The sequence below is a fragment of the Arenibacter lacus genome, assembly GCF_008711145.1.
Classification (GTDB): Bacteria; Bacteroidota; Bacteroidia; order Flavobacteriales; family Flavobacteriaceae; genus Arenibacter; species Arenibacter amylolyticus.
On sequence record NZ_VVIN01000014.1, the window covers coordinates 1 to 57,671 of the forward strand.

General features: G+C 40.2%; 50 protein-coding genes and 1 tRNA gene (1 of these 51 running past the window's edge). 25 read left to right on the forward strand and 26 right to left on the reverse strand.

Annotated elements, in window-relative coordinates:
• Window positions 1–219 precede the first annotated feature (219 nt).
• Window positions 220–1,374: a site-specific integrase gene (locus F1E73_RS06365; RefSeq protein WP_086478093.1), complete on the reverse strand. Its 1,155-nt coding sequence runs from the start codon at window positions 1,372–1,374 to the stop codon at window positions 220–222.
• A 183-nt stretch (window positions 1,375–1,557) separates the two neighbouring features.
• Window positions 1,558–2,955 (reverse strand): tRNA uridine-5-carboxymethylaminomethyl(34) synthesis GTPase MnmE, encoded by a 1,398-nt coding sequence (gene mnmE / locus F1E73_RS06370; RefSeq protein WP_086478094.1) that lies wholly within the window; start codon window positions 2,953–2,955, stop codon window positions 1,558–1,560.
• A 382-nt stretch (window positions 2,956–3,337) separates the two neighbouring features.
• Between mnmE and F1E73_RS06375 the strand changes: the two genes are divergently transcribed.
• Window positions 3,338–3,790: a hypothetical protein gene (locus F1E73_RS06375; protein WP_086478095.1), complete on the forward strand. Its 453-nt coding sequence runs from the start codon at window positions 3,338–3,340 to the stop codon at window positions 3,788–3,790.
• A gap of 203 nt (window positions 3,791–3,993) precedes the next feature.
• Window positions 3,994–4,332 carry a DUF4870 domain-containing protein gene (locus F1E73_RS06380; RefSeq protein ID WP_086478096.1) on the forward strand — a complete coding sequence of 113 codons (339 nt, stop codon included), beginning with the start codon at window positions 3,994–3,996 and terminating at the stop codon, window positions 4,330–4,332.
• Window positions 4,333–4,404: 72 nt separating this feature from the next.
• On the opposite strand, the gene dnaN is transcribed toward F1E73_RS06380, so the two are convergent.
• The 5 genes from dnaN to F1E73_RS06400 form a co-directional block, all read right to left on the reverse strand.
• Window positions 4,405–5,523: a DNA polymerase III subunit beta gene (gene dnaN, locus F1E73_RS06385; protein ID WP_086478097.1), complete on the reverse strand. Its 1,119-nt coding sequence runs from the start codon at window positions 5,521–5,523 to the stop codon at window positions 4,405–4,407.
• 143 nt (window positions 5,524–5,666) lie between these two features.
• On the reverse strand, window positions 5,667–7,331 hold the full coding sequence (gene gldG, locus F1E73_RS06390) for a gliding motility-associated ABC transporter substrate-binding protein GldG (protein ID WP_191088992.1): 1,665 nt from the start codon (window positions 7,329–7,331) through the stop codon (window positions 5,667–5,669).
• Window positions 7,331–8,062 (reverse strand): gliding motility-associated ABC transporter permease subunit GldF, encoded by a 732-nt coding sequence (gldF, locus tag F1E73_RS17585; RefSeq protein ID WP_176328522.1) that lies wholly within the window; start codon window positions 8,060–8,062, stop codon window positions 7,331–7,333. Before gldF ends, gldG begins: the two co-directional genes overlap by 1 nt.
• Window positions 8,063–8,082: 20 nt before the next feature.
• Window positions 8,083–8,367 carry a putative quinol monooxygenase gene (locus tag F1E73_RS06395; RefSeq protein WP_150451450.1) on the reverse strand — a complete coding sequence of 95 codons (285 nt, stop codon included), beginning with the start codon at window positions 8,365–8,367 and terminating at the stop codon, window positions 8,083–8,085.
• A gap of 11 nt (window positions 8,368–8,378) precedes the next feature.
• Window positions 8,379–9,209, reverse strand: a complete 831-nt coding sequence (locus tag F1E73_RS06400) for an SAM hydrolase/SAM-dependent halogenase family protein (RefSeq protein WP_150451451.1) — start codon at window positions 9,207–9,209, stop codon at window positions 8,379–8,381.
• A 128-nt stretch (window positions 9,210–9,337) separates the two neighbouring features.
• On the opposite strand from F1E73_RS06400, the gene F1E73_RS06405 reads away from it, so the two are divergent.
• Window positions 9,338–10,291 (forward strand): PhoH family protein, encoded by a 954-nt coding sequence (locus tag F1E73_RS06405; RefSeq protein WP_086478100.1) that lies wholly within the window; start codon window positions 9,338–9,340, stop codon window positions 10,289–10,291.
• Window positions 10,292–10,300: 9 nt separating this feature from the next.
• Window positions 10,301–11,257, forward strand: coding sequence for a phosphoribosylaminoimidazolesuccinocarboxamide synthase (locus F1E73_RS06410; protein WP_150451452.1), 957 nt, complete (start codon window positions 10,301–10,303; stop codon window positions 11,255–11,257).
• A 6-nt stretch (window positions 11,258–11,263) separates the two neighbouring features.
• Here F1E73_RS06410 and F1E73_RS06415 read toward each other — a convergent pair whose 3' ends face one another.
• Together F1E73_RS06415 and F1E73_RS06420 are read right to left on the reverse strand one after the other, a co-directional pair.
• Window positions 11,264–11,929, reverse strand: coding sequence for a 3'-5' exonuclease (locus tag F1E73_RS06415; protein ID WP_150451453.1), 666 nt, complete (start codon window positions 11,927–11,929; stop codon window positions 11,264–11,266).
• Window positions 11,926–13,842, reverse strand: coding sequence for a DUF294 nucleotidyltransferase-like domain-containing protein (locus F1E73_RS06420; RefSeq protein WP_086478103.1), 1,917 nt, complete (start codon window positions 13,840–13,842; stop codon window positions 11,926–11,928). The genes F1E73_RS06415 and F1E73_RS06420 overlap by 4 nt, the downstream gene beginning before the upstream one ends.
• Window positions 13,843–14,138: 296 nt before the next feature.
• On the opposite strand from F1E73_RS06420, the gene F1E73_RS06425 reads away from it, so the two are divergent.
• The 4 genes from F1E73_RS06425 (at window position 14,139) to F1E73_RS06440 (ending at window position 18,933) form a co-directional block, all read left to right on the forward strand.
• Window positions 14,139–14,459 carry a four-helix bundle copper-binding protein gene (locus tag F1E73_RS06425; RefSeq protein ID WP_086478104.1) on the forward strand — a complete coding sequence of 107 codons (321 nt, stop codon included), beginning with the start codon at window positions 14,139–14,141 and terminating at the stop codon, window positions 14,457–14,459.
• Between the two features lie 134 nt (window positions 14,460–14,593).
• Window positions 14,594–16,414, forward strand: a complete 1,821-nt coding sequence (locus tag F1E73_RS06430) for an SLC13 family permease (RefSeq protein WP_086478105.1) — start codon at window positions 14,594–14,596, stop codon at window positions 16,412–16,414.
• Window positions 16,415–16,618: 204 nt separating this feature from the next.
• Window positions 16,619–18,199 (forward strand): FG-GAP repeat domain-containing protein, encoded by a 1,581-nt coding sequence (locus tag F1E73_RS06435; protein WP_150451454.1) that lies wholly within the window; start codon window positions 16,619–16,621, stop codon window positions 18,197–18,199.
• Window positions 18,200–18,303: 104 nt separating this feature from the next.
• Window positions 18,304–18,933, forward strand: a complete 630-nt coding sequence (locus F1E73_RS06440; protein ID WP_150451455.1) for a LysE family translocator — start codon at window positions 18,304–18,306, stop codon at window positions 18,931–18,933.
• A gap of 53 nt (window positions 18,934–18,986) precedes the next feature.
• On the opposite strand, the gene F1E73_RS06445 is transcribed toward F1E73_RS06440, so the two are convergent.
• Window positions 18,987–19,853, reverse strand: a complete 867-nt coding sequence (locus tag F1E73_RS06445) for a DUF808 domain-containing protein (RefSeq protein ID WP_086478108.1) — start codon at window positions 19,851–19,853, stop codon at window positions 18,987–18,989.
• Between the two features lie 327 nt (window positions 19,854–20,180).
• Between F1E73_RS06445 and F1E73_RS06450 the strand changes: the two genes are divergently transcribed.
• The 5 genes from F1E73_RS06450 to cls all read left to right on the forward strand — a co-directional run bounded on the left by F1E73_RS06450 (window position 20,181) and on the right by cls (window position 23,959).
• Window positions 20,181–20,717 carry a lipid-binding SYLF domain-containing protein gene (locus F1E73_RS06450; RefSeq protein WP_150451456.1) on the forward strand — a complete coding sequence of 179 codons (537 nt, stop codon included), beginning with the start codon at window positions 20,181–20,183 and terminating at the stop codon, window positions 20,715–20,717.
• Window positions 20,718–20,931: 214 nt separating this feature from the next.
• The gene (locus tag F1E73_RS06455) at window positions 20,932–21,750 is read left to right on the forward strand and encodes an SDR family oxidoreductase (RefSeq protein WP_150451457.1); all 819 of its coding nucleotides are present in this window, start codon (window positions 20,932–20,934) and stop codon (window positions 21,748–21,750) included.
• 53 nt (window positions 21,751–21,803) lie between these two features.
• On the forward strand, window positions 21,804–22,265 hold the full coding sequence (locus F1E73_RS06460) for a hypothetical protein (protein ID WP_150451458.1): 462 nt from the start codon (window positions 21,804–21,806) through the stop codon (window positions 22,263–22,265).
• 16 nt (window positions 22,266–22,281) lie between these two features.
• Window positions 22,282–22,413: a hypothetical protein gene (locus F1E73_RS18005; RefSeq protein WP_262483080.1), complete on the forward strand. Its 132-nt coding sequence runs from the start codon at window positions 22,282–22,284 to the stop codon at window positions 22,411–22,413.
• Between the two features lie 139 nt (window positions 22,414–22,552).
• Window positions 22,553–23,959, forward strand: coding sequence for a cardiolipin synthase (gene cls, locus F1E73_RS06465; RefSeq protein ID WP_150451459.1), 1,407 nt, complete (start codon window positions 22,553–22,555; stop codon window positions 23,957–23,959).
• Here the strand turns inward: cls and F1E73_RS06470 are convergent.
• The 7 genes from F1E73_RS06470 to F1E73_RS06500 all read right to left on the reverse strand — a co-directional run bounded on the left by F1E73_RS06470 (window position 23,954) and on the right by F1E73_RS06500 (window position 29,976).
• On the reverse strand, window positions 23,954–24,961 hold the full coding sequence (locus tag F1E73_RS06470; protein WP_086478112.1) for a 2-hydroxyacid dehydrogenase: 1,008 nt from the start codon (window positions 24,959–24,961) through the stop codon (window positions 23,954–23,956). The genes cls and F1E73_RS06470 overlap by 6 nt on opposite strands.
• Before the next feature lie 38 nt (window positions 24,962–24,999).
• On the reverse strand, window positions 25,000–25,899 hold the full coding sequence (locus F1E73_RS06475; protein WP_150451460.1) for a mechanosensitive ion channel family protein: 900 nt from the start codon (window positions 25,897–25,899) through the stop codon (window positions 25,000–25,002).
• A gap of 59 nt (window positions 25,900–25,958) precedes the next feature.
• Complete coding sequence (locus tag F1E73_RS06480) at window positions 25,959–26,372, reverse strand: hypothetical protein (protein ID WP_150451461.1); 414 nt, start codon at window positions 26,370–26,372, stop codon at window positions 25,959–25,961.
• 12 nt (window positions 26,373–26,384) lie between these two features.
• Entirely contained in the window at window positions 26,385–27,224 is an 840-nt protein-coding gene (locus F1E73_RS06485; RefSeq protein ID WP_150451462.1) for a universal stress protein, read from the reverse strand.
• A gap of 69 nt (window positions 27,225–27,293) precedes the next feature.
• Window positions 27,294–28,142, reverse strand: a complete 849-nt coding sequence (locus F1E73_RS06490) for a universal stress protein (protein ID WP_150451463.1) — start codon at window positions 28,140–28,142, stop codon at window positions 27,294–27,296.
• Between the two features lie 9 nt (window positions 28,143–28,151).
• Window positions 28,152–28,982 carry a universal stress protein gene (locus F1E73_RS06495; RefSeq protein WP_150451464.1) on the reverse strand — a complete coding sequence of 277 codons (831 nt, stop codon included), beginning with the start codon at window positions 28,980–28,982 and terminating at the stop codon, window positions 28,152–28,154.
• Window positions 28,983–29,124: 142 nt separating this feature from the next.
• Window positions 29,125–29,976, reverse strand: coding sequence for a universal stress protein (locus tag F1E73_RS06500; protein WP_086478118.1), 852 nt, complete (start codon window positions 29,974–29,976; stop codon window positions 29,125–29,127).
• 181 nt (window positions 29,977–30,157) lie between these two features.
• On the opposite strand from F1E73_RS06500, the gene F1E73_RS06505 reads away from it, so the two are divergent.
• The 4 genes from F1E73_RS06505 to F1E73_RS06520 all read left to right on the forward strand — a co-directional run bounded on the left by F1E73_RS06505 (window position 30,158) and on the right by F1E73_RS06520 (window position 33,819).
• On the forward strand, window positions 30,158–30,355 hold the full coding sequence (locus tag F1E73_RS06505; RefSeq protein ID WP_150451465.1) for an SDR family oxidoreductase: 198 nt from the start codon (window positions 30,158–30,160) through the stop codon (window positions 30,353–30,355).
• Between the two features lie 436 nt (window positions 30,356–30,791).
• Complete coding sequence (locus F1E73_RS06510) at window positions 30,792–31,874, forward strand: efflux RND transporter periplasmic adaptor subunit (RefSeq protein WP_150451466.1); 1,083 nt, start codon at window positions 30,792–30,794, stop codon at window positions 31,872–31,874.
• Window positions 31,871–33,133 carry an ABC transporter permease gene (locus F1E73_RS06515; protein WP_086478120.1) on the forward strand — a complete coding sequence of 421 codons (1,263 nt, stop codon included), beginning with the start codon at window positions 31,871–31,873 and terminating at the stop codon, window positions 33,131–33,133. The genes F1E73_RS06510 and F1E73_RS06515 overlap by 4 nt, the downstream gene beginning before the upstream one ends.
• 11 nt (window positions 33,134–33,144) lie before the next feature.
• Window positions 33,145–33,819: an ABC transporter ATP-binding protein gene (locus F1E73_RS06520; RefSeq protein WP_086478121.1), complete on the forward strand. Its 675-nt coding sequence runs from the start codon at window positions 33,145–33,147 to the stop codon at window positions 33,817–33,819.
• 90 nt (window positions 33,820–33,909) lie between these two features.
• Here F1E73_RS06520 and F1E73_RS06525 read toward each other — a convergent pair whose 3' ends face one another.
• Together F1E73_RS06525 and F1E73_RS06530 are read right to left on the reverse strand one after the other, a co-directional pair.
• The gene (locus tag F1E73_RS06525) at window positions 33,910–35,670 is read right to left on the reverse strand and encodes a beta-N-acetylhexosaminidase (RefSeq protein WP_150451467.1); all 1,761 of its coding nucleotides are present in this window, start codon (window positions 35,668–35,670) and stop codon (window positions 33,910–33,912) included.
• A 255-nt stretch (window positions 35,671–35,925) separates the two neighbouring features.
• The gene (locus F1E73_RS06530) at window positions 35,926–36,339 is read right to left on the reverse strand and encodes a magnesium transporter CorA family protein (RefSeq protein ID WP_086478123.1); all 414 of its coding nucleotides are present in this window, start codon (window positions 36,337–36,339) and stop codon (window positions 35,926–35,928) included.
• A 508-nt stretch (window positions 36,340–36,847) separates the two neighbouring features.
• On the opposite strand from F1E73_RS06530, the gene F1E73_RS06535 reads away from it, so the two are divergent.
• Entirely contained in the window at window positions 36,848–39,133 is a 2,286-nt protein-coding gene (locus F1E73_RS06535; protein ID WP_150451468.1) for a glycoside hydrolase family 20 protein, read from the forward strand.
• 107 nt (window positions 39,134–39,240) lie between these two features.
• Here the strand turns inward: F1E73_RS06535 and F1E73_RS06540 are convergent, their stop codons facing one another.
• Window positions 39,241–41,643, reverse strand: a complete 2,403-nt coding sequence (locus tag F1E73_RS06540) for an outer membrane beta-barrel family protein (RefSeq protein WP_150451469.1) — start codon at window positions 41,641–41,643, stop codon at window positions 39,241–39,243.
• 115 nt (window positions 41,644–41,758) lie between these two features.
• Entirely contained in the window at window positions 41,759–43,450 is a 1,692-nt protein-coding gene (locus tag F1E73_RS06545) for a serine hydrolase domain-containing protein (protein WP_150451470.1), read from the reverse strand.
• A 278-nt stretch (window positions 43,451–43,728) separates the two neighbouring features.
• Between F1E73_RS06545 and F1E73_RS06550 the strand changes: the two genes are divergently transcribed.
• Together F1E73_RS06550 and F1E73_RS06555 are read left to right on the forward strand one after the other, a co-directional pair.
• Complete coding sequence (locus F1E73_RS06550) at window positions 43,729–44,802, forward strand: sensor histidine kinase (RefSeq protein WP_150451471.1); 1,074 nt, start codon at window positions 43,729–43,731, stop codon at window positions 44,800–44,802.
• Window positions 44,795–45,508 (forward strand): LytR/AlgR family response regulator transcription factor, encoded by a 714-nt coding sequence (locus F1E73_RS06555; RefSeq protein ID WP_150451472.1) that lies wholly within the window; start codon window positions 44,795–44,797, stop codon window positions 45,506–45,508. The genes F1E73_RS06550 and F1E73_RS06555 overlap by 8 nt, the downstream gene beginning before the upstream one ends.
• A 101-nt stretch (window positions 45,509–45,609) precedes the next feature.
• Here F1E73_RS06555 and F1E73_RS06560 read toward each other — a convergent pair whose 3' ends face one another.
• From F1E73_RS06560 to F1E73_RS06575, 4 genes are all read right to left on the reverse strand, one after another.
• The gene (locus F1E73_RS06560; RefSeq protein ID WP_086478129.1) at window positions 45,610–46,581 is read right to left on the reverse strand and encodes a hypothetical protein; all 972 of its coding nucleotides are present in this window, start codon (window positions 46,579–46,581) and stop codon (window positions 45,610–45,612) included.
• 332 nt (window positions 46,582–46,913) lie between these two features.
• On the reverse strand, window positions 46,914–47,822 hold the full coding sequence (locus F1E73_RS06565; RefSeq protein WP_150451473.1) for an amidohydrolase family protein: 909 nt from the start codon (window positions 47,820–47,822) through the stop codon (window positions 46,914–46,916).
• Between the two features lie 418 nt (window positions 47,823–48,240).
• Complete coding sequence (locus tag F1E73_RS06570; RefSeq protein ID WP_150451474.1) at window positions 48,241–49,713, reverse strand: vanadium-dependent haloperoxidase; 1,473 nt, start codon at window positions 49,711–49,713, stop codon at window positions 48,241–48,243.
• A 501-nt stretch (window positions 49,714–50,214) separates the two neighbouring features.
• On the reverse strand, window positions 50,215–51,738 hold the full coding sequence (locus F1E73_RS06575) for a M20/M25/M40 family metallo-hydrolase (RefSeq protein ID WP_150451475.1): 1,524 nt from the start codon (window positions 51,736–51,738) through the stop codon (window positions 50,215–50,217).
• A gap of 581 nt (window positions 51,739–52,319) precedes the next feature.
• On the opposite strand from F1E73_RS06575, the gene F1E73_RS06580 reads away from it, so the two are divergent.
• The 3 genes from F1E73_RS06580 (at window position 52,320) to F1E73_RS06590 (ending at window position 56,231) form a co-directional block, all read left to right on the forward strand.
• A complete protein-coding gene (locus F1E73_RS06580) occupies window positions 52,320–54,701 on the forward strand; it encodes an outer membrane beta-barrel family protein (protein ID WP_150451476.1) in 2,382 nt (793 codons plus the stop codon).
• 78 nt (window positions 54,702–54,779) lie between these two features.
• Window positions 54,780–55,664: a dienelactone hydrolase family protein gene (locus F1E73_RS06585; RefSeq protein WP_150451477.1), complete on the forward strand. Its 885-nt coding sequence runs from the start codon at window positions 54,780–54,782 to the stop codon at window positions 55,662–55,664.
• A gap of 405 nt (window positions 55,665–56,069) precedes the next feature.
• Window positions 56,070–56,231, forward strand: a complete 162-nt coding sequence (locus tag F1E73_RS06590) for a JAB domain-containing protein (protein WP_150451478.1) — start codon at window positions 56,070–56,072, stop codon at window positions 56,229–56,231.
• Window positions 56,232–56,757: 526 nt separating this feature from the next.
• Here the strand turns inward: F1E73_RS06590 and F1E73_RS06595 are convergent.
• Window positions 56,758–56,831 (reverse strand) — tRNA-Met (locus F1E73_RS06595).
• 140 nt (window positions 56,832–56,971) lie between these two features.
• Between F1E73_RS06595 and F1E73_RS06600 the strand changes: the two genes are divergently transcribed.
• A complete protein-coding gene (locus F1E73_RS06600; RefSeq protein WP_086478137.1) occupies window positions 56,972–57,355 on the forward strand; it encodes an START-like domain-containing protein in 384 nt (127 codons plus the stop codon).
• A 52-nt stretch (window positions 57,356–57,407) separates the two neighbouring features.
• Window positions 57,408–57,671 carry the 5' end (the start) of an aminotransferase class IV gene (locus F1E73_RS06605; protein ID WP_150451479.1) on the forward strand. 582 nt of this gene lie beyond the right edge of the window, so only the first 264 of its 846 coding nucleotides appear in the window; its start codon is at window positions 57,408–57,410; the stop codon falls past the right edge of the window.

Consider the following 57,671-nt stretch of genomic DNA (forward strand, 5'->3'; position numbering starts at 1 on the left):
ATATATATATAACAACAAGTTACTATACCCTCATTTTATCGGTAACTAACATAGCTCTTATTTCCCAAAACATCCAGTGGATTATTGGAAAGCAATTAACAATCAGATGTTTATAAACAAGCGATATTGCGGAAAATATTGAATAGATGAGATCGAAAAGCGCATGGACTTGAAAAACCCTAAACTATGAGCACGTGATATTGTAACCTTAAACGAGTGTTACATCAAATCCAAATTCAACTTAGGAAGTAAGTTCGCGGCTTCCTTCATCTTCTTGTCAATGATTTTGGCATAGATTTCCGTAGTTCGTATTTCACGGTGACCAAGACGTTTGGAGACGGTATAGATATCCGCACCATTTTCCAGTAATAGCACCGCATTGGTATGCCTGGCGGAATGGAAGGTGATGTGCTTGTGGATGCCGGCAAACATACACCAACGGAGGAGTTGGAGGTTCATATGGGCACTATATTTTAGACCTTTGAATACGCGGTCATTGGGGCCTCTGCGTTCCCCTAAAAGCTCCCTAGCCTGTTGTGAGATATATAAGTATTCCACCCCTTCGGTTTTCTTTTGCTGAAAGACAATGCGGAATATAAAATTCCCGGAATTGTCCACCCCCTCATCGCGGACCTCGGACCACTTTAGCTTATTAATATCAGACCAACGTATCCCCGATAAGGTGGAAAAGAGAAAAGCGCGTTTTAATAAAGGAATAGGGCAGGGGGTCTTGGATAGTTTTTGGAGTTCATCGGAGGTGAGGTATTCTCGTGTGGACTCAGCGGCTGAAAAACCTTTGACTTTCTTAATGTAATTCTCATTGAGATATCCCTCTTCAAAAGCGGCATTTAAACAAGCCTTAAATTTATTGTAGTACGCATTCTTGGTGTTTTGGGATAACTTCTTATTACTCTGGGTAACAGCAACGGTATCTAGGTATTTCTTGTACCCTTTTATAAAATCAAGATCAATATCGTCTAAGGTAATAGAAGGGGAGCAATAGGCCTCCAAATGTTTCTGGGCAGCATCCCAATTGTCATAATTTCCTTTGGACTGGTAGCGTTCCTCTTTCTTCTGGACATAAAAGTCTAATAAACCAACTTTTCCTTTGGTGTCGTTTTTAAGGTTATACCTTCCTTGATAGACTTCGGCTTTTCTAATGGCCAATATTTGTTCGGCCAATTCAAGTTGTTCTTGATTCTTTTTCTTTTCAGCCGTCGTTTTAGGATCCTCTATTAAATAGAGTTGTAAGTATTCGTAATTCCTTAGGTGCTTAACCTTTCCATTGCTAAGAGTTTTAACTCCTTTATAAAACTCTAAATAAAGGCTCTGTCTCCCAGTTTTTAATTTCTTCTTCCTTAAGTGAACTTTCATCATAGCGACACATTTTTTTGTGTCTCGTCTTATAAATAGAAGAAGCGACACACATGAGACACAATAAAAGTACAATTATTACATAAGTATAGGAAAATAAAATCTATCGAGTTATTAACAATCTTTTGATTTCCAGCTATTTGCAGTCAAATGATATTATATGATATCAAATAAAATGAATGTCTATTTGCCGATACAGAAATTAGCAAAAATGTTGCCCAACAATTCGTCGTTGGTCACTTGTCCGGTGATTTCCCCTAAGTGGTAAAGGGCTTCCCTTATATCAATGGCTAACAAATCGCTGGGGGTTTCCTCGTCCATTCCAAACTGTACCTTCTCAATCTCTTCCAAAGCTTTTATAAGGGCGTTGTAGTGCCTAGTATTGGTGACGATGGTTTCACTGTTTCGCAACGCACCGGTGTTTACAAACTCCAATAAGCGTTCTTTCAATTCCTCAACACCCAATCCGGTTTTGGCCGATAAAAGGTAAAGCTCGGAAATTTGTGCTTTTAAAGCCTCTATTTCTTCCGCCTTCAGCCTGTCTACCTTATTGGCAATGACCAACAATGGTTTTTGGGGATACCTGTTTTTTATTTTTTCCAATTCTACCGTGCTAGATCTTAGTTTGTCTGGATCGGACGCCATTTCATAGGCATCTACCAACAACACTACTACCTGGGCCTGGGCAATTTTCTCAAAAGTTTTCTGGATACCTATACTCTCCACAACATCCTTAGTATCCCTAATTCCCGCAGTATCTATAAAACGGAATCCAACACCTCCAATATTAATTTCGTCTTCTATGGTGTCCCTAGTAGTACCTGCAATATCACTTACAATGGCGCGTTCCTCATTCAACAGCGCATTTAAGAGGGTAGACTTTCCTACGTTGGGCTCTCCTACAATGGCGATGGGAATTCCATTTTTTATGACGTTCCCCACCGCAAAGGAATCAATTAATCGTTTTAATACCTCCTGGATCTTGCTAAGCAATTCTTTAAACTCACTCCGATCGGCAAACTCCACATCCTCCTCTGCAAAATCGAGTTCCAATTCTATAAGGGAAGCAAAATTGAGTAACTCTTGTCGTAGTTTTTCTATTTCGTTGCTAAATCCGCCCCGCATCTGTTGCATAGCTATCTGATGACTGGCCTCATTATCGGAAGCGATTAGGTCTGCCACGGCCTCTGCCTGACTCAAATCCATTTTTCCGTGTAGGAAGGCACGCAGGGTAAATTCCCCGGCCTGGGCAGATCGGCAACCATTCCGTAGAAAGAGCTGAATGATCTGTTGCTGAATATAAGGGGAACCGTGACAGGAGATTTCTATAACGTCCTCGCCCGTATAGGAATTAGGGCCTTTGAATACCGATACCAACACCTCGTCCAATACCTTTCCCTTATCCACAATATGCCCCAAATGAATAGTGTGACTCCTTTGCTTTTTTAAATCCTTACCGTGAATGGATCTAAAAAGGGGGTTGGTTATGGAAATGGCATCCTTTCCAGAAATACGGATAACCGCAATGGCACCCGCTCCGGAGGCAGTGGCCAAGGCAATAATATTGTCGTTGTTCGTCATGAATCAGATTCTAAGTGTCCCTATTGGGCTCATAATACAGGGAGCTTGTTATACCCCTTTAATTTGTTGCAAAAATACAATTTATTGGGACAACCCAAGCGAATGAAGTGGGGGCTATACAAGTAGGTGTTTTTATTGGGTAAATGTTGCCTCCCACCTATAAAAAATAGGACTACGGATAGCTATCAGTGCATTTGTAAAAAAGGAATTTAGAGGGAGTGTTAATTATGGGTTTTTTCACTAAAGGCAGGGAATAAATAGGTAAATTTACTATAATAGAATACTTGATGATTATCCCTTATTATTGGTATGCCGTCCATTTATTCTGGTACTATAAATACGAGGTATGTTTCCTTAAACTGCCCTGATAAAAAAATAGAACATGAGAACTATAAAATTCCTCGGTTTCCTCTTATTACTGGCTTGTTTTAATTTCTCCTTTGCACAAGAGCCTAAAACGCTTCCTGTACCCACTGCTGAGGAAATAAAGTTGAAACAGAAATTGGAAAAGGAGCGGCTAAAAGAAGCAAAGAGTATAGAACAGCGTATAGCAAAAGCAGAAAGGGACACCAAGAAAGCGGAAAAAGCTAGGCGTAAGGCAGAAAAGTCCATAAAGAGCAAAGAGAAAATTGTTTCCCAAATAGAATCTAGAAAAAAGGCGATTGCAAAGGACCTTAAAAAAATCGAAAAAATAGAAGCCAGCATTAGCAAGGGGGAAAGGAAAGGGAAATTGTCTCCCGTGGATATTAAGAACCTGAACAATAAGATAGCAAAGCTCCATAACAATATACGTGTAAATGAATTGAAACTGGAGAAACTATATAAAAAACAATAAGTACCCTGACGTATAAAATTTCCGATCCATATTTGTAACATTAAGTAGCACTCCTCGTCTTACCATTACTAGAGGTCGTTACTAGGAAGTACAGCTTGTGTTGGTTATTACAAATTATGAGGTTTTGGAACCCATTTTCTATACCTAACTCTTTCCTTTAGGCTTTATGTATATGTATAGTGTCCCATTAAGAATTATATTGAATGAAAGTAGAGAATAAACAATTATTGATCATCACCCATTTAAGTCAGCTATTAGACCTTGTAACCGGCTTTGGCGGATTTATTGTCCCCTTGGTGTTATGGCTTACAAAACGGGACAGTGTAATAGATATGGACGAGCATGGCAAGGCCATTGTAAACTTTCAGATTAGTATGATCCTATATGCCTTGGCATGTATTCCTCTAATCTTATTATGTGGATTGGGATTCCTGGGTATTATTGCAGTAGGACTCCTTTGCCTTATATTTCCCATTGTCAATGCCATTAAAGTTTCTAATGGGGAGGATCCTTATTACCCGTTGAGTATTAAGTTTGTTTAAGAAATGAACCATAAAAAAATCCGCATTGAGAACAATGCGGATTTTTTATATGGTGATATTCGGTGTAATGTATTAGCTATTCAGCATTACCGGCATCACTAACATAGTGACCATTTCGCCTTCATCCAAACCGTCTATAGGGGTAAGGATACCTGCTCTATTAGGTAGGCTCATTTCTAACTGTACATCATCGGAAGTGAGGTTGTTCAACATTTCTACCAAGAAACGGGAGTTGAATCCAATTTGCATATCGTCTCCTTGGTAGGAGCAAGTTAAACGCTCTTCCGCCTTGTTGCTGTAATCTATATCCTCGGCAGAAATATTTAATTCCGCTCCTGCTATTTTTAATCGAATTTGATGCGTGGTCTTGTTAGAGAAAATAGATACCCTTCTAACCGAACTCAAAATCTGGGTTCTAGAGATAGATAGTTTGTTTGGATTTTCCTTTGGAATTACCGCCTCGTAATTGGGGTATTTCCCATCGATTAGCCTACAGATCAAAACCGTATTTTCAAAGCTGAACTTGGCGTTGCTCTCGTTGTATTCTATCAATACATCGGTCTCGCTACCAGCCAAGATCCCTTTTAAAAGATTCAATGGTTTTTTCGGCATAATAAACTCGGCCACCTTGGAAGCCGTAATATCGGTACGTTGGTATTTTACCAATTTATGAGCATCCGTAGCTACAAAAGTTAGGCTTTCCGGAGAAAATTGAAAAAACACCCCGCTCATTACCGGCCTAAGGTCGTCATTGCCCGCAGCAAAAATGGTTTTGTTGATGGCAGTGGCCAACACATCACCCATAATAGTGGTAGAAGAAGGATTAGTCAGTTCTACGGATTTTGGAAATTCTGATCCATCCGCATAGGCCAACGCATATTTACCGTGGTTAGAGCTGATTTCTACCGTGTTGTTGTCTTCCACAACAAAAGTTAAAGGTTGCTCTGGAAAGGTCCTTAAAATCTCTAACAATAGTTTTGCTGGTACCGCAATGGTTCCCTCATTGTCCGAGTCTACCTCCAAAACGGAACTCATGGTGGTTTCTAGATCTGAGGCGGAAACGGTAAGTTCGCTTTGTTTTAGATCAAAAAGAAAATTGTCCAGAATAGGTAGGGTATTACTGTTGTTGATAACCCCTCCTAAAATTTGGAGCTGTTTTAGTAAATAGGTACTAGATACTATAAATTTCATGTGTCTCTTATTTATTTTTAAGGAACCTTTAGTTCATATTTTCCATTAGGATAATAAGGCTAATATCAGCAGAATTCCTTGCATCTCACTCAAAAACAAAGATATTTTAAATGTCCTTTTTATGGAAAGAAACTTATTAACACTTATCGGCTGTATTTTTTGCGTCTAAAAGCGTTAATTGCCCATCCAAACAAAAGGGTCAAAACCAGTGGCAGGCCAATATTAATCAGCTGCCATTTGGTTTTTTGCTCACTAATTTTCACCTCGTCCAAAAATGGTATCGCTACTTTCTTTGTACGAATGTTTATAAGTCCATTATCGTCTAAAAGGTAATTAAGGCAATTAATCAGGAATTCTTTGTTGCCATAATAGTTATTTGTCCACTTGTCATACCCCAATTCCAACGGTCTTCCGTTGCGAATTTGGTTCTTAATTAGGTCACCATCCGAAATAACGATCATCTTATTTTGGGGTCCCTTGTCCAACACCTTCTCTAGGGCAATAGGTTTTACCCTATTGGTAAAAGTGGAGTTAAATTCCCCTTCTACCAAAACCGCCAAGGGTATATGGCCCGTTTCATAGTTTTCTATACTGGGTATACTATTAATTATTTCCAAGCTAATTTGTCTAGGAGCACCCTCTGCCTTGGAATAGGGGGAGCTTTCCAGTAATATATGCTTGTTATACGAACTGGAAAGGGTATCTATAGATCCTGCAAACTGGAACCGTAGCGCTTCCAAATTGGTGTTGATGGAATGATCGTTTTTGGAGATAACCATGGGGTGGTAGTGCCAAGGTACCGGGTTGTACTGGGAGTCATTTCCTTCCCCGGTGGCCATTACTATCTGGGTGGCATAGAAATCATTAATTAGATTGGCATTCAACCTAAGTCCATATCGAAAGAAAAAATCGTCCAAATTCAATTGTCGGGGAAAGGCCAGGGCCGTGCCCTGTTCATTGTAAAGGCTATCCATTTCCATGGCTACCTGATCTATAAGCCATAGGGATTTTCCTCCTCCGGTAATATATTGGTCTAAAATAAACTTCTCTTCATCGGTGAAGGCTTCCGTAGGTTTAGCAATTAGTGCCAGGTCAAAGTCGCGCAACTGATCTAATACTCCTTGTGGATTGCTGGCAACAGAATCTAAGGTAATGGCCCCAATATTGTAATAGTCCCGGATGGTGGTGAGGTAATCTGCCATGAAAATATCCTCTAGCTGTCCATTGCCCTTAATAACGGCAACCCGCTTTTTATCGGTCAAATTTAATTGGGTAAAGGCGTTGGCAAAGGCATATTCCAAGTGCTGAACGGAATTGTTAACCCGCTCCTCGGAACTAGCTCCCAATTTATTTTTTAGAAGGGGAACTTTTACGGATTTAGTTCCGTAAGTAACAATGGCCCATGGAAATATAATTTCTTGCGAGACCTTTCCACCCTGTTCCACGGTTACCTGAGTGGGAGTAAGTCCCAAACCTTGTAGTTCCCCAATCATCGCTTCCGTAGAGGGGGCATCCTCCATAGGGTCTACAAACGCAAATTTTAGGTGCTTGTTCTTAGAAACATATTCTTCCAGTAATTGTCGGGTTTCGTCCCGTAACCTCAAGAACTCCGGGGGTAAATTCCCCTCTAGTAGAATGTCTATAATCACCGGGGCATTAAATTTTTTCACGGCTTCTATGGCAGGTTGAGATAGGGTATACCTTTTGTCTTCCGTAAGATCTGCCCGGGTGTAGAAAATATTCCCTAGGACATTAAACAAAATCAGCACTAACAATGCCTTTAAAATGGATAGCAAGCTGTTTCCCATTATCTAGTTTGATTTTTTAGCTGATTCATGGTTAGGAATAAAAAGAACGCGCAAAGACCTATAAAGTATACAATATCCCGAGTGTCTAGCACCCCGCGCGCGATACTATCAAAATGGGCTTTCATCCCTATTTTTTTTATCAATAAGTGCCAATTCCCTGAAGGGATGGTTTCCGCGATTCCTTCAAAGCCGTAAAAAATTAAAAAACTTAGTACCATGGCTAAGATAAAAGCCACAATCTGATTTTCCGATAGGGTAGAGGCAAATAATCCTATTGCCGTATAGCTGGCGATAAGGAATAACAACCCAAAATAGGATCCCAAAACCATTCCTAGATCCAAATTACCCACGGTGGTACCCAATTCTGAAATGGTATATACGTAGAGGAGGGTGGGAATGATAGCGATCACGGACAATAAAAAGGTCCCTAGAAATTTTCCCATCACTAAATTCATCAGGGATATTGGCTTTATAAAAAGCAATTCTAAGGTGCCCATTTTCTTTTCTTCGGAAAAGCTCTTCATGGTAATTGCGGGAATTAGGAATAAAAATACCCAAGGAGCAAGAAGGAAAAATAGTCCCATATCTGCAAACCCGTAATCAAAGAGGTTATAAGGGCTTTTAAAAACCCAAAGGAATAGTCCATTTAGTACCAAGAACAGTCCAATCACCAAATACCCTATGGGAGAGGTGAAGAACGACTGGATTTCTCTTTTAAAAATTGCGATCATGCGGTTCAATTAGGGTTTTGTTATTGTTTTTCCAAAGACCATGCTTCCGGTTTTTCCTCAAAAAGCAACTTGGTCATTTTCCAAATTTGGCCAAAATATTCCGATTTTCTATACGCCTCCAAATGGGCCTTGCTTTTCCAATGGCTATGAGTGAAAAAAATACGTGGGTCTTCTACGTCCTGAAGCAACTCCAAAATCGTACATCCCTCCACCTTTTGCATAGCTATCCGGTGCTTTTCAAAGAGGGATTTAAAACTAGTAATGTTTTCGGACTTAAAGGTTAATTTTACGATTCTCACCATCATAGGGCAGGGGCTTATTCAAAATCAATGGCTATGGTATCCCTATAATCCAACCCTAATAGGGTAGAGGCGCCACCCACGGTATTGAGGTCGCTCTTATAGATCGCAATTTCCAAATATCCAGCGGTATTAAACAAGGCGAGAAGCTCCCCCGGGGTTTTGCGTTTTTCCCTTTCTTGATTGTAATCCACAATTTCACCATATTTACGGTGTATCTGTCTAATGCGTTTATTGCGGACAGACACAGTAAAAGGCCTCCCTTTTCCGTAGAGTAGAAAATCGTTTTTCTCTATATTAGTAACTATATTGCCGTAGTTGTCTATATAGATTACACTTCCAGAGAGGGTATTGCCATCGGCAGATAGCCTAGGCTTAACATCCCTAAGGTCTTTTAAATTCTTAAAATCCCTTCCTATCACTTCCAATTTACCACCTCTTGCAATATGGCAGGCAGTCTTCACAAAAACGTCCAATACCGGAAACGGACCATCCACCGAGTTGGGTAACTGAATTTCCACTACCTTTTCTGGTACTATCTCGGAAGTTATCAGACCTATAACCCCATTGTTGGCCATGATAAAATAATGGTTGTCTACAAATGCCGCTATATGCTGATTTTCAGGGGATAGTTCAGAATCGATCCCTACAATATGGATACTTCCGTCAGGGAAATTTTTATAGGAGTTTTTAAGGATATAGGCACACTCCTGAATGTTAAAAGGGGATATGGCATGTGAGATATCAACAATCTTGGGATCTCCCAGTTCTTTGTAAATTGTTCCCTTAATGGCCCCTACAAAATGATCTTTATATCCAAAATCTGTAGTTAATGTAATTATAGGCATAGAGGACTGTTGATATGTTTTTGTTTGGTGAGTAGTTTTTTACTTAATTTTGTGTCACAAAATTACACAAATTATTATCGAACCAAAATATTAAATTTATTTCTAATCCTTTCTAATATACCTAATTTTTGAACGAACTTATCATAGAACTTACGGATATCGGCCCAAGGGAATTTTTTGGACAAAACAATGAGAATATTGATTTGTTGAAAAAGCATTTTCCGAAGCTGAAAATCGTTGCCCGTGGCAATAAGATCAAGGTGTACGGTGATGAGGCGCAATTGGATGAGTTTGATCGCAGATTTGATATGCTAACCTCACATTACGCCAAATTCAATAAGCTTGATGTAAATAGTATAGAACGATTACTCACTGCTAATGGCCAGGAGGAAGTGGAATCTTCCAAGGCTAGTGGGGAGGTATTGGTCCACGGTACCCAAGGCCGACTAATTCGTGCGGTGACCTCCAATCAGCGAAAATTGGTAGATGCCGTAAATGCAAACGATATGGTTTTTGCCGTAGGCCCCGCCGGAACCGGGAAAACCTATACGGGGGTAGCGCTTGCCGTAAGGGCATTGAAGGAGAAACAGGTGAAACGGATTATTTTGACCAGGCCAGCGGTAGAGGCCGGAGAGAATTTAGGTTTCCTACCTGGAGATATGAAGGAGAAATTAGATCCGTATATGCAGCCGTTGTACGACGCCCTTAGGGATATGATAGCTCCTGAGAAATTGGCCCATTATTTGGAAAATGGCACCATACAGATAGCGCCCATGGCATTTATGAGGGGGCGTACCTTGGACCATGCCTTTGTAATTTTGGACGAGGCACAAAATACTACCCATGCCCAAATGAAAATGTTTCTTACTAGAATGGGGAAGCATGCCAAATTTCTGATCAATGGGGATCCAGGGCAAATAGATTTACCAAGGCGGTATGTTTCCGGACTAAAAGAGGCCTTGTTGGTGTTGCAGAACGTAGACGGAATAAAGGTGATTTATTTGGACGATAAGGATGTGATTAGACATAAATTGGTGAAAAAGGTGATAGATGCCTATAAAGGAATTGAGCACAATAATTGATTTTTCTTGATGAGCAATACAATAATTAATACAAATTTTAAATTCCCAGGTCAGAAGTCGGTCTATAAGGGAAAGGTGAGGGAAGTATATACCCTGGAAGACGATTTAATGGTGATGGTTGCTACGGACAGACTGTCTGCCTTTGATGTGGTGATGCCAAAAGGCATCCCCTATAAAGGGCAAATCCTAAACCAGATAGCCACCAAAATGATGGCCGATACGGCCGATATAGTACCCAATTGGCTAATGGCTACTCCAGATCCCAATGTGGCCGTAGGTCACGCCTGCGAGCCTTATAAAGTAGAGATGGTTATCCGTGGATACTTGTCCGGACACGCAGCTAGGGAATATGCAAAGGGAAAAAGGGAATTGTGCGGCGTTGCCATGCCCGATGGGATGAAGGAGAACGATAAATTCCCCACTCCTATACTTACCCCGGCCACCAAAGCAGAGATGGGCGACCACGATGAGGATATTTCTAGGGAAGAAATTCTGGAACGGGGAATTGTAAGTGAAGAAGAGTATGTACAATTGGAAAAATATACCCGTGCCCTTTTTGAAAGAGGGACGGAGATAGCTGCCAAAAGAGGGCTTATTCTTGTAGATACCAAATACGAATTTGGGAAGACCAAGGAAGGAGAAATTGTATTGATCGATGAAATCCATACACCGGATTCATCCCGTTATTTCTATGCGGATGGATATCAGGAAAGACAGGATAAGGGAGAAGTACAAAAACAATTGTCCAAAGAGTTTGTTAGGCAATGGTTAATCTCTAATAATTTCCAAGGCCTAGAAGGACAGGTAGTTCCCGAAATGTCTGATGCGTATATAGAATCGGTTTCCGAACGATATATAGAATTGTTCGAAAATATTACAGGTGAGAAATTTATAAAAGGGGATATCTCTAATATCCAGGAGCGGATAGAGCGCAACGTACTCAATTATCTATCCACGAGGTCTTAGGGAACCTTACCCAATTTTTAAAAGGTCTTTTAGTCTTAAAACGCCTTTTTCCTTGAGGCGCGATTTTATTTTTAAAAAGGCAATAGCGGTAATATAGGCATCCCCCATGGCGGTATGCCTATCTTTCCGCGATATATCAAATTTCTCTGCCAACTCGTCCAAGGAATAGTGTTCCTTTTTTTTGATGAGGTTGGAGGTTAACAGGGTGCTTTTATATAAATTGGAAGTGTCCATAACCAAGTTTTTTAGTTTAGGAAGTCCCATTCTCTCCAATGCCTTATTAATCATATTCATATCGAAAACCGCATGATGCGCTATGATTACCGCGTTCCCTAAATACCCCAATAGTTGTTGCATGGCCTCCTCCTCACTTATCCGGTATATATTCTCACTTTTTAAAATACCATGGATTTTGATGCTATCAGTATTGTAATGCTCCTGCTCCAAGTAGAGTTCCAAGCCTTCCGATACCAAGATAGATTGATTTTGAAGGGTAAGTGCCCCTATGGAAAGGATACGGTCATGGATATAATCAAAGCCCGTAGTTTCCGTATCCAAAACTACAAATCGGATTTCATGTAGCTCCGTGGGCAGCTTTTGCTCAAAACTCTGTACATAATCCTCCCAATACTTAGGGTGCGAAACCGGTTTTTTTCTAAAGAAATTAATCATCGCATTAAATTTGAGACTTTGAAACGTACACTGATCAACTCCTGAATATCCCTAATGGTCTTAAAGGTCCGCTTCAGTTTTATCCGCTCCTCCTTGTTTAGTTGCTCTATGGCAATATACCTTCCAGAATCGTTATGCATCAGCCCCTGTTTGGTCCTAAATTTTAGTAGGGCCTTGGTAGCGTGGGAACAGGCCAAAAAGGTTTCCTTATTATTGGGTTCCAACTGGGCCAATTTATCAAATCGTTCAAAAGTATTGTTTACGTTTTTTACGGAATGGGATAGGATAAGTACTCTGGCTGCATCGGTCAGCGGCATTAGGGCTCTCCGTTTTAAATCGAAGGTGTCCTTGTGTTCTCCATCGGCTTCCAATAATACCTGCCTAAAAAAACCGGTAGGAGAAGGGTTCTGGAGGGCTCCACTGGCCAAATGAAGATAGAAAAGGGGATATTTCTGGGTGATTTCAAAAATATGCTCAGACAATTCGTCGGCCAAGGCCTTATTTCCGTAGGTAACATTGTAATCAAAAAATATAGAGGAAAGCAACACCTCATCAGATCCGGGATTAGTGATCCATTGGGTTACTTTCGCCTTCCATTCATCAAGGCTATGACACCAATTGGGATTGGAGGCCATCATCTCTGCGGGACAATAATCATATCCAATATCGAACAGCCCCTTGTTAATTATTTTAGCCAGTTTTAGAAAATAATCGGTGGTTTCCTGAAGGTCTTCCTCAGGGACATTTTCAAATACCAGGGCATTATCCTGATCGGTTTGTAGTAATTGCTCACTACGTCCCTGACTTCCTAGCGAGAGCCAGGTAAATTTAACCGGGGGCTTGCTGGGCATTTCTTTCAAAGAAAGCTTTATAACCTGCTTAATACATACATCGTTTAGTTCGGTAATGATTTTTGAGGTGAGGGTCATTGGGATATTCTGTTCCAAATATCCAGATAGTAAATGGTCAATACTTTTCCGTAGGCGCTTAATGGACTTTATTTTCTTGGCCCGCTTAATGGCTTTAATCAATACCACAGGATTATTCCCCATGGCCACCATAATGTCGTGCTTAGACAATATCCCAACAGCCTTGGTATTTGGCGTGCCGTCCTTAGTGATACATAAATGACTAATATTATCTTTCATCATAGCCATTTGTGCCTGCGTGATGGTAAGGTGTTTGGTGAAGGTGGTGACAGGGGACACCATTATTTTGGAGGCTTCAACCGTAATAGGATATTTTCCCGTAACAATATTGTTGCGCAGGTCCCTGTCTGTGATGATCCCAATGGGCAATTTGTTTTTTAAGACTACCATGGCCCCCACCTTGTTTTTAGTCATTTTTTCTGCCACCTCATTCACGGGGGTGTCTTCACGACAACTGATCAGTTTTTTGGAATAGGTCACCGTCTGTAAGTCCATTAAGGGGGTATGTGGTGCAACCGGGTCTAATAACTCTTCATATAGTCTGCCACGATGACTTTCCGAATAGGGATTCCTAGTATTTGATGCAAAGCTGGCTATCAAATAATCGCCCACCTTATGATTCTGGAGGGCATAGGGTTTAAAAATATCTATGGGAATAGCATATATAATACTTTCCTCCTTCGCCCTGGCCTCCATTTTATAATTTTCCGAAGCCATTAAGGGTCTAAGCCCAAAAATATCGCCTTCGTCACAGAGGTCAACCATGCTTTTTTCACTGCTTACTCTCAACGCAATAGCGCCTTTGTTTACAACGTAAAAGTGCGGGTGTGGCTTATCGTTCTCCAAAAAAACCGGACTATCCTTATCCTTATAGATAATGATAATTTGCTCCGATAAGGCCAAAAGGTCGGATTTTCCCAAAAGATTGAACGGTGGATAACTTTTTAGAAAATCGGCCACCCTATGGGAAATGGTATTTTTCATAACTGGTATTTGGGGTAAATTTACTTAATAAGGTTTATCCTTAAAAGGATAAAGATACTGAAATCATAATTATTTAACAGGCTACAACGGCTATGATTGGGAGGGCCCTAAACAGGGTTAAAAGGGGCATGGACAGCTTTTAAGTGGCCGTCTAGGGAGTGCGTTTAGGCGTTGGGGCCCATGGCCAAAACCCTAAGGAAAGCGGAGGACCATTTGCGTCTATAAATTAGGTGATAGAGAACTTAATGGAATAGAAGATTCTATAACTTTAAGCTAAACTCTAAAAACATGTACGTATGAAAAAAGATTATTCAGATTGTTTGGAAGCCTGTTATAAGTGTATTCAGGATTGTGAGTATTGCTTGCTCCAAATGGCCGGACTGGAAAGTAAAAACGATTGTCCTAAATGCTGTATCCTCTGTATAGAAGCTTGTTCAGCCGTGGTGAAGTTCTTAACGGCAGACAGCAGATTCTCCAAGGAGTATTGTAGATTATGTGCAGAGGTATGTGAATGGTGTGCGGAGCAGTGTGGGCAACATAAGCATTCCCATTGCCAAGAATGTGCCAATTCCTGTTTAGAGTGTATGGAGGAGTGTAAAAAGCTTATAGCTGCTTAATCTAAAGCCCGTTGCATGCCCATAGGCAAACTAAGGGGACAATTTCATAATTTAAGATAGGTGGGTATTAAATCATAAACATATTTTATGTAATTTATTAATTGAGTTTGCTCCCCTTGCTAATTTTATTTGGGATGACAGTAGAAATTATACAAGTGTTTCTAGTACTGGTGACGGTAATTTTGTTATTCGCCCTAGAGATATTCCCCGTAGATAAAATCGCCTTTTTTATTATTGTTTCCCTAGCCCTCTTAGGAATAATAACTCCTGAGGAAGCCGTTAGCGGATTTTCAAATAGCGCTACCATTGCCGTGTTAGCCTTAATGATATTGGCTATTGCTATGGAGGAAAATGGCGTGGTTGCTTGGCTTACTTCGGGCCTGGTAAGGATCAAGGGACTTTCCGTTTACGTGATGGCACCTTTGTTTATGGTGGTGACCGCTAGTATATCGGCCTTTATCAGTACTACGGCGGTAGTGATTGTTTTTATAAAGATACTTAATCAGTTGTCTCAACGGTTTAAGGTACCCAAATCCAAATTGTTGTTGCCTATTTCATTTGCCGGTATCTTGGGGGGATCCTGTACCCTTATGGGCACCTCCACAAATTTAATCGTTAATTCGGTAGCAAAGGATTTAGGGGCACCTTCCTTGGGATTTTTCGAGTTTAGCATACTGGGGTTAATATTTTTGGGCGTTTCTGTTCTTTACCTTACAATAGCGTTACGGTGGTTGCCATGGGATAAGGATTTAAATTTAAATGAGGAATACAGCATTGGAGAATATATTACCAGCGTCCGAATTAATAGTGAATCCAATTTGGTAGATAAAAAGATTGAAGACACATTCCTCTACGACAACCCAGAAATATCCCTACTGCAGTTAATACGTGACAACCGTATGCATAATGCTCCAGGAAAATATATTACACTTAAAGCGAACGATGAACTCCTGCTGATGTGCGATATAAATAACCTTTCTAAACTGAATGAATCACAGCACCTAGGAATAAATGAGGATCCCCATTGGATGCCCTCAGAAGAGCCTAAGCAGGAGGAGGATGATGAGACCCCACAGTTGGACGAACGCATTTTTGTGGAGCTGCTGATGTTGCCAGGGGCGGCGTTGTTGGGGAAAACCTTGGGGAATTTAAGGGGATTTATGCAGCAAGATGTGTTGCCCATTGCTATTAGGAAAGGAAAATCACTTACCCATATTAGAGATAGGACCGTACGGAGTAGCGATGATAAACTGGTACTTAAAGCAGGAGATAGGTTGTTGGTAGATGTAAGTAGACAAAATATACAGGCCTTGGATTCCATAGAAAATATTGTGCTACTTCAGCAGCTTGACAGACCGGAGGAACCTGCTCCCAAAAAGAAATACTTCTCTTTAGCGGTGCTTCTTATGGTAGTGGTTTTGGCCGGAACGGGAATATTGTCCATATTAATGAGCGCGCTATTTGGAGTGGGACTGTTGCTACTGACCAATAATCTCGACTTAGATCGGGTTTATAAAAAAGTGAATTGGCAAATATTCTTTTTGCTCGCCGGAATGATTCCGTTGGGGATTGCCATGAATAATAGTGGGGCAGATTTATGGATATCCCAACAACTTTTAGGATTCCTAGGGGGGCAATCCGAAATGGTGAGTATTGGAACCCTGTTTTTTGTAACCATGGTGATGAGTGGGGTAATTAGCAACAATGCCACCGCCATTATAATGACACCCATTGCCATAGCTGTAGCTCAAGGCCTACAACTAGACTATAAACCTTTTATTATGGCCGTTTTATTCGCGGCTAACTTTAGCTTTTTTACTCCCGTTGGATATCAAACCAATACCCTGATATACGGAGTTGGAAACTATAAGTTTAGACATTTCTTTATTGTAGGGGGAATTCTAAGCCTTATTTTATGGGGGCTTGCCACGGTACTTCTTAGTAGAATGGTGTAGCTTCTACCATAACCACAAGGCAAATTAGGGTTTTGATTTGCAAACCCTTCTCCATAAAAGGCCTTCTTTTCACCATCAATAGCAAAAATTAAACGAGATAAAGTATTTCATCCCTTCCGAGTGGAGGTATTCATTTTTAAATACTATTTTGGTTCTGTCCAATGGTTCCTAACTGCCTAATTGGATGGTTAAATAGGTTCGGGTATGAAGGAATATGTGTTTTTAGGTCTTATGCTCCTTTTCCTTATTTCTTGTTCGGAAAGGAAGAAAGGGGTACTAGAAATAGAAAACCCTGAGATACCTGTTTCCCAGCTATCGGGGAAGGAATTGGCACATATTCATTGCGCCAGTTGCCATCTTTTGGTGCCTCCGGATAGTTTGCCAAAATTCAGTTGGAAAGAGGATGTACTTCCCGCTATGGCATTCCGACTGGGAATTTATCAAGGGGCGCATCAGCGCGATAGCCTATTGGCAATGGACAACGGAGGCGAACGGGTAGAGAGGGCCGGAGTTTTTCCCGATACCCCCATGATGGCGAAGGCCGACTGGGATAGGATTGTGGATTATTATTTAGAGAATGCTCCAGATGAAATGCCTTCCCTTTCCTATTCCAAGGAAATTAGCATGGGATTGCCACATTTTAAATTTCGAGAAGTAGCGTTTGCACAACGCCCCCCCTTAACAACAATGGTGAAAATTAGATCTAAGGGGAGGGGCATAGTCTATGCCGATGGTAAACAACACACCAACAACCTCACTTTTCTTAACTCCAAATTGGAAAAAGACTATGTGGTAGGGCTAAAAGCAAGTACCGTACAATATCATGAAAAAGACGATGCCCTATATGTGACCACTGCAGGGAAAAGTATTTTTCCAAATGATGCGGCAGAGGGAAGCTTGCTGCGGATATCTTCTACTAAACCAGGGGAACATTTCAATAGATCGGAAAAAGTCTTGGATAGCATGCAACGTCCCGTATACATGGCCTTTGGGGATTTAAATAACAATGGCTTGGAAGATATAGTAGCCTGTGAGTTTGGGAACCATACTGGTAGATTGGTCACTTACATCAATGAGGGGAAAAAGGGATATAGAAAACAGCTTTTGAATTCGAGACCAGGAGCTATAAAAGCCGTAATAAAAGATATGAATGGGGACGGTTTTAATGATATAATGGTTCTTATGGCACAGGGCGATGAGGGGGTATTCTATTATGAGAATCATGGGGACGGAACGTTTTTGGAAAAAAGACTCTTGTCCTTTATGCCCTTATTTGGTTCACAGTATATGGAGGTGGTCGATTTCAATAATGATGGATTAGATGATATCCTCTACGTCTGCGGAGATAACGCAGACAAGACCCCCTTCCTTAAAAATTATCACGGAATTTACATATTTCTCAACCAGGGAGACCTTCAGTTTAAACAAGCTTACTTTTATCCCTTAAATGGGGCTTATAAGGCCTTGGCACGGGATTTTGACCTTGATGGTGATCTCGATATAGCGGCCATATCGTTCTTTCCGGATTATTCTGGTACCCCCGAGGAGAGCTTTGTTTATTTGGAGAACAAGGGGAATTTGGAATTTAAGGACTATTCCTTCCCCCAAGCCACCAAGGGGCGGTGGATTGTTATGGATGCAGAGGATATGGATGGGGATGGGGATTTGGATTTGGCTTTGGGATCCTTTGTGTACTTTACCCCAGCAGGGGATACTACAGGTTTAGGAAAAAAATGGCTTACAAGTGGCCCGTCGATCATAATTTTGGAAAATACGATTAGATAGGGGGGAGATTTTCCATAAATAAACCCTGCTGACTAGAGGGTGTTAGGAAGCTAAATTTCAATACTTTTACCAGTTCATTTTATGGACCTATAAAATTGATTGGTATGGGAATCGAAAATTTCTTGGCATTTTTGCTCACCGCTTTATTTTTTGTGATGACCCCAGGCTTGGATACGGTCTTTATTTTGAATAAGTCCATTACCCAAGGGAGAAAAGCAGGCTTCTATGCCTCACTCGGAATAAATTCTGGGGTGTTGGTACATACTGTGTTTGCAGCCCTGGGACTTTCTATTTTAATTGCACAATCGGCCATGGCCTTTTCCTTGATAAAGTACTTGGGGGCTGCTTACCTGATTTATCTTGGAATTTCCAATTTCATTTCCAAAAAAGAAAAGTCAATGGGGAAGCCTTCTGTGGTAGGTAAGCCTAGCAAAAAACAGAGTTTTATCGCTGGCTTGGTTACTAATACCTTTAATCCGAAAGTCGCCCTATTTTTTTTAGCATTTTTTCCGCAGTTCATAAATCCCAATGAGTTAAAAAATCCCATTCCGTTTGTATTGTTGGGCGTATCTTATGCCATTATTGGGGTAGTATGGTGCCTAACCCTTACCTATTTTTCTGGCACCTTATCCAAAAAATTAATGGCCAATCCAAAAGCCAATGGGTGGATAGATATAATCGCCGGAGTGGTCTTTATTGCAATGGGGCTGACGGTGGCGTTGGATAAATCTTGATAATGTATGGATTAGGGGAGCTTTTGGCTAAGAGAAACTAATGATCTAATTCTCTATCCCTTCACCAGTTTTTTTATTGGTATAACAACTAGGAGGCAGAGTGTGCCTACGATCAACCCCACAATAAATTCGCCCAGAAGGGAGGGGATGCCAGAAAACCAATGGTGCAGGAACTCCAAATTGTGCATAAAGATGCCTCCAGAAACCAATAATAGGGCTATGGTGCCAATTACGGATAGGCTCCTAATCACAATGGGAAGGGCGTTTACCAAAAACTGCCCTATCTTATCAGAAATACTGTCATCCTCCTCGGTCATAGCAATGAGTTTAAACCCAAAATCGTCCATTCTAACAATCAGGGCTACAATACCATACACGCCTACCGTGGCTATTAAAGCAATGATGGAGACTACCATGATCTGGATGGTGATGGTCTGATTTACTACCGTTCCCAGGGCGATAATTACAATTTCTACGGAGAGAATAAAGTCGGTAAGGATGGCCGATTTAATCTTGTCCTTTTCCAATGCTAGGATTTCTTCTTTGGTGAGTTTCTGTTCTACCGCTACTTTTTTCCCATGTTCCCGATGAAAGAGGTATTCATGAATTTTTTCTGCTCCCTCATAGGCTAAATAGAGTCCGCCTAATAGTAATATTACGGTTACCGCAACAGGTAAAAAAGCACTTAAAGCAAAGGCAACCGGTAAAATAATCACTTTATTTATTAAGGAACCTTTGGTTATGGCCCATAATACAGGAATTTCCCTAGAGGAAACAAAACCTGAAGCTTTTTCGGCGTTTACCGCCAGATCATCTCCCAAAATGCCGGCGGTTTTCTTACCGGCTATTTTGCTCATTGCTCCTACATCGTCCATTAAACTCGCAATATCATCTAGTAAAGCAAAAAAACCTGAAGCCATATATATACAATTATAGAGGTGGATTAGATTTCAAGTTAATGTAAATAATATTTTTCTCAATGCTTTTAAAACAGTTTTTCTTGATCCTTTTGATTTTTTTTCTGATGAGGCATCATTTAATTTTTATCAGGCTGCAGTTTTGAAAGGAAATAAAGTTTATTGGGTATTTAGAATAAGAAGGGTTTCCAAAAACATTAAAACTTTAACTGTTTGGGTTAATGGATTGTTATTCAACTCTTTAAGTTTGAATAGTGAAGGGGTGAATTGAAAGTAGTTAGAGAACACTTACCACCCTTTTAAATGAATATTAATTTAAATCTATATGATATGAAAGTTTTAAAATCAGCTATCACTTTGGTGATCATCATGATGACCTTTGGGGTCTTTGCACAGAATGAAAAAGATCAAAAAGTTATAGATGCCGCGGAAAAAGCAAAAATGCACGCGGAAAAAATGAATGTAGGCATAGATCAATATTTCAACAATGCCTCAGGCTACGTAATCTTCCCAAATGTTGGGGAAGGGGCCTTTATTGTGGGAGGAGCTTCCGGAAATGGGGCAGTGTATGAAAATGGTACCCTGATTGGAATGGCTAACCTTAAAAAATTGGATGTAGGTCTACAAGCAGGCGGACAGACTTTTACGGAAATAATCTTTTTTGAAACCGAGGAGGCCCTGAAACACTTTAAGGAGGGAAAGTATGAATTTTCCGCGGAAGCCAAAGCAATTGCCTTAGAAAAAGGCGTTGCGGCTAATGCCAATTATAAAAATGGTGTGGTGGTGTTTGTACTGCCCAAAAAAGGCCTAATGGCCGATGTTTCGGTAGGCGGACAACGACTGGCCTATGTTCCAATGAATCAATAAAAAGTGCTGCCATAATCAAAAGTACCCCCTTGCTTGCATCGGGGTATTTTTTATCGGTACCTTAAGGGATAACTAACTATTGGGGCCCACTGCTTTTAATCCCAATCCTTTTTTTAGCTGTGATTTTTACCTCTATCGGTTTAATCATTCCCTCAAAGGTAATAGGTGGTCTTATTTTAAGAGTATTTTCTTTAAATTTATATAAAACATAGTCATGCAAAAGCCAAATGGACGCTTAGTGAATCAGACCTGTATTGTTACAGGTGCTAGTTCGGGTATTGGGAAAGCAGTTGCGATGGCCATGGGGATGGAAGGTGGGAATGTTGTAGTTAACTATCATTCTGGTAAAAAAGAAGCCGAGGAATTGGCTCACTGGATAAATGATAATTCCGATTGCGGAGAAGCAATCGTTTTTAAATGCGACGTAAGTGAGGAAAAGGAGGTGAAGGCTATGTTTAAAAAGACAGTTTCCCATTTTGGAACGGTAGATGTTTGTGTTGCCAATGCGGGAATCCAACTAGATCACCCCCTCCACGAAATGCCCTTAACCGATTGGAAAAAAGTGTTGGATGTTAATCTTACCGGACAATTCCTCTGTGCTAGGGAGTCTATCATCGAATTTAAAAGAAGGGGCTTTAGAAAAGAGTTTTCCAAATCCCTGGGCAAAATTATACACATGAGTTCCGTACACGAGGTTATCCCTTGGGCGGGGCATGCCAATTATGCCGCTTCCAAAGGCGGATTATTAATGTTGATGGAGAGTATCTGTCAAGAATATGGACCAGAAAAAATTCGATGTAATAGTATTGCTCCTGGAGCTATTAAAACGGATATCAACAAGGACGTATGGAGTTCTAAGGAGGGTGCAGAGACCATGCTGAAACTTATACCCTATAAGAGAATTGGGATTCCAGAGGATATTGGAAGTGTTGCAAGTTGGTTGGCTTCCGATGAATCCGAATATATCAATGGTACCACCATTTTTGTAGATGGGGGTATGACGTGTTATCCAGGGTTTACTACCAATGGCTAAGAAATACATTCCTGTAATACGGATATAAATAATAACCTTTTAATCGATACACAATGGAAACGGATAGCGCACACTGGGTTACCACATTGGAAGAGCTCCTATGTGAGTTAGTTGCCTCCAAGGAAGCATATGAAGAGATGTCCCTTACAGAGGAACTGGAACGTAAACGTATTTTCTTCATGCAGCAGGCGGCACAAAGAAAGGAGTTCGAAAAAAACTTGAGGGAAGAGATTGTAGCGGTTAAGGAGGGAGGCGTATATAAACTTAAAAAAGATTCACCTTGTATTTATGATGGGGTTGCCGCCACCGTGGGCAGTAGAAATCTTACTGCTATAGAAGTAGACCGATTGATATTACTAAGGGAAAAAGACCTAATTAAGAAGTACCAAGAGGTATTGAATCACAAAAACCTGCCAGATACTACCGGTGCAATTTTACAAGCACAAGCCGAAGATATAAATGATATCATCCAAAAGCTAGTATTGGAATTGAACTTAGAAGAAAACAACTTTTAATTTTAACGCACATAAAATGAAAAATATCATAAGAGCCTTGTTAGCCGGTTGGGGCGCAAAAAAACTTGGGGGAGGTAAATGCGGTTGTATAGGGGCTATCGTAGTATTTATTATTCTCTATTGGTTGCTGGGCTATGTGTTTAATTGATTCCTGCCCAATTAAAGGAATCCTTTATTTAGAGGATGCCTTTGCCACCAAAACGTAGAACGCCATTTGAAGCAAATAGCAGCCGTATTTATCTGATTTTTATGGTAATATATTTTACCTTGAATAAATAACTAGTGCTATGTGGTTTTTGCTCCTTATTGTAGGCTACCTCTTTTTTGCCGTCATCATTGTAATAAGTGTTTTGTTACATGGGGCTAGGCCTTCCAGAACTTTGGCATGGCTCTTGGCCATTTTTACTGTTCCTGTGGGTGGTATTTTACTATACCTTTTATTGGGAAGGAATAGACGAAAGAATAAGCTCTTCAAACTAAGAAAAAAGGCCTTTTTAAACCTGCCCAAACCTTCCACGGCACAGATGGAGTCCTTTGATGGCGAGTATAAAAAAATGATGACGTTGGTGTATAAAAACTCCCAATTTCCTCCAACCCCTCATAATCGCTTACAGCTTTTAAAGGATGGGAAAACGACTTTTGAAGCTATTTTTCAGGCACTTGAGCTTGCCAAAAAACAGATACACCTACAATATTATATTTTTGAGGATGGGGAACTTGCCAATCAGTTGTTAGCACTCTTTGAGAAGAAAATTGCCCAAGGGGTTAAAATAAGACTGATTTATGACGGAATAGGCAGTTTTTCATTGAGTAAGGCATATCGGAAAAAATTAATAGCCATTGGTGTTGAGGTGATTCCCTTTTTGCCTTTTAAATTTGGACGATTCCTATCGTCCCTCAATTATAGAAACCATCGTAAAATTATAGTGGTAGATGGAAAGGTTGCCTTTACGGGAGGAATTAATATTTCCGACAAATACTTAAAAGGAGATTTAGCCTTGGGCAATTGGCACGATATGCATCTTAAAATAGAAGGGGAGGCGGCAAGCCACTTAAATTATCTTTTTTCGATGGATTGGTACCTGGTAAGTCAGACTACCATTGAACCCATTCCTAGGCTTCCATCGGAGGCCACTACTGGGGAAAATACTATGGTGCAAATTGTTTCTGGGGGGGCCGATGACGATTTCCCTGCGATGGAACAAGCCATTTTTGCGATGATCAATATGGCTAAAGACTATCTCTACATAACCAATCCCTATATTATTCCGGGGCAAGCAATTATGCAGGCTTTGCAGACTGCAGCCCGAAGCGGGGTAGATGTTCGTCTTATGCTATCGGAAAAGGTTGATGGCAAAATTGTTGGTTGGAGCGTGCGTTCCTATTTTGAGGCCATGCTAAAATCCGGTATTAAAATCTATCTTTTTCCGGAGGGATTCCTGCACAGTAAAATCATGGTAAGTGACGATACTGTTTCTACTGTTGGGACAGCTAATCTGGACGTGCGAAGCTTTGAACAAAACTATGAGGTAAATGCCATTATCTATGATCGTGAATTTGCAAAGATGCTTCGTAACGATTTTCTTAAAGATGCCAATATAAGTAGAATGCTTTCTTACCAAGAATATGTGAGCAGGCCTTGGACCGAAAAGTTAAAAGAAGGGTTTGGAAAGGTTTTTAGTCCCGTTTTATAAGATACTGGCCTCCCATCCCAATTCGTTTTCACTGTTTACTCCCTTGGCCCAGCAGTCCAAATTATAAAAGGTAGTTTCGGCAATATTACTCAGTGCCTCCCTAGTTATAAAGCCCTGATGTGGGGTAAGCAATACATTGGAAAAGGAAAGCAGTTTTTTAAGTTGTTCATCCTTAATTCCGGTTTTGGAATTGTCCCTATAGAAAGTGCCTTTTTCCTTTTCGTACACATCGGCACCGTAGGCTCCAATTAAGTGATTTTCTAAGGCGTGTATCAATGCATTGGTCTTTACTACTGCGCCTCGAGCGGTATTGAGTAACACCACCCCGTTTTTCATGATGTTTAAGGCAGCTTCATCAATTAGATAGTGGGTCTCTTGGGTAAGTGGTACATGTAAACTGATGATATCCGAATTGGAATATAGCTCCTCTAAACCCACATAGCGTACGCCGTAGGTAGCAACTAGGTTAGAATTAGGACTTAGATCGTTGGCTAAAATATGACAGCCAAATCCGTTCATAATCTTTACCATAATACTCCCAATATTCCCCGTACCAATAATTCCCATCGTTTTACCATGAAGATCAAAGCCCATTAAATCCTGTTGAGCAAAATTGTAGATTTTGGTCCTGGAATTTGCCAAAAAAATTTTTCTATTCAATGCCAAAAGCAAGGTAGTAGCATGTTCTGCAATGGCGTAGGGAGAATAGCTTGGAACATTGGCCACTTTAAACCCTAAGCGTTTTGCGGTGTGGATTTGGATGTTGTTATGCCCAGTAGAACGGAGGGTAATATGGCGCACACCTAAATCCCACAATTTCTCCAATACCACAAGGGAAGGGCTATCCCCAGAAAATATAGAGATTGTTTTATAACCAACAGCTTTAATGGCGGTGTTTATATCCAAAGCTTCCCTACAATAGAATACCTTATAGGTACCCTTGTTGGCAGCTTCCAAAAATGGAATCTCAAATTCTTTAGCACTATATACCAGTAATTTCATGCTGTTACTTCTTGATATTTTATATTAGGTTTATCAAACTATTTTTTCAGATTCACTTCCAATTCGGGTATTTTCAGCAATTGTAAGGTGGTCGATGCTAGGTTGACCTTGCCGTCTGTGGCCGAAACGGCTTGTGATATGTGGTGAAATAGTTTGTTTTTTGTGACTCTCCTCAATTTATAATCGGTAATATACCTTAGGTTTAATGCAATCCAATTATCGGTTATGCGTAATGCCAAGGTGGGTTCTAGGGTAGCGTTTTCAATATAATAGTGGGCTACCATTTCCTCCCATTTGGCCATTGAGCTTGCTGTATATTCCGAAAGCAAACTGGTTGCAGTATCTAACATTATTTTTTTCGCCAATTCCACATCGGAATCAAAGGTTATTAGTATATCCAGTTCATCCCAAATAAAGGGGAAATCCATGGAGTAGTTCTTTATGGGGCCTTTAAAAACAAAAGCATTGCTTATTTTTATAATTCTACCAGAATAATTATCACTACTTACCCATTCGCCCATTTCCATTAGGGTGGTATAAATACTATCTATGTCAATAACATCGCCTTTAATCCCATTGATTTCTATACGATCCCCTGGTTTATAGACACGCACAAAAAAGATATAAAAAGAACCTGCTATACTCAGTATAAGCTCCTGCAAGGTAAAGGTGATTCCCGCGGTAAAAAGACCAATAATAACAGTGTAATTCTCTATGTTATCTACCGTAAAGGATATCAATACCAAGATGCCGATGAGTAGATATCCAATTACCTCCACTCCTTTTTGGGCTTTGTACCGTATGGATAGGTCGCTTATTCGCTTTTTTAAAAGTTTCCTTAAAAAACCTATTACCAGCACAATGAAGAGTACCCATAGGAGTAGCTTAGTGACTCTAACCACAATGGGATTATCAAAAAAGTCGAGGAGTTCTATCATATAGCATTCATATATTACTACCTAAAAACAGAATAGGTTAGTCGCTATTTTTTTATCGACTATTTTCCGTTTTTAAAATAATCCCGTACCAAGGCTTTTACCTGATTTTCGGTCATACTATCCGACTTAATTACTCCCTTTAGTTTACTGGCCAACGCCTTGTAATTCTCTGTCAATTCCTTCTTAAACTTTTCATTCGTATCGGCAGGGCCGAAAAGAGCAATCGCATCGGCATCCGCTATGGCATGGGCCAGGTTGCTGAAATACGCTTTTAATTGATGCTTTTCGCGCTCTAGAAATTTACTGTCCTGTATAACATCCTGTGGCCCCCACTTGGCCGATTTTGTGCCAGATCCGCCATGTGGTCTATAAAACTCCAACTCCGACATAACCGTTTCAAATCCTTCTTCCTTTCCCGAAAGCCTCACAATGTGAGCTTTTTCCTTGTCCAACCAAATTCCATAATTTTTCATAGTATCAATTTTTTAGTGTAAAGCCAAAATCGGAACCGTAGCGCTATATCCTATTTCCTTTACCAAGGGCCTAGAAAATATGCTGCCAAAGAAAAAATGTTTCCGATTTATAAAAGCGATCATATCGCTATTTCTCCTATTCGCGAAGGATGTAATCCCGTGGGCCACATCTTTCTCGGGTAGTGTATGAAAACTGTGATCTACAGTCTCCAGAATCTCCTGTAATAAGTCTTTGTTGTTTATCTGCAAGTCTGTTAGTTCTTCCTTCTTGCTAATGTAGATAACCCGAATATGCGCTTGGTGTATTTGGGCAATTTCTATGAGATAATTCAATTCCTTTCTCTTATAGCTGGTTTTAAAGTCGGATGGAAAAACTATTTCCTTGGGCGGCTTAAAACTTACATTTTCGGGGATGGCCAATACGGGGCACTCCGTAATTACCTCCATGGTATTTACCGTATTGCTTCCAAATATGACCCCTTTGATGCCCGAAGCACCTTGGGTGCCCATCACCACCAAATCGATATCCTTTTGGTCTATGGTCTGCTTTATAGCCTCCGATAGAAAATTATAGGAAGCTATGGTATGGTAGGTATGTTTAGGATTATCTCGATGCAAGGCAATTATCTCTAACAGTTTTTGAAATTTTTCCTCCGATTTCGCCCTTGCCTCTTCGTACTCTCCGCTTCCTGGTTCTGGTACCAATAAATTACTGGTAGTGTAACTATCTAGCCTAAAAACATTTAAAAAATAGAAGGTACAGTTTAGTTTTTCATAAAGATCCAAGGCATATCTAACCGCGTTTAGGGCATTTTTGGAGAAATCCGTAGGTATTAAAATTCTTTTGTCCATAGGTTCCACTTCTTTTGGAGTTAATAGCGTAAATATAGCGTACAGGGGGGAGTAAAAATATGACAACCGTCAGTCGGCAAGTGGAAGGATTAGCAAGGGGATCTTTGCATACATACTTATATCCTGCACAATAGGTTCGCGTACCATCAGCTCCAGAAATCGGTGCTTGTGGTGTACCATGGTCAAAATATCTATAGGTCTACGCTCAATAAAATAATTGATGACTAGGGCCTTATCTTCAAATTGGGGTATCCAATGAAAATTATAATCAATTTCTCTGAGGTAGCTTTGAAGTAATTTTCTATTGGCTTCCTGCACCTTGTTGAGTATATTGTCCTGTGGGATGTGCAATATTCGTAGGGATGCTTTTAAAAGTGCCGTTATCCATAGTAATGGGGCGATTGTTTTTTGGGAACAGCCTTTTTTAAAATCGGTTACGAAAGCAATTTCCTTTGGAGGTTTAAAATCCGCTTCCCTAGGAATGGCCAATAAAGGACACTTTTTTAAAGCATTGGCCATTTTTATGGTATGGCCCCCAAAAAACAACTCTTTGGCCGCCGTTTCCCCTTTGCTCCCCATCACCATTAGATCTATGTTGTACGCTTTAATGAGCTGTTTACTAATTTTGGGTAGAACCCCTCGCTTGGACAAAGACTTAAATTGATGCTGGGGGTTCTGGTCATCCAACCCTATTTTATAGAGAGTTTGGGCCAATTTTTCTTCCGACTCCCTTTGGTTGGAATCCAAAGTTTTTTTACTCCCTATAAGGGGCAGAAGTCCTCCTTTTAATGGGGGGTACTGGTTATAGACATGGAGAATATAAAACGTACAGCCTTGGGAAGACAACAGCTGCGTGGCATAGAACAAGGCTGCGTATGCATCGTTGGAAAAATCGGTAGCTATTAAGATATTCTTCATGGGTCACTATTAAAGAGGAGGGAACACCATAAAGGGAATAGTAATATGGAATCCTATTTTTTTGATTACCGGCTCCAAGAACATTCGCTCTATAAAACTGTGCTTGTTCTGCATCATAACAAGGAGGTTGGTGCGATTTTTATCCTGAAATTGGTTAATTGCCGTGATAATTTCACTGTCGGGAACTTCATGAAAAAGGGCAGTATCTTTCAATAACCCCTCTAGTTGTGCCTTATTTTTTTCCTGTAGGGGATTTAGCTCATAGCTAGCCCGTACATGTAATACGTTTATTCTGGAGTTATACTTTTGGACAAGGGCAAGCAGGGGTTCCATTCGTTCCATATCATAGGAAATTTCATAATCGGTGGGAAACAGGATTTCTTTGGGTGCCTCGTATTCAAAGTTGGGTGGGACTGCAATTACGGGACACTTAGCCTGTTTTATTACGTGTACGGTATTAGTGCCTAACAGAATTTCTTGCAACCCTGTGGCTCCTTGGGTACCCATTACAATAAGGTCTATATTTTCGGCATCTATCATAACCGATATTTCACCCACTAGGGTATTAAATGCCGAATGGACAATAAAGTGGTGCTTGGGATTCTTGTTATCCAGTTTCCTCTTTAATTCTTCCAGTTGCGACATGCTACTTTCCTGTAATACATCACCCAGGCCTATTTGTCCTGGACTTCCCAACAAGTATTCGGTTTGGTACACTGCTGGGGTATAGGTGTGTAATAGAAAAAATGTACACTCCGCTTCCTTATAAAGCTTAAGGGCATATTGAATTGCTTGAAATGAATTATCTGAAAAGTCCGTGGGTAATAGAATACGTACCATAGCCTTGTGTTTTTTATTAATTATTAAAACTAACCGAAAAGTTAGCAGCACACCATGATAACAATCAGCTTAGTCCGGATTATAAACACTACCTACCATTGGTACTTTTTACTTGTTATGGATTGTAAAACATCCCGTACCGTTAGACTTGTATGGACAGAAGAGGGATTTTGGTATTAAAGCTTACCTCCTCTACGGTAGTGTCCATAAATAGTTTATGAAAGGGCCCATATTCCTTGGAGATCATGACGATGAGGTCTGCCGAAATTTCATCGGTATAGGACTGAATGCCATCCTCCACTTTTTTTGATATAACTCTATGAAATTTAACCGGTTTATTTAGAGTTTCAGAGATGCGTTTAACCCATTGGCGTTGCAGGGCCTCCACTTCCTTAAAAAGAGGAATATCTGATTTAGTGACGTATAGTAAGTGAATTTGGGTGGGTTGTAAACCAACCAGGTTATCCATCTTTTTTAGGAGGGTGTCATTTATGGGCAACTCAAAATCCACAGGAAAGACCAGCTGCTTAAAACCTTTGTATCGGGCTTTATGGGGTACCACCAAAACATCACATCCTACCTTGGTAATGACATCGCCAGCATGCGAGCCCGTAAAAAACTCCTTAAGGGCCGTTGCTCCTTTAGTACCCATAATTATAAGATCTACGTTCTTATCATGAATAAGTTTTTGAATGGCCTTAACAAAGAACCCTTCCTCACAAATAAGGCTACACAAATGCTGAGTGCCTTTTGAGGAGGTGGAGTAAACAAGCTTCTTAAGGTCCTCTAATTTCTCCTGAATACCCTTAGGAGCTCTTTCTACCAAAATATTGGTTCCAAAATTATAGATGGGCCTTTCCTTATAGTCCGTGCCATCCAAATTAATATAGCTGATAATAAAATGACAAGGGGTATGCCTAAATAGGTCTAGCGCATACAAGAGTGCGTTTTTTGAGTTTTTGGAAAAATCTGTAGGTATTAAGATGGTGTTCATTGGTCTTTCATTTAGTGCTTTTGCATAAAAATAGTCCACCTTACTTCCAATTGCTATGATTTTGGTCAGGGATAAACTGTATTTGTAAGGATTTAAAGGAAGTAGGGTGGGGATATGACGGGCGTCATAACTATTTATAAATAAGGGTGAATACCATTCATCCAGGTCCCGTAAACAAATAATGATGCGACGTATAGAAAAATCCATTTCACCAAATAGTCCGCTTGATGTACAAAAGGGATTCCAGTCTACAGTTCCCTTAGATAGGTATGCAGAATCGAAAGAAATTGCTGAAATGGCCCTTTTCCTAGTCTCAGATCAGAGTAGCTATATAACGGGATGCACCCTAGTGGTAGATGGAGGCATGATGATCGCTTAATTTAAATGGCAATTTTGATTAATTGTTGATCCTAAATGGATAATGGGGCTGTTGTAACGATATGCTGTCACCTAAAGATTTTAGTCTGTTTGCTTGTATCGGATGATTAACAACAGTGGGGCTTGGTAGTACACCAGAAGCTTAAACCTTATTCAATGTGAAGAGGTTATTTATAAAGTAGTGGTCTTATAAGCTACTTTATGAGTAGCCTTTTTAGTAGACATACTACTCAAGCCCGGGCAAATAATAGTGATGGTGTTCACAACTCGTTAGAAGGCTATTTATTCAGAAAACAATATTTCAACATTTAAGATCGGTTGATCTTGGCCATTAAGAGGAATGAGCAATAAGCTTTCAAATTAGTTGGACTAATGACTTTGCTCATGTTCTTAAAGCTCAAATTAATGTTATTTTGAATGAAGATAATTATTCTATTATGCGTTATTTGATACTCTTGGTAACCGTTTTGTTCTTAACCTCATGCGAAGGGCCACAAGAGCGGGTTTTTCCGAAAATATCGTCGTTGACAGAATCTGTTTATGCTTCTGCCACTATACAACCAGATAGTTTGTATAGGGTATATGCGGCAGTGGGTGGTATATTGGATCAAAACTTGGTAGAGGAGGGCGACTTAGTACAACCGGGTACCCCCCTGATGCAGATAATTAATAAAACCCCAAAACTCAATACCGAAAATGCAAAGCTTGCCCTGCAATTAGCAGAGGAGAATTATAGTGGTAGTGCAGCCTTGTTAAAGGATTTGGAAGAACAAATACAGGCGGCAAGCCTGAATTTTAGAAATGATTCCATCAATTTTTTTCGTCAAAAACGGTTGTGGGATCAACAGATAGGGTCCAAAACGGAACTAGATAACCGCCAATTGGCCTATGAACTTTCCCTAAACAACCGCAACATTTTAAAAAGTAGGTACGCCCGCACCAAAAACGAGCTAAAAACCCAATTGCAGCAGGCTAGCAACAACTATGAGGCAGCAAGGATAAATAGCAAGGACTTTACCGTTAGTAGTAAGATTAACGGAAAGGTGTACGCACTTTTTAAGGAACCTGGAGAAGTGGTAAGCATTTTGGAGCCCCTAGCAGTGGTAGGTAGTGCTTCCGTCTTTGTAATTGAAATGCGGGTAGATGAGATGGATATTGTTAAGCTGACTCTAGGTCAAAAAGCCTTAATAAGCTTGGATGCCTATCCCTCACAGGTATTCACGGCAACGGTAACGAAAATATATCCAAGAAAGGACGAACGATCGCAAACCTTTACGGTCGAGGCCACTTTTAATGATCCGCCCAAAACCTTGTACCCTGGATTGGCAGGGGAGGGGAACATAATTATTGCGGAGAAGGAAAATGCCTTAACCATCCCCAAGACCTATCTTACCGATGGGAATAAAGTACATACTCCAGATGGGGTGTTGGAGGTTACTCTGGGATTGCAAAATCTGGAACGCGTAGAAATATTGGCCGGAATTAATGAAGAAACCGAGTTGTTAAAGCCCAAACAATGATTAATTGGAAAGTGATATTGAACATAGCCAAGACCCATTTGATTACCAAAAGGAAATCTACGGTCACTGCTGCCCTAGGGGTAACTTTCGGGATTGCGGCCTATATCACTTTGGTTAGTTTTATGACCGGACTGAATCAAATGTTAGACAGCCTTATTTTAAACCAGACGCCCCATATACATCTTTACAACGAAATTAAACCGAGTGTAGAACAGCCAGTAGCGCTATACGAACCGTTTAAGAATTCGGTAAATATGGTGCATTCCATAAAGCCTAAGCAGGGGCAGCAAAAAATTCACAATGCACTTCCCATTTTACATTATTTGAAAAATAACAAGGAGGTAAAAGGTGCCACTCCTCAATTGCGTGCTCAGATCTTTTATCTCTCTGGATCCATAGAACTGGGAGGAAACTTGATAGGCGTGGATGTTATGGAAGAAGCCCGACTCTCCAATATGGGTGATTATATTGTTGGAGGGAGTCCGGAAGCGCTTAAGAATACAGACAATGGGATATTGCTGGGAGCTGGCCTTGCTTCTAAAATGTCCCTTGCCGTGGGGGATAGAGTACAGGTAAGCACGGTAAGGGGCGATGTTTTTCCCTTAAAAATAGTAGGGATCTATCAAAGCGGGATTGCCGATATAGACAATGTACAGAGCTATGCCAACCTAAAGACGGTACAACGTATATTGGGAGAAGCACAAAATTATATAACGGATATCAAGATAAAACTTTTCGATATAGAAAAGGCACCTACCATGGCAGAGAACCTGGTAAGTCAATTTAAAGTTACCGCTACGGATATCAATCAGGCCAATGCCCAATTTGAGACCGGATCCAACATCAGAAATCTTATTACCTATGCGGTTTCTATTACCCTTCTGATTGTAGCAGGATTTGGGATTTACAATATTCTAAACATGCTTATTTATGAGAAAATGAAGGATATCGCCATTTTAAAAGCCACGGGATTCTCCGGTACGGACGTACAATTGATATTTATGAGCCAAGCGATGATTATAGGTGTTTCTGGGGGTACTCTCGGATTAATTATTGGCTATGTCTTTTCCAGGCTGATAGATAGGGTGCCTTTTGAAACCGAGGCCTTACCCACAATAACTACCTATCCCATTAATTACAATATAGCCTATTATGTTATAGGGATATCCTTTGCCTTACTTTCTACATTTATCGCAGGATGGCTGCCAGCAAGCAAGGCGAAACGAATTGATCCCGTACGTATTATCCGTGGCACTTAAAGGTAGAAACAATGACGCTTGTACTAGAGACTAAAAATATTGATAAGTATTTTCATAAGCCCAAGGAATTTCATGTGCTGAAAGATATCTCCTTTGGGGTAGAACAGGGAGAGTTTGCTGCGATTATGGGGAAGTCTGGATGTGGTAAATCAACCTTGCTCTATATCCTCTCTACCATGGACACGGACTATACCGGAGAACTTTATTTAGATGGGAAATTGGTGACCGGACAACCCAAAACTAATCTTTCGCGCATACGAAATAAACATATTGGCTTTGTGTTTCAGTTCCATTATCTATTATCGGAATTCAGCGTGTTGGAAAATGTGATGCTTCCCGCAAAAAAACTAGCAGAGAAATCCACAGCAGAAATAGAGCACGACGCAATGGAAAAGCTCAAAATGCTTCATATAGATCAATTGGCCAAACAGAAAGCGTCTAGGATCTCTGGGGGTGAAAAACAGCGGGTAGCCATTGCCAGAGCTTTAATTAATAACCCCACTATACTTATGGGCGATGAGCCTACCGGAAATTTGGATAGTCATAATTCGGAAAATGTTTTCCATATTTTTAAACGCCTAAAGGAAGAAGAAGGCTTGGCGCTCCTGGTAGTAACCCATGATAAGGATTTTGCCAAACGTACGGATAGAATTATTCTAATGGAAGACGGGCGGGTAATTCGTTAAAAGGGAGACATCTTAAGGTAAGAAAGGGAGATAAGTCTTGTAACATCCTTACCTCCCTAATCCTGTACCAATCCTAGTTGCGCATACCCTCTATTTAGGCATGGCTTCCTCTAAGGGAGCATAATAAATCTCTTTGTCTTTCCATATTTCCATTAGCTTGGGAAGTACTTTAATAAATCGATCAAAATCCTTTTGCTGGGGCTGTGTCCAACCTACTTCTGCATAGGCCGCTATACGGGGAAAGGTCATAAAATCCATATAACCACTAGTAGGAATCCATTCTCCCCACATCTGGGTACCCGTCCCAATAATTCTGTTGTGGTACTTGGAGTCTAGATCCTTCGGTACGGGGTTAAAATCATAGGCCCGCTTTAAGGGAATACTGCTATAAGAATAATCCAAATAGGTTTCCGTGTGTAAAGAGTTCACAATGGTATACCCAGCTTCGGCAGCTTCCGTCATCAATTTAATATCTCCTCTCCAGAAATGGATTACTGCATTTTTGGATAGTTCGGTTTCTGCTTCGCCATCTTTTTCCGCTTGGTACTCATGAACGTTTTTCCCTAGAATTTCGTTCCATCCCATCATTTTTCTTCCTTTACTTTCAATATAATTAGATATTCTATTGGTGAAATCCACTTGTAAATCTGCAAAGGTCGGTAAGTTGTGCTTTTTCATATACGCTCTAATCTCCTCAGAATTCTCCCAATGGTCGTACTTTGCTTCATCACCCCCAATATGGATAACTTTGGAAGGGAATAAGGCCATCACCTCATCCAATACATCGGTAAGGAAATCGTAGACTTTTGGGTCGGCTACATTAAAGATATCTTCACTTACCCCGAAGTTGATAGGGACTTCTATCTGTTTTCCAGACGAACCTAACCAAGGGTAGGCGGCTATTGCGGCAGATGAATGACCTGGCATTTCTATCTCCGGTACTATCGTTATATATCGCTCCTCTGCATAGGCTATAATCTCCTTAATTTCTTCCTGTGTATAATAACCTTCATGGGGCTCCCCGGATTGTATGGGACTGTCCCATTTTCTAGGACCTACTTGAGTGCTTTTTCTTTTAGATCCAACTTCGGTCAATAAAGGACATTTCTTTATTTCTATCCTCCAGCCTTGATCGTCTACCAAATGCCAATGGAAGACGTTCATTTTTAGTCGGGCCATTTCGTCTAGTAATTTCTTAACCTGGTCCATCCCTTGGAAATAGCGTCCTTCATCTAACATATAAGCCCTCCAACCAAATCGGGGAGCGTCTGTGATACTAACATATGCCAAATTTATTCCTTGCTGTTGGGATACTAACTGCCGTAGGGTCTGCAGACCATAGAATATACCTTGTTCATTGGCAGCGGAGATAAGGATTCCCTTTTTGTTGACCTCCAATCGGTAGGCGCCCTCGGCCTGATCTTCCTTTTGGTTTAGTTCTAGTCTTAGGTCTGACTTCCTATGGTTTTGGCCCTTTTCGGTACGCCAATTGTTTTCCTCGGTGAAGATGTTAGACGCATATTGTACTAAGGCATCAAGTCGTTCATTATTTCCTGAAATCTGGACGACCTCCCCAAAAGTGTAGGTGCCAGATTTGCTTTCTAGGTGATTTGGTTGTGGGATAACACCAAAATTTGACGCTTGGCCCATTAAAAGCGTAGGGATAAGAAGGAGTAAACTCCATGTAAACACTTTACTCACTAAGTGAGATTTGAACCTGACTGCCGTCAGGCAAGTTGCTCCGACCCTTGGGTGGATTTGTAATCGGCATTTTCCTTCCGATGCCTCATGGGCCTGCCCGTTTCCGTTTAGGCGGGCCTGCCCTGAGGTAATTTGATTTCTCTTTTGCATTTTAAACTAGTTGGATTAATTATTAGAAACGGTTTTATGGAAGCAAAGAAGATCTAATAGGGTTTTAAAGGCTATAAGTTCTCTGGCTCCTTGACATAAATTTTTTGGCCAAGGGATAAAACTAAGGAAAAAAACAAAAATGTATGGGTTGATTTTAGGGCAATAACCATGGAACTATAATAGTTTTTCTATCTATGTGGTTATAGTTCAAAGTTGGGGATTCCCAATTTTTCAATGGGAATCCCCAAGTGTGACTTAGGATTTTTTAATAGTGCTGCTTAGAAAGTTGAAGATTTCGGCCTTTAATTCCTTAAAGTTGTCCGTGCAATGCAAAACCTCCATTTCCAAATCATCGTGTTTGTGACCAACGGAAGATTCTATTGTTTCTTGGTCGGACTTCGAAATGTTTTCAAGAAGGGTTTGGTGTTCCGATATTAGTTGTCGAAGCCTTGTTTTTCGGGCCTCAAATTCCCCCAGCCTAGCTGCATATTTCTGAAGTTTTTCAAAAAGATTAGGGGTGTTGGGTTTATAAATATCGGCCTTTAATAGCTGTTCAACAAAACTGACTTCGTCTTCCATATACCGAAGATCGGATTCCCAATGCTGGGCATGCCATTGTAATTTTTTAATTTTTGGAAGGGTGCTATAGGCTTTTCTATTGTCATTCATATAGGTACATTTTTTACGATTAACTATTTTTAAAATTCCATGGGAAAACGGTTTGCACCGCTCGGATGTAGGGGTAGGTGCCAAGGGTTCAGGTACTAAGGTTTTTTACTCTCTACGCGTAGTTTCAGTCTCCTCTTATTCTGTTCGGGCCATCGTGGAAATAACATCGATAGTTTTAGTCCCATGCTTCGTGGATTTTCCCTGGGGTAATTACCCTTTAACCTAAGCTAATAATAGCACTTTTTTACTTGAAAAGCAAGGTTGATGGTGTGCTTCCATAGTAGCGGTTATAACTGAGGGTTTATCAACTGTCTTAAAGCGAAATGGATCCGATTTTAAGCCTTGGTGTAATCAAATAAATAAAGGAGCATACTATGTCTAAAATTAGCTAATAAATAAATGATTGAGGATCACACTGTTTGATGAACCCTATATGTCATGGAAAATCAAAAAATTGGTGCGCTGTTGGATTTGATTATTTTTACCAAATAACAAAACGGGACCACCAATGAAAGCTTACCAATTTATTCTTCCTATACTCTACATACTAGTTGCCTCCTGCAATAAGAAAGCACCGGTCATCACAGGCATCATTCCGCAACCCAACCAGATTGCTTACCACGATGGGGCATTTAAAATCAGTGAAAATACCGTCATTGTAATAGATGCTACCCAAGAGGCGAAAAAGCTCGCAGAAGAAATAAACTCTTTTCTGGAGAGCAATTTTAATTTGAATTTAAAAGTAACCAACACCGGTCAATCCAACGCCATTAGTTTGGTGCGCTCTGAGGAAGATAATCCCGTAGGTTCCTATAGTCTCACCGTAGATAAAACGGGGGTGTTGATACAAGGTGCGACTTACCAAGGGATATTTTATGGGGTAGCGTCTTTAAAACAATTATTATCTCCAAGGGCTTCCATAAAGGAGCCTCTTTTAAATTATATAACTATTAATGATGCCCCCGCCTTTGGTTGGCGGGGAATGATGTTGGATGTATCCCGTCATTTTATGCCCAAGGATTCCGTTAAGAAGGTTATAGATATTTTGGCCATGCACAAGATGAATAAATTTCATTGGCATTTGGTAGATGGTATTGGATGGCGTATCCAGATCGATGCCTACCCAGAACTTACCAATAAAGGGGCATGGCGAAAAGTAAAGAAAAATAAAAAGCCTTGGGAAGACTTTGAAGTAACCGAAAAAGATGCTTCCGGAACGGTATATGGAGGATACTATACCAAAGATGATATCCGAGAAATTGTTGCCTATGCTAAGGACCGGTATATAGATGTAATTCCTGAAATTGAAATGCCGGGACATTCCGAGGCTGCGCTACAGTGTTATCCGGAATTTTCTTGTGACAGTAAGAACATTACCGGGGTGTACTGTGCAGGGAATGATGGCAGCTTCCAATTTTTACAAAATATCATCAGTGAGGTGGTAGCACTCTTCCCTTACGAATACCTGCATATTGGAGGGGATGAGGTAGGGAAGGAGTCCTGGTTGAATTGTGATAAATGTACATTGAGAATGCAAGAGGAAAATCTACAAAACGGCGAGGAATTGCAGAGTTACTTTGTAAAGAGAATGGAGAAATTTATTCATTCCAAAAACCGAAAACTTATTGGATGGGACGAAATTTTGGAAGGTGGCTTGCCCGAAAGGGCCACCGTAATGTCTTGGAGAGGCGTTGCTGGTGGAATAGAGGCTGCCAATACCGGACACGACGTGGTAATGTCACCCGGAGACCCATTGTACTTTGACCATGGCCAGGGGAAAAGTGAATTTGAACCTCCTTCCTGGGGCGGTTATAATAATTTGTTGAAGGTGTACGATTTCAATCCCATTCCTACGGATATCCTAGCGGATAAAAGACACCATATATTGGGGGGACAAGCCAATCTTTGGACAGAACAGATAGAAACTTTGAGTCACGCACAATATATGATGCTCCCTAGGCTAAGTGCACTTTCGGAGGCACTCTGGACTAGATCTGAAAATAAGGATAAGGAGTATTTTATAAAGAAGTTAGATCATCAGTTGGATCGGTTTCAGGAATTGGGTTATAATTTTGCAGGTAGTGCTATGACCCCTAACTACGAGGTGAATTATGACAAGGAAAATAAGGTGTTTACACTGCAGCTGTTTAACGAACTAGATCAATATGATATAAGATACACCTTGGACGGTTCCGAGCCTACTAGGGACGCTGAGCGTTATACTGAGCCCATAACTTATACCTCTTCCATTGATCTAAGGGCACAAACCTTTAGAAAAGGAGAACCCATCGGATTCCCATTGATAAAGATGTTTTCTACCGGATTGTTGGAGCAGGCCTCCGTACGCTACACCAATGCCTATAACGAAACTTATAGTGGTGGTGGGGATAGGGCCCTAATCAATAATAAGTTTGCTACTGCTCGGGGGGACGATCCCAACTGGCAGGGGATTCCAAAAGAGGATTTTGAAGTGGTGGTAGAATTGGGCAATGCTAAGGAGTTATCTTTTGTAGGGCTTAACTACTACCAAGACATAGGAGCTACCTCCGTAATGCTCCCCACCCAGGTTACTATCTCCGTATCAGGGGATGGGGAAACTTTTACTACCGTTTTGGACCAAAGTTTGGAAACTGAGGAGAAAAGGGAACCCATAATTAAACGAATTGAGGCCAGTTTTGAGAAACAAGCCGTTTCCCATATTAAAATTTCCGCCAAAAATAGGGAGACCTTACCGGAATGGCACGTGAGAGAAGGGGATGCCTGGATATTCATGGATGAAATATCTATTAAATAATGCTGTATAAACGCTCATTCATGCTTGTAATACACCAATGATTAAGTTGGTGATTGCAGGAGGAGCGAGAAAACTAAGTACACTGCTATACGTAACCGGTATTGCAGTTAGGTTCTTTCTTTTTCTTCTTTGGCCCCTCCTTCATTTTTATTGACCTTTACTTTCTTATTGCCAAAATTATAAGTGAGGGATAGGGTAGCTACGCGTGTATCGCGAAGGCTTCTAAAATCTTCGTTGATATTCCCAAAATCTGTATACCCTCTGGGATAGTACTTCCAAAATATATCGGTGATGGCAAATTTTATTTTTCCATTCTCCTTGAAGATAGATTTTTGGATGCCGAAATCTACCTTCCAGCGCGATTCAAAGCTGCTGATTCCAAAGTTATAAAGGGGCTGGTAAAATCCGCTGAGTTCTGTGGACCATCCCTTGCCAAACCTATAGGTATTATAAGACCTAATTCTAAAAGCTGACCCTTTTTCGCTGAGATTAAAGCCATTTACAACTCCTAGGAACTCGTTATAGAAAAACTCCAAATCCCACCTGCTTGTGAGTGATTTAAGCGGTTTTAAGGAAACACTGGCATTTAGACCTAGGTAGTTGTAATCATCAATATTTACTAATTGCACAGCGGTAGATTGGTTGGCATCATCCTGGATAAGTACGGGTAGTATTCTATCCGAGGTATTACTATAAGCCAAACTTAGATCTAACCAATTGTCGTAATTATATATAACCTCTACGTTGTTGGCAATTTCTGGCATCAATTCAGGATTCCCTACTCTGGAAGTAGTGATATCTACAAAGGCCCTAAATGGACTAAGCTGATTGTAATTGGGTCTATTTATTCTCCTATTGGCATTAAACCCAAAGGTGTTTTTTTCCGAAGGTTTGTATTCCAAAAAGAAGCTGGGAAATAGTTGTACATAATCCCGCTTAAATTTAAGAGGGCCGTCTAACTGTGTTCCCTCTATATGGGTATGTTCTGTACGTAGCCCTATTTGGTAGGTCCATTTTTCCTTTGATAGTTTCCAATTTACATAAGCTGCATTAATATTCTCGCTGTATTTAAAATGGTTGCTGTAGAGATTATTAGGGGCGCTACTGCCATTTTTAACATCAAAATAATCTAAATCACTATCGTTGGTTACGAAACTCGATTTTAGTCCCAACCCAAGGTCTCCCCATTGGTTTTCAGTTACATTAAGGTCTGCTTTTAGAACAAATAAATTCAAATCCCCCTCAATTTCCCCGGTTAATATATCCGTAGACCGATTACCACTTTCAGTGAGATCTGTGATAAAATGTTGGTCGGCATCCGTACCGTACGAAGCATAATCCATATTGAGGATAAAACTTCCCTTATCCTCCCTAAAATCGGTCCTGAAGTTTGTGTTGATGGAAAAATTAAATCGGTTAGTTCTAGAGGTTGTTTCAGTAAGGAAAGAGCCAGTTTGTGTATTGGTATCATCCAAGATTATAGAATTCCCATTGGCATCTTGGTTTGCTCTGGACCAGTTGGTAGTAAGGTCGGCCCCAAGTGTGGAACGCTCCCCAATGCTATAATCCATCCCTATATTTGCGAGGTAAGCATGGGTGGGGGTTTTGGATTTTGAATTTTGATCGAAGGTTTCTTTAACCGCTCCATTTTCAGAGAACCTCCTGATGGTGAATAATTGGTTGTACCCTTGATTTAGGTTGTGGTTGAGACCTAAATAGAAGGAGGTTTTTCTACTCCGGTGATTTAAGGACAGCCCCTCAGAATTCCTATCATAAATTCCTTGTCCATAGGAGGCGTTTACACTCCCATTAGTCCCTAAGTTACCATCCCTTTTTAAGACAATATTTACCAGTCCGGCAGAACCTTCGGCATCGAAAGCAGCAGATGGATTGTGGATGATTTCTATTTTCTCTATTTGGGAGGAGGGAATGGACTGTAAATAAGTGTTTAATTCTGAGGCAGACAATCGTTGTTGCCGCCCGTTTATCTGGATATTTACTCCTGTTCGTCCTCGTAGCGATATGCCGCCGTCTTCAATAAAAAGACCTGGGGATCTTTCCAAAAGTTCCAATCCGTTGCTGCCTGTTGCTAGAATGCTGTTACTCACATTAACGATTAATCTATCGGACCGGCGTTCTATAAGGGGTTTTTCTGCGGTAAGCACCACCTCATCCAATACCACCTCATCATTTTCTAGAGTGATGGTACCTAATTGAATGTTGGATGTTGCTGAGGTAATAGGTGTTAGTACCTCTTTAAATCCCAAGGATTGCAGTTTTAGATAGGCGACTGTAGCTTGGGGATTATTTAAGCTAAAAACCCCATTGGCATCGGTCACAGTGCCTTTTATAAAAGAACTGTCTGCCTTATAGAGCATGGCGTTCACAAATTCTAGGGGAGAATTGTTGCCATCTACCACCTTCCCTGTGATTGTATGCTCTTGGGATTGAGATATGAGGGGCAATAGCACTATTAGAATCAGTTGAAGGAGGTTAGACTTTATTTTCATGCTATTAGTTTTTATTATAGAATTCTGCTATGGATTAGGGTTATAGGGTTAGTTAGCGTGATAGGGCAGCTAAAGGAGTAGTTACATCCCTAATATTTTACAATAGTTACCGAGCCTACTTTACCTTCTTAACATTAGGGATATCCATATTGTTTACCCGTAAGAGGTGGCGGTCATTTTGGGGTAGTAGGGATAGAATGGCACCCATTTTAAGGTCTAGGTTGTAAGCCTGTAATTTATTCTCCCCAATGGGGTATAGGGATAGCTCCATGGGTCCAATTACATCAAAATTCACCGCTAGCCCTTTAAAGTTGCCGTTTTCGGTTACGATACTTAATAGTAGGCATTCATCGTTAAAATTAGTATCGTCACTCAAAGCGACTTGGGTGATGTAGGCATTTTTATTGTTTTGGGACAAAAATGATTTCAACACTTTGTATTTGGGATTTTGCAGGCCTTCCATTTTAATTTCATTCTTAATTTCCCTTTCCAATAGATCCTTCGCATTGGTAAAGGAGAACCCACTATAATCATTCTCTTTGAAGGCTTTGTTAAAGGCTTTATGGAACTTTTCGTTTAACTGCATGGCTGGACTATTAGGACTGTAATTATCGGGATCCGAAATTAAATCCAACATTTCCTGATTGTCTACCATTAATGCTAAGGTTCCAGTGTTGTCTTCAATTTTAAATTGCTGACCAGATGGTAATTGGTAGGTTCCTATCAACGTTTCGGTATTGACTTCTACCTTATTAAACTTTGGAGGAAGCGGAACTTGCTCTCCCATTGCCAATGCTTCTAAATCGCCCCGCACCACATAAAAGGCTAATTTTCCGTTGATGGTGGCGTTGGTAAATAGCATGGTAATGATGTTGTCTTTTACAAACCATCGTAATTCTGCACTTAGACCCAATGTACTACCGCCATCGTGCTGTCTTAATGCGCCATCATCCAACACATCCCAGCCATAACCATAATCGTTCTTGTAAGGTGTCCACATTTTATTCTTGGCCTCAGAAGAAAGTATTTTTTCCGTTTCTAAGGCCTTTACCCATTTAAGCATATCGCTGGTGGTAGACAAGATGCCCCCGTTGCCTTTAAGGTGCCATGTTGGATTTGTAAATTGTTTGGTGGAACCATTGTTCTTAGTACCATTATAAATGTGAACAAAATTTGTGGTATCCCATTTGGGAAGTCGATAGCCTGTGTGATCCATTCCAGCTGGAGTAAATAGGTGAGTATTGAGGAATTCCTCATAATCTACTCCGCTCAACTTTTCTATAATTATTGCCAGTAAAGAGTAGCCAACGTTGGAATAGTTAAAATTCTCTCCGGGATTAAATTTTAAATCCGAGTTTAGGGCTTGTTTTAGATAGGCTTCTTTGGAGATTTCCTCAAAATCGTCACCAATGGCTCCTGGTAATCCGGAGGTATGGGTGAGTAGGTGGTGAATGCTAATATTGGTCTTATCTTGGGGTACCTCCTCTAAATAAACAGTAATTTTATCGGTGGTTTTTAATTTTCCCATCATTTCCAACTTCATAATAGCCGCTGCCGTAAATTGTTTGGTAACGGATCCTGTTGAAAAAATAGCATTGGCCGTGTTTTTTTTCTTGTTTTCCCTATCTGCATAGCCATAGCCTTTATTTAATAGGGTTTCACCATCTTTGGATAGGAGTACTGCTCCGGAGAAACCTAAAGATTCCGTTCGCTGCAGGTACTCGTCCATCCGGGTTCCTAAATTTTGCTGTCCATGAACTAGGAAGCTAACCATAATGCATAGGATAAGAAGAATAGAGTGTTTCATGATAGTTGTATTTAAAGATTATTAGGTGGCTGGCAAGAGGATCCGCAAATGGGCTTTAATAGGTAGGGAGTGTCTTGCTTAAAACAAGATTAAGAACAGATCTTAAATTGTGAAAATGTTTGTTATGTAGGGTAGGTAAGTGGGACCAAAGAACCCCTCTCTGTTATTTAGTCGTAAATTTCCAATCTAGGTTGTTGATCACTTTATTATGGTTGTTTGTAAAACAGCCCTAGTCATATTCACTATAAATGCTAATTTTATGGAGAAACCCATGACACATGCTTAGAAAAACCTTGATCATAATTTTACACATGCTCTTTTGGACCCTTAGTTATTACTTCATTACTAGGGTTTTTGGGGTGTCTACTGTAGAGATTATTGAAGAGGAAATTAATGGTTTGGAAGAAAAGGTTTTAATAACCTTTGACCACAGATTTACCCTGGCTACTGCTATTACGGTGGGCTTGTGTGCCTTGGTTTTTTATACCAATATATTTGCGTTTTTAAAAACCTATTTTCAAGATAAAAAGACTAGATCGTACCTGCTTAAATTAGGTGTTACTATTTTCTTGGCAATGGGCTTAAGTATAATCTTAAATAAATACGTGAACTATTACGACGACCCACGAAAGGAGGTATTCCTTTTCCCATCCTTCGGTTTACATATGGCGCTTTTCGTTTTTTATACGGTGATATCCTTTGCCTATGCATTTACTTTGGAATGGTTTAAAAATGAAAAACTACGGAACCAGATTACCCAGGAAAAGCTAAAGACGGAATTAAATTTTTTGAAGGCGCAGATTAATCCACATTTCCTGTTCAATACCCTAAACAACTTGTTCTCCATCTCCCAAAAACATAAGATAGACGAGCTTTCTACCGGAATAAGCGAATTGTCTAACCTAATGCGGTATATGTTATACGAGAGCAATTCGTCCTTTGTGTCTTTAAAAAAAGAGGTAGATTACATTGAGAGTTTTATAGAAATTCAGAAGTTGCGATATGATGAGAATGATTTTATAATCAATTTTGATAAAAAGGGAAATTTAAATCAAGTAGCGGTTGCTCCCATGATTTTATTGCCCTTTGTGGAAAATGCTTTTAAACACGGGTTTAGTATGGACGAAAGTTCCATTATCAATATGATGGTAGACGCAAGTGATGGAAATATTCGCTTTAAGGTAGTAAATAAAACGTTTAACAATAAGGGGGGATCAGAGAGTGCTTCTGGGATAGGATTGGAGAATGTAAAACGACGATTAGATTTAATTTACCCTAAAAACCATACCTTAGATATTTCGGAAACAGCGGATAGGTTTACGGTAGCATTGAATATTAAGACAGATGGGTAGTATTAAAACCATAATCATAGATGATGAGCCCAAAGCTATACAGGTGCTGCAGCGCTATGCAGAGGAAACAGACCTGCTACAAGTGGAAGCTAGTTTTAGGGACCCGGTGAAAGCGTTAGATTATTTACAGCGAAATAAGATAGACCTGCTGTTTTTGGATATCAATATGCCTAAATTAACGGGAATGGAATTCCTAAATGTTTTGGAACAAAAACCCAAAGTAATTTTCACTACAGCGTATTCGGAATACGCCTTGGAGAGTTACGATCATAACACGGTAGATTATTTATTGAAACCCATAGGTTTTAAGCGCTTTTTAAAGGCGGTTGCCAAGGCTAAAAGTTTACTTGTGCCTGAGACTCCAGCGAGCAACCCATCAAGGGCAATAGAGCGAGATAAGACGATATATATTAAAAGCGGCCCGCAACTTCATAAAATCAATACTCAGGATATTTTATATTTGGAGAAGGAAGGCAACTACCTAACCTTTCATACCAAAACCAAGAAAATACTTTCTAGGCAAAATATGAAGGATGTTTTTGAAATTGTGAGTCCAACCGAATTTATTAGGGTGCACAAGTCTTATATTGTTTCTAAAAGGCACATGGAAATTATTGAGAGCCATCAAATTGGGATGGGATCCATTAAAATTCCGGTAGGCAGAAGTTATAGGGAAGAGGTTATGAAAATGGTGGGGAACCTATAGTTCATCAAATGCTGCATCTTATGCTCCCAAGATAACCAGGGAACGGATGTTGCCGAACACAGGATCCCTCAAAAGTTGCTGATTGTAGCCTTTAGCTTAGGTTACTTAGCCACCTCAAATGTTTTCAGCATATTTTTACTGGACGCATTGGGCACCTCGGAAATGAGGGCATATTTACCAGGCTCTATAGTTGCCGTGAAATAGCCGGTATTGCCTGCAGGCATATCATTAACGCCTCCAATGAAGGTTACACCTTTGGGTGAAGGGTCTATTAAACCTTTAGGATCCGACCAATTCATCCATACTTCCAATTCCTCCAGATTGGCATCTTCCTCCAACTTTACAAGATGAATATCATGACCAACAAAATGTTCATGTGCAATTTGATCTTTATAGAATACAGAAAAAGTGTGTTTTCCAGCACTAACGGAGTCGTTAAAGACAATTCCCTCGGTACTGGAAATGCTAATGTCTACATCAGCAGTCAAGGGCTTATTACCCGAATCGGTATTGGAAACTACTAAATCTTTTGTCATTCCCATAGAGGTGTGGAAAATACCATTGCTCATTTTTACATAGCATTCAATAACGTATTTACCAGGCGCTAATTTAAGAGTTGTCTCCCCTATTTGGCCGGGTGAGACTAATCCAGAACCCCCAACAAATACTACTTCGCCAAACCATTCTGGGAGTTTTTCAAACTCGGCATACCCTTCTTCAACCTTTCCTTCCATAATTAATTTCATAGCACTATCGAACACGGGGGATACTAGATTTTCTGCATCGTTTGCGGTCTTTCCCTCTGGGTACTTATCTACCAGGAAAAAATGTGTTTGCGGTGATAGATTTTTATAGCGAAAGGTATTCCATCCTGAAGTGATAGTATCTGGCATTTGAAAATCCATGTTCTCTGTTATAATTTCTATAACATTCTCCTTAACTATTTTCTCGGTTTCCTGCTTTTTCTCCTTCGTTTCATTTTTGCAGGACTGAATTAATAAAAGGCTCATTGAGATAATAATTACAATTCCAACAAAGCCGGCTCTAGCTAGGTATTCTTCAAAAGTTTTCATAATATCGGGTATTTAGTTAATGGTCTTTTTAATGGTGTATAGTGCTGACTAACACTTAGTTAGTATAAAAATAAGTAATTTTATCCAATTTGCGAATGGTTACTACCGCATTAGGTAAGTGCTTTATTGTTTAAATATTTCTGTTTGCAAAAAATGTGCGTTACAGGGAAAATAATTTAATTTACGGATACTCATGTAACTAATTTTAATAAATGGTTTAGCCAGGGAGAGAAAAGGGCTAAGACTTCCATGAGAATATCAGGGTAAACGCTACAGTTTTAATCTTGTGTTTCACTGCTGTCCGGGGGTTGAAGCGCTAGGTGAATTGAAAATTATTGTAAAGAGTTTAAACGTATGCCATCTATTTCGTTGAAAGAAAAAACACCTTGCTCCATAAGACTTATATATTGGTCTGTTAGGCTAGCGTTAAAGAGTAGCAGATCGTCCGTATTGATGGTTAAATTAATTCCAGCGTCGTACAGCTTTCTAATGGGATGGGTATGTAGGTCTGCAACCGCTCCTAGGGCAATATTGCTTTGAGGACATATATTAAGCCTTATGCCCCTTTCTAGGATCATTTGAATGGTTTTGGCGGATTTTACTGCATGTATGCCGTGCTGAATTTCATCGGGCTCTAGATGCATAATAGCCTCTTCTATGGTTTCGGGTCCCCCAAATTCCCCAATATGGACCTTGGTTTTAAGGTTCTTGTATTTGGCATTCAGAAATAGTTGCCGAAAACCGCTTAAATCCCTTCCTTTTTCGTTTCCGTAAATGTCTAATCCGTAGAACACACCACTTTCAAAACAAGACCTGGCTAATCCATTGATAAGATCAATTGAACTGTCCTTATTAATACCGATTTCCGGCCTAAAATCGATTACCCCCACGTACTTTTGCTTTAAACCTTCCACTGCTTCGATGAATTCTTTTATCGAATTTCCAAAAAGCCTAATAAGGTTTAAGTCCACACTAGCTTCCAAGCGGGTTACACGGTCTGCTATACTACTCCTTATTCCCAGATCCATAAGGGCAATGGCCTTCTCCGAAGAGTTCAAAAAAGGTTTAATGTGTTGGTTAATAAACTCCATCATTCCCATAAAGCCGTCGTAATATTGGGGTAGGGGAAGGTCTAAGTGCGGATACTGAGCTTTAAGTAAGTCTAAGCGAGCACTTAGATGTAAATGGCTGTGTACATCGCCCTTGGGAAGAAGTTGAATCTTATGTCTTATGCTATCCATTCCACAATGATAAGGTCTTGATAAAAAAAATGATCCTCAATGCTTGGATTCTTATCACACCCCATAACGAATAAGCCTTCTTTTACCAATATTTTTTTCATAAAGAGATTTTTATAGGAAGGGAGTATCTAAGTAAACATTCCGAATCATAGGAGGTAATTTTAAAATAAAAGTTTACTTCCGTAATTGAAAAAAAAGGGCAGGAACTGTGTCTAACTACCTTTAAAGATAAGTAATTTAGTCCTTTTTAGATGAAAAATGGACAAGAACATAAGAAGGGTTCCACCTCATTTTAAATTAAATATTGGAGTATTTTACTTGGAAAAGGAATTAAGGTTGCCATAATTTCTTCGCTTAGGGAATGAATCTCTATTGAAAAGTATATGTGCCCCGCCAATCGGCCGGGGCACATATTTAACTATTGTAGTTCGTTATCTTCACCTGTATGTTTCTTGTAAAACTGCCAAACCTCTTTAGCTACATCTCTTCCCAATTCTAGTCCAGCTATGTTGTCTGCCTGAATATGATAGCCTCCTAAAACTCTTGAAATACCAGCCATTTCCGCAGTTTCTGTGAATGTAGGAAATTCTAAAGTAATGGTGTCTCCCAAACTATTCGGTTCTGTCATTGCACCTGCTACCAATTGTGCATCGGAGCCAAACTCATCACTTCCAGTCCACATTTTTAAGGCTTCTGCACAACCTCCGCTAATGGTACTATGCCCGGAAACATAACTTGGAAACGGCGGACATAAAAAGGTTTCCGGGGAATAGGGTCTCCATTGGTTTCCGTCCAGTTCTATGATTCCCTTGTCCTCACCTCCCCAAGCTTTAATTTTTTGATCATCATAATAGGTATGTACCAATGCGTAGGGTCTAGCATAATCATAGAACATTTTTGAATCCCAAGATGCAATAAAAGCATCCATAGCAACAACTTGATTAAAAAAATACATTTTCACATCTTGGTCCAGTGTATGATTATCTCGAATCGATACCTCTTGAGCAAATTGCAACCAATGTCCGGCTTGTTGAACTGATTGTGGGCCATCTCGCATAAATTCTACTAATGCTTTTTGGTAATCGGTAAGGTTGGCCTGCATTTCTACAACCTCCTTAACCTCCTCTTCTAATTGCTTAGAACCCACCATGGGCGGTGGTCCTGGTCTAAATTGGTCGCCAGATTTTAGGGCTATGGGTTTTACTTTATCCCAAAAAGGAGTTAAACATCCTGGGGCAAATTTGCCTCCCATTCCATCCGAAAAATATTTAGGTTGCCAACGATTTATATCCACATTATTATCCGCAGAATTGATAGGCTCATAACCTACGTAATTGTAATAGGGAACTCCATTTGAGCCTTCTTCCTCACCATATTGATTGGCACCGTCGCCAATTCTGGCCGCAATTACCGCCTTTGCAGCTAAGTTGCCAATTCCTTCTGGGGTAGTGGGATTTAAGCTTTCGTTATTTGGATCTAAACCTAGTTCCTTCATGAAATCAGCAAACAATTCTTTATCAGAATAATAATACTCACTCATCGCTCGAAATCCAGCATAACTAATTGCTATTTCCTTGTTTTTCAATGAATGTTCTTGGGCGGGTCTTCTCTCTACATCGTTAAGGTATACCGGAATTGCATTTTCATCAAAACGGGACCAGGCATCAAAAATAGCGACAAAAATCAACCCCAAGTAGCGGGAAGTAATCGTTGGTCTAGGTTGAAATCGATCTGTATCATAAGCGGTTGCGGTCAGCGCCATTTCGCCCCATTTATAGGCGATATTATCTATCCCTATAGGTTCCTTTTTAATCCTATGCTCTGTTTTCGCGCTGTTTTTACATCCAATAGCAACAAATAGCATTAGTGCAAATAAGTAATTTTTCTTCATAATCTTAGTTGGTTGATTAGTTTTATTCCATAAGCCATTACCATAGGACAATGGAATAAGTTGGGTTTATTCAGGTTTCTCAGGGACTAATCTAATGTATTTATATTTTTTTATAAAATCTATTTAATCACCAATGTCTTATTTAAATTTTAAATAGCGGATTATTGACGTATTATGATCTTGAAGAGTTGGATAATCCGCTGACCTTAAGATTTGTATGAGGTTTCAGGTGTAGGTAATGTTGCCAAAGAAAAGGTTTACTCCTAAAAATCCTCAATGCGTTTGTAGAGAAAGGCACTTTTGATAAGTAAATTAGGTTAAAGAAAAGGACAGGATTGAAATTGTAATTAACAATAACAGTGAAGACACCGAAGAAAAATGGAATTTAATTTACGGATCATTTCACCGGTGCCGTACTATATGACAAAGGAATATTTATATTTTTTTGAGAATGGTGCTGGCACCGTTCAAGACAAAATACCTGTAGTATTTCTTCTAAATTTACTCAATCGGCTGATCCAATATTGCCAAACAGGTTTCCAGGCCTTCTAGAAAGTTACCCAATCTCAGGTTTTCGTTGGGAGCATGTATATTGTTATCCGGATTGGGAATACGGATGGATACTGCCGGAATACCCAGTGTTTTAATAAAAGGAGCAATGGGCTGGGAGCCGCCCGTAGTCCTCATAGTGACATAATCCGTTCCATATATTCTACTCAAGGCCTTATTTAGCATTACACCCACTGGACTTTCAAAATCCGTTCTGTATGCATTAGATCCCAGCTTATAGGTAAACGAGGCTAGTTTTTTAAAGTTTTGCCGTTCCAATTCTGTAGGGATAGCATCCACTAAGTGATACCCCTGTTGCTGAATGTGATTTTTTAAGAGTTCCATTAATCGATTTCCATCCGATTCGGGAACCAAACGCATATCGAACTCCACAATTACCTCTGAGGGAATTACGGTGCGGACCGCATTACCTACCCATGCAGCTCTAAGTCCCCTAATGTTGAGGGAGGGATACTGCAAGGATTCCTGATAACTATTCCCTACTGCATCTGCCATAGCGATTCCCAAAGTTTGCATAATACTGTCCTTGTTTTCTGGAAGGCTGTTCAGTAGTTGTTTTTCTTTGTCGCTAAGGGTGATGCCGTCATAGAATCCCGGTAGGGTAACCTTACCGTCCTCATCCTTTAAGCTGCCCAAGAGTTTTGCGGTATCAAATACGGGATTGGGGGCAAAATTACCGTATTGACCACTGTGTAGGTCGTATCTAGGGCCAAAGACCCTTAAGGTGGCCGTGGCAATACCCCTCGCACCATAAGTGAGGGTAGGGAGGTTAGATAGGTGTCTGGTGCCATCCATAATCAATACCATCTCTGCTTTTAATAATTCCTTGTTGTCCTCTACCGCTTTAGGAAGTTGGGGAGAACCCATTTCCTCCTGAAAGTCCATAATCACTTTTATATTATAAGCAGGAGTGATTTTTTTAAACTGCATTATTTGCAGGGCAGAAATAAAGGCCATGGCAGGACCTTTGGAATCGGAGGCCGATCTTGCAAAAATGCGCCAATCCAGGTCTAAAGAATCGAGCTTTGTGGGGAAGGCTATGGTTTCCCATAGGTTTAAACCGACGTTCTTTTTTAGCACCGGAACAAAAGGATTTGGTTGGAGCCATTTGGTGGTATCTACGGGTTGGCCATCGATCTGTAGATAAAACAATACAGTTTTAGCTTCCTGGTGAAATATTCGCTCTGCAAATAGCAGTGGTGCCCCGCTAGTAGTAATTCTTTGGGTGTTGAATTTTAAACCGGTAAAAACCGAATCGCACCATACTAAGTTGTTTTCTATCTGGTCTGGAAAATGGCCGTCATTCGGAATCTGGAGAAATTGCCTAAGAGACTGAAGCGCCTCAGGGAATTTCTCCTTGGCAAGATGGGTGATGTCGTTTTTGGACAGGGATTGCCCATTTAAAGAAGAAAAAATTAGGAGTAGGATAACTAGGCCAGTAAATTTTCTTTTCATATCGATGTCGGTTGGTTTATTCCTATTCTTGTAATGCTTAGATCCCGCTCCCTAATTTGTCTGCTTTCTCCGTGAACTTGCGCATGTTTTAGATCATAATATATGTGGTAGGATGAAACACATCAGCATAACTAACTCAAATAGCATTACAAGTTAAGTACAAAATCTAAGTTTTGGACCATGACAAAAAAGAAAAAACAATGGTACTGTTTTGAAGCGCCAAGCAGGCGCCTTTGCTTCTCAATGGACCTTCTAGGTCTTGTTTAGATATAACAAACTAAGATGCTTAAGTGGGGGTGTTAAAGGATAGCACTCAAAATTCCTGCATGTCTTGAAAATAGAATAAGTGGTTTGTAGTAAGTGGATCAGGCTAATAATTTTTAACTTTAATATTTCCAGTGGTACAAGCTGTTCACTTTCATCGGTTTTTATTGTCCGGAACAGATGTGAACGTAATTTTGTGCAAGCTGTGTTGTTTACATTCCCATTTATGTCGTTTACAGAAAATTATTAATGGGGTTAACTTAAAAGTTGCAACTTAGGTTTACGCACAAACTGTAGGACACCTTAACAATCAGAATATGAAATACTATTGCATTCAATTATTATCTTTTTTCTTTTTGTCACTTAATTCCCAGGTATCATTTGCCCAAGAAAACACCTATACCATTACCGGAAAGGTGGTGGAAGAGGCCAGTGGACAGCCCATTGCCTTTGCTACCGTAATGGTAGCGGAAGTAGAGAGCAAAAAACCAATAGCAGGTACTACCACCTCGGATGATGGAAGGTTCCAATTAAAGACGGAGGCTTCCGATTTTTATATAGAAGTTAGTTTCCTTGGCTTTCAGAACAAGATTTTTGCTAAACCGCTTGGGCAAGCCCGAAAGATCGATTTAGGTACCATTGCCCTCTCCGAGAATGCCGAACAATTACGGGAGGTAGTAGTACAAGGTGAAATTTCGCGCACCGAATTTAAGTTGGACAAACGGGTGTTTAATGTGGGGAAAGATCTAAGTACCACTGGTGCCAGTGCCTTAGAAGTACTGAATAATGTCCCTTCGGTAAACGTCAATATAGAGGGACAGGTAAGTTTACGCGGTAGCCAGGGTGTTCAAATTTTGATTAATGGGAAGCCGTCTATTATCGCAAGTGAACAGGGAAATGCCCTAGGTACTATTACAGCTGATATGATAGATAGGATAGAGGTGATTACCAATCCGTCTGCAAAATACGATGCCGAGGGTACGTCGGGAATTATCAATATCGTTATTAAAAAGGAAGATCGAAAAGGGCTAAATGGCTCTATTTCTGTAAATACAGGTGCTCCCAATACCCATAGCGTGGGGGTAAGTCTAAATAGGCGGACGGAAAAATTCAATCTTTTCAGTCAGTTAGGAGTTGGCATTCGCGAATTGCCTAATGATATTGAAACTAGAAATGTGGATTTGACCAATAATCGCACCATCCTTAGCAAGGGTACCGAATATCGGAATGAAACCTATTACAATATTGTTTTGGGAACGGATTACCACATCAATGAAACCAATGTACTTACGCTTTCCGGAAATTTTGCAATGGAAATAGAGGAGCAACCATCGTCCACGGCCTTTGCAGCCATTGCTCCTAATGGGGATACGAGTGCCGAATGGGAAAGGAACGAGGTCACCGAGGCCAAAAACCCGAAATTGCAGTACGAATTGCAGTATAAGAAAGATTTTAAGGGGGATGAAGACCATACCTTGCTCTTTAGTGCCTTGGGTAATTTTTTTGGGAAGGACCAATCCTCCGAATTTGTAAACACCACTATTGCTGGAGATAATAATGATGCAACCCAACAAACGAGAACCGATTTTAAAGAAGCGGTATTTACGTATAAGTTAGACTACACCAATCCGTTTACGGACCAATGGACCTTGGAAACCGGCGCGCAATATGTTCTGAACGATGTGAGCAATGATTATGAGGTAAATAACTTAGTGAATGGTGCCTTTGAGAACGATCCTGGCCTGACCAATATTTTTGAGTACAATCAAAAAGTCTTAGGGCTCTATGGTACTGCCTCCTACGAAGGGGAGAAATGGGGTATAAAAGCAGGGCTACGCTTAGAACAAACAGATCTAAGCACCTTATTGGCAACATCCGGAGAAGCTAATGACCAGGATTACACCAACTTTTTCCCAAGTGTGCATACTTCCTATAAGTTTAACGAGAGGATTTCTTTGCAAGCAGGGTATTCCAAACGTATTTACAGGCCTAGATTATGGGATTTAAATCCCTTTTTTAACATTCGCAATAACTATAGCATCCGCCAAGGGAATCCGGATCTTTTACCAGAATTTACAGATTCTTATGAGATTACCAGTATTTATATTTTGGGTAAGACCTCGTTAAATCTTGGCATCTACAGACGCTATACAACCGATGTTATAGAACGCGTATCTACCTTTGAGAATAATATCAGTACCTATAGACCAGAGAACATTGGAACCAACCAATCCAATGGGATTGAGTTTAATTCCAAATATAGTCCCGTAAAATGGTTTACCCTTACGGGCGACTTTAATTATAGTCAGTTTAAGCGGGAGGGCATGTTTGAAGACGCAGTGTTCGATTTTAAAGGAGATCAGTGGTCTGCCAAATTAATGGCAAAGTTGAAACTGCCAGTGGATATCGATCTGGAAATGACCGGTAATTATGAATCTAGTTACCAAACTGTTCAAAGCACTATAAGCGATAATCTGTATATGGATTTAGGGCTTAGAAAAAGTATGTTTAAAGGCAAGGCGGTACTCAGCCTAAGTATACGGGATGTGTTTGAGTCTAGGATAGATGAGAGCCAGATTGCCCAGGCAGATTTTGAAATTTATAATACGCGACAAAGAGGCCGATTTGTTTCCTTCGGATTTAGTTATGGTTTTGGAAAAGGGGAGGCCATGGAATATTCCGGTCAAAGAAGACGGTAATGCACATTCATAAGAGGGAAACCTACCTAAGGGTAGTGCAACAAATATTAGATTAACCCATACTTACATCTTGGAAAAATGAAAAAAATCACAAAGGAAGACATTAAACAAGAAGTGTTTGATCTCTATGACGATTATACCCATAACCGGGTCAATAGAAGGTTGTTTATGGATAAGCTTGCTACCTATGCAGTAGGTGGACTCACGGTTGGTTCGTTGCTTAGCTTTATATCGCCCGATTATGTGAAGAAAATTCAGATTAAACAGGAGGATCCTAGGTTAAAATCGGAGTACATTACCTATAATTCCCCAAAAGGAGGAGGGGAGATGAAGGCTTTATTATCCAAGCCTGCCGAAACTAAAGGAAAATTATCTGGAATTGTGGTGGTGCATGAGAACCGTGGCCTAAATCCCCATATAGAGGATGTAGGACGAAGGGCAGCCCTTGAGGGCTTTATTTCTCTTGCTCCGGATGCCCTTACTCCCTTGGGAGGTTACCCTGGGAATGACGATGAGGGACGCGAGCTACAACAGAAAAGGGATAGGGAAGAGATGCTTCAAGATTTTATAGCCGCTTTTCACTATCTAAAATCACACCCGGATTGTAATGGAAAAGTAGGGGTGGTAGGCTTTTGTTTTGGGGGTTGGATTTCCAATATGATGGCCGTGAGGCTCCCAGATCTAGCTGCAGCCGTACCCTTTTACGGAGGACAGCCAACGGAAGATATTGAAAAGATAGAAGCACCCTTACTGCTTCAATTCGCGGAATTGGATAAACGTGTAAATGCAGGATGGCCCGCCTATGAGTCGGCCTTAAAAAAACATAATAAAGAATACACCGCGTATATCTACCCTAAAGTAAACCACGGATTTCATAATGACACTACCCCAAGGTATGATAGGGATGCGGCTGAACTCGCATGGAGTAGGACCATTGAGTTTTTTCGTGATAAGTTATCATGACACATAGTGCCTATCATCTTTCTTACCTAGGCTGCGGGTTATCCTAGCAATTTTGATTTATTGATGTTGAATGGTCCAATGTTTTGGTATTTGTAAAATGAAGTCAGTTCCTAGTTGGGGAGTAGGAAAACTTGGGTCGAACATTGAGAAGTTCCATAATCATTAATACGGGTGATATCCTGATCAACTGGGGCTGTTTGTTTAAACTGGATTGGTTTTTATCGATGTAGTCCGAGGGTGACGCGCGAACTAGCGGTGTAGGCAGGCTTGCCTACCGGTTAAGGTAGGCATAGACCGCCAAGGTAAACGTTCACCATCTAACCTCAGGAACCGATAGTGGCTGTCTGATCTCGGTAAAAGATGTGCTCAGACAGGCAGTCCTGATTAAGACACATAGCATAGTAAGTGCATAATCATCCCTCTGGGAACCTAAATCCCTCGGAAGCTGATAAGCAAATATCAACCAAATTGAAGAATGCTTCCAAACTATTGAATATTCCCACGCTGGATAGTATTATCATAACCAGGGAAGGGTATTATTCCTTTGCAGATGAAGGGCTTTTATAGGCCCTTTTTTTTGATTGTTTATACTCTCATTGTATTCGAAAATGGACTGCACTAATTTCCCAGATGCTTTACCTTCCGTTGGAGAAACTCAAAGGCTGGTAAATAAAATAGTTCCAATAACCACTCTGACCTTTCCGGGTTCGCCGTTTAATCATATAATTTTTCACCCAAAACCGTGGAAATATCCTTCCAATCCAACTTTTAGGGATAGGAATAAATTTAAAGAAGATGCTATTATCCTTTAAAAAAGAGCAAGGAGACACGACGAGACAAGGTAAAAATAATTAAGATTTTAAAAAGGGGGTAGCGGAACTGTGATTATTTCCTAGTAAAATCGACCAACAATTGGCTATTGAAACACGCTAAATAAGTTCAAATTGGGACAGTTTTTTGACAATGCACGAGAAGACTGTAACTTTATAAGTTGTTGGATAATAGGCAAAATAGGGATCAAAATGTTGTACATATGTTGTACAGAAGAAAAAAACCCAGAAGATGAATCTCCTGGGTTTCCCGTATTTACTTGTAGCGAGATCGGGAGTTGAACCCGAGACCTCCGGGTTATGAATCCGACGCTCTAACCGACTGAGCTACCTCGCCATTTGTATTTCAAAACGGCTGCAAATATATAGTTTAATTTCTATTCTTTCAAAATAAGATTAGAAAAAAATTAATATTCTTCTTTTATTTTTTAATCCTATATAAATATATATATTGACAACCATAAATATACGATTGGAATGAACGATAAAGTTAAATTTGAAGTTGAATTTGTTATACAGTCCTCGCCACAGTTACTGTATCAATATATATCCACTCCTTCCGGACTTTCAGAGTGGTTTGCCGATAATGTGAACTCCAGAGGAGAAAAGTTTTATTTTATCTGGGACGGCTCGGAAGAAGAGGCAAGAATGCTAAAACGGAAAAGTGACGAATTCGTCAAGTTTACCTGGGTCGCAGAAGAAGATGATAGCTTTTTTGAAATGCGTATTATTGTGGATGAGATTACTAAGGATGTGTCTCTCTTCATTACGGATTTTGCAGAAGAGGACGAGGTGGCCGAATCTAAAATGCTATGGGAGAATCAGGTGTCTAGCCTTAAACAAGTTTTGGGGTCCACCTAGGCCTTTAACGAAATAAATGTATCTTTGGCCTTGATTTTTCAAGGCTTTTTTTATGATCAATTTTAATGGAGATCTACTTTCCGACGATTCATTTTTTCTAAATCACGAAAATAGGGGACTTCGCTATGGCGACTCTCTTTTTGAGACCTTACGGGTGGTGAATGGCAAACTGTTCTTTTGGGAAGACCACTACCTAAGGCTTATGGCCTCTATGCGTATCCTGCGAATGGAAATCCCTATGAGCTTTACCATGGAGTATTTGGAAGAACAGATCATGGCTACCGTCACGGCAAATTCCTTGGAAAATGGCCCAGCG

Excerpts from the sequence above, each read along its gene's own strand:
- F1E73_RS06490 (WP_150451463.1), bottom strand. The coding sequence starts at position 28,142 with ATGAAGAATATCTTAATAGCTACCGATTTTTCCAACGATGCATACGCA.
- F1E73_RS06525 (WP_150451467.1), bottom strand. The coding sequence starts at position 35,670 with ATGCAAAAGAGAAATCAAATTACCTCAGGGCAGGCCCGCCTAAACGGA.
- F1E73_RS06400 (WP_150451451.1), bottom strand. The coding sequence starts at position 9,209 with ATGCCTATAATTACATTAACTACAGATTTTGGATATAAAGATCATTTT.
- F1E73_RS06580 (WP_150451476.1), top strand. The coding sequence starts at position 52,320 with ATGAAATACTATTGCATTCAATTATTATCTTTTTTCTTTTTGTCACTT.
- F1E73_RS06500 (WP_086478118.1), bottom strand. The coding sequence starts at position 29,976 with ATGAACACCATCTTAATACCTACAGATTTTTCCAAAAACTCAAAAAAC.
- F1E73_RS06470 (WP_086478112.1), bottom strand. The coding sequence starts at position 24,961 with ATGAAATTACTGGTATATAGTGCTAAAGAATTTGAGATTCCATTTTTG.
- F1E73_RS06495 (WP_150451464.1), bottom strand. The coding sequence starts at position 28,982 with ATGGTACGTATTCTATTACCCACGGACTTTTCAGATAATTCATTTCAA.
- F1E73_RS06435 (WP_150451454.1), top strand. The coding sequence starts at position 16,619 with ATGAAGGAATATGTGTTTTTAGGTCTTATGCTCCTTTTCCTTATTTCT.
- F1E73_RS06450 (WP_150451456.1), top strand. The coding sequence starts at position 20,181 with ATGAAAGTTTTAAAATCAGCTATCACTTTGGTGATCATCATGATGACC.
- F1E73_RS06455 (WP_150451457.1), top strand. The coding sequence starts at position 20,932 with ATGCAAAAGCCAAATGGACGCTTAGTGAATCAGACCTGTATTGTTACA.
- F1E73_RS06395 (WP_150451450.1), bottom strand. The coding sequence starts at position 8,367 with ATGATGGTGAGAATCGTAAAATTAACCTTTAAGTCCGAAAACATTACT.
- F1E73_RS06480 (WP_150451461.1), bottom strand. The coding sequence starts at position 26,372 with ATGAAAAATTATGGAATTTGGTTGGACAAGGAAAAAGCTCACATTGTG.
- F1E73_RS06505 (WP_150451465.1), top strand. The coding sequence starts at position 30,158 with ATGATGCGACGTATAGAAAAATCCATTTCACCAAATAGTCCGCTTGAT.
- cls (WP_150451459.1), top strand. The coding sequence starts at position 22,553 with ATGTGGTTTTTGCTCCTTATTGTAGGCTACCTCTTTTTTGCCGTCATC.
- F1E73_RS06375 (WP_086478095.1), top strand. The coding sequence starts at position 3,338 with ATGAGAACTATAAAATTCCTCGGTTTCCTCTTATTACTGGCTTGTTTT.
- F1E73_RS06600 (WP_086478137.1), top strand. The coding sequence starts at position 56,972 with ATGAACGATAAAGTTAAATTTGAAGTTGAATTTGTTATACAGTCCTCG.
- F1E73_RS06475 (WP_150451460.1), bottom strand. The coding sequence starts at position 25,899 with ATGATAGAACTCCTCGACTTTTTTGATAATCCCATTGTGGTTAGAGTC.
- F1E73_RS06530 (WP_086478123.1), bottom strand. The coding sequence starts at position 36,339 with ATGAATGACAATAGAAAAGCCTATAGCACCCTTCCAAAAATTAAAAAA.
- F1E73_RS06410 (WP_150451452.1), top strand. The coding sequence starts at position 10,301 with ATGAGCAATACAATAATTAATACAAATTTTAAATTCCCAGGTCAGAAG.
- mnmE (WP_086478094.1), bottom strand. The coding sequence starts at position 2,955 with ATGACGAACAACGACAATATTATTGCCTTGGCCACTGCCTCCGGAGCG.
- F1E73_RS06565 (WP_150451473.1), bottom strand. The coding sequence starts at position 47,822 with ATGGATAGCATAAGACATAAGATTCAACTTCTTCCCAAGGGCGATGTA.
- F1E73_RS06365 (WP_086478093.1), bottom strand. The coding sequence starts at position 1,374 with ATGAAAGTTCACTTAAGGAAGAAGAAATTAAAAACTGGGAGACAGAGC.
- F1E73_RS06515 (WP_086478120.1), top strand. The coding sequence starts at position 31,871 with ATGATTAATTGGAAAGTGATATTGAACATAGCCAAGACCCATTTGATT.
- F1E73_RS06445 (WP_086478108.1), bottom strand. The coding sequence starts at position 19,853 with ATGGCTTCAGGTTTTTTTGCTTTACTAGATGATATTGCGAGTTTAATG.
- F1E73_RS06555 (WP_150451472.1), top strand. The coding sequence starts at position 44,795 with ATGGGTAGTATTAAAACCATAATCATAGATGATGAGCCCAAAGCTATA.
- F1E73_RS06560 (WP_086478129.1), bottom strand. The coding sequence starts at position 46,581 with ATGAAAACTTTTGAAGAATACCTAGCTAGAGCCGGCTTTGTTGGAATT.
- F1E73_RS06380 (WP_086478096.1), top strand. The coding sequence starts at position 3,994 with ATGAAAGTAGAGAATAAACAATTATTGATCATCACCCATTTAAGTCAG.
- F1E73_RS06550 (WP_150451471.1), top strand. The coding sequence starts at position 43,729 with ATGCTTAGAAAAACCTTGATCATAATTTTACACATGCTCTTTTGGACC.
- F1E73_RS18005 (WP_262483080.1), top strand. The coding sequence starts at position 22,282 with ATGAAAAATATCATAAGAGCCTTGTTAGCCGGTTGGGGCGCAAAAAAA.
- F1E73_RS06485 (WP_150451462.1), bottom strand. The coding sequence starts at position 27,224 with ATGGACAAAAGAATTTTAATACCTACGGATTTCTCCAAAAATGCCCTA.
- F1E73_RS06440 (WP_150451455.1), top strand. The coding sequence starts at position 18,304 with ATGGGAATCGAAAATTTCTTGGCATTTTTGCTCACCGCTTTATTTTTT.
- dnaN (WP_086478097.1), bottom strand. The coding sequence starts at position 5,523 with ATGAAATTTATAGTATCTAGTACCTATTTACTAAAACAGCTCCAAATT.
- F1E73_RS06425 (WP_086478104.1), top strand. The coding sequence starts at position 14,139 with ATGAAAAAAGATTATTCAGATTGTTTGGAAGCCTGTTATAAGTGTATT.
- F1E73_RS06570 (WP_150451474.1), bottom strand. The coding sequence starts at position 49,713 with ATGAAGAAAAATTACTTATTTGCACTAATGCTATTTGTTGCTATTGGA.
- F1E73_RS06420 (WP_086478103.1), bottom strand. The coding sequence starts at position 13,842 with ATGAAAAATACCATTTCCCATAGGGTGGCCGATTTTCTAAAAAGTTAT.
- F1E73_RS06545 (WP_150451470.1), bottom strand. The coding sequence starts at position 43,450 with ATGAAACACTCTATTCTTCTTATCCTATGCATTATGGTTAGCTTCCTA.
- F1E73_RS06585 (WP_150451477.1), top strand. The coding sequence starts at position 54,780 with ATGAAAAAAATCACAAAGGAAGACATTAAACAAGAAGTGTTTGATCTC.
- F1E73_RS06540 (WP_150451469.1), bottom strand. The coding sequence starts at position 41,643 with ATGAAAATAAAGTCTAACCTCCTTCAACTGATTCTAATAGTGCTATTG.
- F1E73_RS06575 (WP_150451475.1), bottom strand. The coding sequence starts at position 51,738 with ATGAAAAGAAAATTTACTGGCCTAGTTATCCTACTCCTAATTTTTTCT.
- F1E73_RS06430 (WP_086478105.1), top strand. The coding sequence starts at position 14,594 with ATGACAGTAGAAATTATACAAGTGTTTCTAGTACTGGTGACGGTAATT.
- gldF (WP_176328522.1), bottom strand. The coding sequence starts at position 8,062 with ATGATCGCAATTTTTAAAAGAGAAATCCAGTCGTTCTTCACCTCTCCC.
- F1E73_RS06535 (WP_150451468.1), top strand. The coding sequence starts at position 36,848 with ATGAAAGCTTACCAATTTATTCTTCCTATACTCTACATACTAGTTGCC.
- F1E73_RS06510 (WP_150451466.1), top strand. The coding sequence starts at position 30,792 with ATGCGTTATTTGATACTCTTGGTAACCGTTTTGTTCTTAACCTCATGC.
- F1E73_RS06460 (WP_150451458.1), top strand. The coding sequence starts at position 21,804 with ATGGAAACGGATAGCGCACACTGGGTTACCACATTGGAAGAGCTCCTA.
- F1E73_RS06520 (WP_086478121.1), top strand. The coding sequence starts at position 33,145 with ATGACGCTTGTACTAGAGACTAAAAATATTGATAAGTATTTTCATAAG.
- F1E73_RS06415 (WP_150451453.1), bottom strand. The coding sequence starts at position 11,929 with ATGATTAATTTCTTTAGAAAAAAACCGGTTTCGCACCCTAAGTATTGG.
- gldG (WP_191088992.1), bottom strand. The coding sequence starts at position 7,331 with ATGGGAAACAGCTTGCTATCCATTTTAAAGGCATTGTTAGTGCTGATT.